Genomic DNA, 57,671 nt, shown 5'->3' on the forward strand with positions numbered 1-57,671 from the left:
GCCCTCCAGCGCCGATGGTACTTGGACCGAAGGGTCCTGGGAGAGTAGGACGCCGCCAAGCAACTGAGAAAGAGCACTACCGTATGATGCGGTGGTGCTCTTTTTGTATGCTCAATAAGTGTGCTATTTAAAATACCTGCAAATCTGCAGGAATTTCCGAGCGTTTTAGCCTCGAAAAGCGAAAAAGATGCAAAAGTGCAGGGATTTTCGGCCATTCCGCCCGAATGGAGCCCCTACAGCGAAAAAAGCCTGCAGATTTGCAGGAATTTCGCTCAGCGGGGGCTATTTCCCCAAAAATTCCTGCACATTTGCAGGAATTTTTCCCTCCGCAAAAGTTTTCTCCTATCTAATGACTAATTATCCTTATAAGCTACAATAGGAGGGGCTGCTGTGAAAAAGCGACAGGGTCAGTGAGGAGAACACCACATTATTTTGCTGCGAGCTACCGTCCCTAGGTTATTAGATGTATAATCATGGAAGAAAGCATGCAAGTATCTGTTTGGCATGGTGAAGAGGTCAATTCCAATGAAAGCGAGAATTTAGATATGAATTTACACATTCGTAAAATGACTGAGAAAGATCCTATCGTTATTTCCAATGCTTTTGAAGAACAAGGTTGGCATAAGTCGGTTGAGTTATATCACAAATATGTTAAAGAGCAGGGTTGCGGTGAAAGAATTTCTTTGGTTGCTGAATTAGAAGGGGAATTTGCTGGGTACGTTAACGTTATTTGGAGTTCGTATTATGACTATTTTAGAGAATGTAATATACCTGAAGTGTGTGATTTTAATGTCTTAAAGAAATACCAACGACGGGGTATAGGATCAAAACTTATGGACAAAGCAGAGGAAATCATTCGTGAGAAATCTCGGGTAGCGGGTATCGGTGTTGGTCTGTTTTCAGATTACGGTAACGCCCAAATACTTTATATAAAGCGCGGATATATTCCGGACGGTAAAGGGATTCACAATGGTGAACGATATGTAAAGCATGGTGATAGCATTATAGTAAATGATGACATCGTTTTATATTTAAAAAAGCAGTTAATGAACTAATTAAACAGAGTATCCGCGCTGTTGCCTTGCTGACTAAATGAAGGAGAAAATTTCAACGGGCTTCCCCGTCTATTAAACACAAGCCTAAGATTAATTTCTCCAGCAACGAGGCAGGTATAGAATCTCAAGCAACCGGAAACAAATCGTCAAGAGGATCATAAATTTAAAATAATCTACTTTATAAGGAGTGTGACCAACAATGCAAGCCGGATTTTGGATAAGGTTGGGGGCAGCGATCCTGGATGCAATCATCGTGGGTATTCCTTTGGCTATTCTTTCCTATATTGTGACCGGAGATTTTGATGATAATATCATAACCAACCTATTGTCCTTCTTATATACATTGCTTTTGCCTGTTGTATGGGGAGGGTATACGATCGGGAAACGGATCTGCGGAATAAAAATCAGAAAGGTGAGCGATCTATCACCCCCGGGGATTGGTACGATGTTATTGCGTAATGTAGTTGCCGGCATAATTTATGCAATAACCTTCGGCATTGCAACCATTGTCAGTGCATTTATGGTTGGGCTCCGCGAAGACAAAAGATCGATTCATGATATTATTGCGGGAACGGAAGTCGTATATGAAGGGTAGTATGAAATTTTATTAGGAGTATGATGCTAGCTTAAAAATGAAAAAGACTCTGGACGCTCGATCGGAGGCGTCTTTTTAATTTGAGAGCACGGAATCCGAGACGGATGGACGCAAACTGAATGATTACTTGGAGTCTGTCATATGGAAAAGCGCATATGCAATACTATTTTTGAATCTTGACGCATACTAACAAATGAAGTAAGATTGCTATAAAAGTAATTATATACCAAATAAATAAATTTTTAACTTATGCTTGCTCGTTGGAAATGGAGGTTTTGCAAGATTGTCTTCGAAGATAAAAATGATAGTCTGCACTCTGCTATGTACGATTCTAATTTCCGGCTGCTCCAAGGAAACTGGATCTTTTACCAAGGACAAAGATGTAACATTGGACGTTGGATATACCAAAGAGGAGCATTTCAAACAAAGGTATTCGGCTTTACTCGAAGACGATTATCCGAACTTCAGGGTTAATGTTGTCTCGACGAAAGAGCTGTTAAATCCCGACACGAACCCTGTACAATGGGTAAAAGAAAATCAGGTGGATCTCATTTATTTGCCTTCGGAACTTATGGATTCATTTGTACAAGAAGGGTTGCTTGCGGATATTGGTCCATTGATTCAAAAGGACGATTTTGACTTGGAAAGATTTGTGCCCAGCGTCATTGAATTAACTAAAACGTATGGCAGCGGAAAGATCTATGGTTTACCGACGAATTTTTATGGCAGCGCCATTGTTTATAATAAGAATTTGTTTGAGAAATATAAAATTCAATATCCCGAGGATCAAATGACATGGGAAAGCATTCTATGGCTATCCAGCAGATTCCCGTCAACCGATTCTAACAATATCAAAGGAATTTCGCTTAAAAATACGAACTTACTGGATTTGATTTTACATATTGGACAAACATCCGGCCTCAAGGCATACGACCGCCAACAACAGCAAGTGTCTTTTAACGGCAAATCATGGATTCCTATTTGGGAAAACGCTATTCAGGCCTATACTAATGGGGCTTTAGATATCAACGCGGATCAAAACTCCTATTTGACTCCTTTTTTGGCGGGAGAGAGAGCGATGGCCGTAGTAAGTTACGATGACTACAAGCGTCTGGAGCAAGAGAAGCTTCCTTTCGATTGGTCAACCGTTACCATGCCTATTGATCCGGCTCAAGCGGATCAGTCCGATTCCTTACGGGTACCCGGATTTTTCGTCATTCTAAATTCCTCGGACGATATGGACGCGGCTTGGGAACTACTTAAATTTTTCTGTTCTGACGATGTCGCCCGTTGGGAATACCGTTCCGATTACGGATTTTCCTCTTTATTGGATCAAGTGGTTTCCAAATTTGAAGATAGAGAAAAAGTGACCCCTTTTTATAAATTGTCACCGAAGCTAGATCACGATCATGATATATTGCCAAACGAGTTATTGACGATCACACAGCAGACTTTAGACCAAATTTTAAATCATACCCTCTCCGTACAAGAAGGATTGGATTCATTACAGACCAAGGCCGACCAAGAATTAAAAAGGATGACACCGATGGATTGATGTAGGTGGAGTCGAATGACTTCTGATTGCATAGATGAAGCTTGCAAGCTAAATACTAGTGTTAGTTTGTAAGGATTTTTTCATCATGTTCGTACCTACATGCTTACTTCCGGAAAAGTCAGAAAAATTAATTTTGGGAGGAGACTGATTTTATGAAGAAAAGGTGGAGTATTGCCGCATTTGCCGTTGTAATGGCTGTAACCGCAGCTATTCCGGTTTTTGCCGCCAAAGATTCGGACGCGACTACCGATGCGTATATCGGTTATTCGCAACAATCGAGCAGTTACGTCAGGGGTAAGGCATATGCATCATCAGCAAATTCAAAGTTCAAAAGCATTAACGTGACCGGAACATTTTATCAGGGTTCCACGAAAAAGGAGTCGGGAAGCTCATCCGCAACGAAAAAGGGATATGAGGCAGCATGGTATACAAAAGACAGCACGTATTCTAGCTCCAATTCCTATTCTTTGAATGCCGCATCGCGAACATATTACACCGATGGAACATCCAGCGATCAATCCTACGCTTCAGCTAGTTGGTAAAATTCGATCTTAAGAAAAGGGGGGGCATTCCCCCTTTTTACAGTGAGGGAAACAGTAGATGTTACGTAAATGGACCATCATTTTTTTATCAATAAGCCTGCTGATGGCGTCCGGATGTTCGATCCGTCCTATGAAGGAGCCTGTTACCATTACGATTAACTTTCCTTCCGAAAAGCTATTCTATCAAATGTATGGGCATGATTTTGAAGACAAATACAGTCATATCAAGATTCAAGTCATCAACGAGGATCTGGGCGACAAGTCGACGGTGCCCTCTGCCGATGTGCTGTTTATGGATCAAGTTACCGTCTACAACCGGCTGGTGGAGGAAGGGAAACTTCTTAATTTGGAACAAAAGCTCAGGGATAAAAAATATCCGATCTCGGAGTTTAGCCCTGTCGTCGTGAATGCATTGCGATCGGAAGCGGACGGTCACTTATACGCCCTAAGTCCATCTTTTATCAGTCATGCTCTCTATTATAATAGGGATCTTTTGAGGCAATACGGGATTCCGCTACCCCAAAACCGAATGACCTGGGAAGAAGTGCTTGCTCTTGCAAAAAGGTTTCCGGAACAAAATGCGGACGGTGAGACCTTGTATGGTTTTAAATCAAATTATTACATAAATATACCGTTCTCGATGATCCTTAGAATCGGTCAGACGGAAGGCCTAAATTTCGTGGATGCTCGAACATTGCAAGTGAATATGGATTCAGCCGCATGGCATAGCATATTTCAGATGGTCGTCGAGGCTTTTCGGGATAAAGCCGTATATGACAAGGATGACGATCCAACGGGGGAAATCGAACCGGCACCTATATTGACCGGCCATGCCGCGATGGAAATTCAGTCTTACACGATAGCCTATAATTTTGAAAATTACGGCCGGTTTATCGGTGCCAAACCTATCCATTGGGACATGGTGACCGTTCCGGTAGGTAGTAGGAGTCGAGGGCAAAGCGACTATTACGAGGTACAGGAGATTTACGGAATTTCCTCTCAAACGCAGCATGAAGAAGAAGCTTGGGAGTTGCTCAATTTCATAACGAACGATACGCAAAAAATGACAAAGAATCAGCAAGATCAACTATCCATGGGTTTGCCCGCAAGAATGGATCTGATTAAAGCTGTGCAGGGCCACGATTTATCTCCCTTGTACGAGCTGGAACCCGTAACGAAAAGTAACAATCCCTATGACTATATCCATCATGAAATCATAAACGCTTTTAAAGAAGTGGGACAAAACGTGATCGAGGGAGCCATAGAGAATAAAATCACGGTAGACGAAGCGATTGAAAGGATTGAAACAGAAGGACAGGCGGCGATTGACGAAATGAAATTAAAGCTGGAGCAAATGCCTGACGAGTAGTGGCGATTGAAGCTAAAGAGCTTCGAGTCAAATGCGAGCACGAAAAAAGCGCCGAAACACGGCGCTTTTTCTTTTGCATCGGGAAGGCGTAAATTTAACACATAATCCGAACCGGACGGCGGCAAATTATTGAGATACTAATGTCTGAACGGAGTGGTTTTCGTATGGGAAAAAGCGCCGGAAATATATTGGCCGTTCTGGTACTCGGTGCTTCGCTGCTGTATTGGTTTCATACCGTTGGTGAACCTTGGCTCCGGCCTTCCCCGCCCGCTTCACAATCCGAATGGGTGCAAGCCTTGAACCAGCATCGCAGTCTTGATGAAAACGGCAAGGGAAAAGTGTTTTTTGGCGCGGCGAAGGGCTGCAATTTGATCATGATTCAATTGGAATCGCTGCAAAACTTTATGCTTTACGCTTCCATTCAAGGGCAGCAGGTCACCCCGGTTTTAAATCGGCTGGCTCGGGAAAGTTTGTATTTCCCGTATATTTTTCAGCAAATCGGACGTGGGAATACGTCGGATGCGGAATTTATAAGCAATACGTCCCTTTACCCGATCGGGGGCAAAGCGATGTCGGAAGCCTTTGGAGACCGGATCATCCCGAGTCTTCCCCGGCTGCTCAAGACTTCGGGATATACGTCCCGGACGTTTCATGTGAATGAAGCGAGCTTTTGGAACCGGGATGAGCTTTATCCGGCATTAGGTTTCGATCAATATTACGACAAGCCCTATTTCCCGGCAACTTCATTTAACCATTTCGGTGCATCGGACGAGGAATTATTCCGGGTAGGTATTCAGAAGATCCGGTCGTTCCGGGAGAGGGGACAAAAGTTTTACACGCAGTTCGTGACGGTATCCAGCCATTCTCCTTTTGTCATTCCCAAAAAAATGAAGCGTATCAAACTGACGAAGGATTTGGACAAGACACGCCTCGGCGACTATATCCATGCCATTCATTACGCCGACTATGCCTTAGGCACTTTTATTGAGCAATTGAAACGGAGCGGGGTTTGGGATGAATCCGTGGTGGTCGTCTACGGCGATCATTTTGGGTTAAACAGACAGCTGCACAAACCGGAAGAGGTCAGCAAAGCCTTGGGGGTCCCCTATCACGAACCGATCAGTCGATTAAACGTTCCTTTGATCATTCATTTGCCCGGTCAGGAGCAAGGCCGGGTGATCGAGCGGACAGGCGGACAAATGGACATTTTGCCGACGTTGGCGAACCTGATGGGAATCGATCTGGTGCAGCGAAAGTTTACGGTGTTCGGGCAGGATTTGCTGAATGTGAAGCATCATCTGGTAGGGGGGCGGTATTATTTGCCGGAGGGCTCTTTTTTCAAAAATGAGGTGTTGTTTATACCGGGAAAAAACGGATTTCGGGACGGGCGGGCGGTGTCGCTGCGAACGTTCCAGGCTATTGAAGACAGGACTTCGCTCAAGGAGGATTACGAATCCGTTTTAAGGCTGCTCAAGCAGTCCGACTCCTTTGTGAAGCAACTGCCGCGGAGAAGCGAAAATATTGCCATACATAGAACGCCTTGAATTTTCGAAAAGTATGGAAAGAAAGCGGCGAAAGGAGGAAGATCATGCAGCGGTTGTTACAGGATGCGCCGACGGTGGAACAACTCCGAAGCAGGATTCTTCGTTATCGGAACCCGGAGGATCTCCGGCCTATCGTTCAAGCTGCGAGACGGGCGCGTGTGGTGCTCTTGGGTGAAGCGTCTCACGGAACCTCGGAATTCTATACGACGCGTGCGGAGTTGACCAAGCGGTTGATTGCCGAATCCGATATCCGGTTTATCGCGGTCGAGGGAGACTGGCCTTCCTGTTTTGAATTGAATAAATACGTAAAGGACCTAGAGGATAATGAAGCCAATTCAGCGAGGGAAGCGATGGAGGCCTTTAACCGGTGGCCGTCCTGGATGTGGGCCAACCGGGAAGTCGAGGAGTTTGCGGAATGGCTCAGAGCTTACAACTTGCAGCGGTCAACGCGGGAGAGGATCGGTTTTTACGGTCTGGACTTATACAGTTTATGGGAATCGATGCAGCAGATCATCGGGTATTTGCAGCGTACGGGTTCGCCGCTTCTGGAGCAGGCCCTTCATGCTTTCGCCTGTTTTGAGCCCTATGGTGAAGACTCTCAGTCTTACGGAATCTCGGCCGGCCTGCTTGGTGAGAGCTGTGAGGAAGAAGTGATTCGCTTGCTGCAGGAGATACGTACTTCGGACAGAGGGTCCGGAGGACACCAAAGCCATCGCGGCGGGGAAGCGGAGCTTAGTGCGGAACTCAATGCCCTGGTTGCTGCGGATGCCGAGCATTATTACAGAACGATGGTCCGAGGCGGGCCGGAGTCCTGGAATGTGCGGGATCGCCATATGGTTCACGCCCTGAAGAAACTTCTGGACTTTCATGGCTCCGATGCGCATGCGGTGATTTGGGAGCACAATACGCACATCGGTGACGCCAGGGCAACCGATATGGCCGAGGACGGCATGGTGAATGTAGGCCAACTCGTTCGGGAGCAGTATTTGAAGCATGATACGTTTAGCGTGGGCTTCGGCACCCACCACGGGGAAGTTCTGGCCGGGTCCGCCTGGGGAGCTCCGGTCGAAGTGATGACGGTTCCTCCCGCAATGAAAGGGAGTTGGGAAGATTTATTGGCGCAGGCCGGGGAAGGAGAAGATCTGCTGCTCCTTTTTACGGAGGAACATTCCCGTGAGGCGATTCCTGAACTCGTGGGACATCGGGCTATTGGGGTGGTGTATGATCCTCGGCATGAACGTGGGAATTATGTGCCTTCCGATATAGCGGCCAGGTACGACGCTTTTATCTATCTCCATGAAACCCATGCTCTCCATCCGCTACCTTTGGAGTCCCTGGTTTAAAAACCGGCGGATTCCCTTTTGCCCTCAAACTCGTACTGGGAGGTGACAAGACCGATGAGCAACAAAATCGAAGCCATTCGGGCGGACCATCAAAATTTCCTCGACAAGACCGAGGATGAAGTAAAGGAAGTTCCGGCGACGACAAATGTCAACGATGCTGTGGAAGCGATCACGGCACATATTAACAAATACGACGTTCCGGAAGAAAAAGAAGACAAATGAATGAAGCAAGAGAGCAAAGGAACCCGCGCGGGTTCCTTTTTTCCGTTATGCACGGCGCTGAACTTGACACCCTATTTTGTATAGAATATTATATTAACATACTTATGGGTATTTTTATAACATGCCGACGAGCAGGAGTGAACGCGAATTGACAGTACGGGATCAGGTTTACAAAGCGGCCGAGGAACTAGTAAGAAGCAAGCCATTCGATCAAATTACTTTTGCCGAAATCGCAAAGCGCGCGGGGGTGCATTGGACGGCGGTGCGCCGGCATTTTGGAGACAAGCAGGGAATGCGGAAATGGCTGATGGAACAACAGATGGAGCGGCAGGGCTCTCTTGCCGATACCCGCACGCGAATACTTGAGGCGGCCGCCAAAGTGTTTGCCGAGCAGGGATATGCCCAGGCCTCGTTGGAGAAAGCCGCGGCGGAAGCGGGTTTGACTAAAGGAGCCGTTTACTGGCATTTTCCGAGCAAGCAGGATTTATTTCTGGCCATTATCGAGCGTAACTTGACCCAGCAACTGCAGCAGTTGCCACTGGATATCGAACAGCTGTTGGGAGCGGAGAATCCCGAATCGGCCCTGACCGCATGGCTCTATGCCCAATTTGCGTGTTTGGAGAACGGCGATGGCGGGTCGATGTTGTTCTTTGAATTTGTAACGTCGAGCCGGGAACCGGAAATTCGTGCGAAGCTTCAGAAGGTATATGGTAAAAGTCTGGAGGCGATCGGGGATTTCCTGGCACAAATGCAGCAGAAAGGCTACATTGCCGAGGGGCTCGACCCGCGAGCGATAGGGATTATGGTTGACGGTCTAATCAAAGGCCTGCTCATCGAATGGCTCATTGATCCGGTACGCTGTGAGTTGAAGCCTTTACTGGAGACGGTAGCCCAAGTATTGTGGCGTGGAATTGCGCCCAGAACCTAAGAAACGACCCGTAATACATAGCTTCTGTATATACGGGTTTAAATTATAACGTCAACATACTTTTTAGTATTTTAATAGATATCTTTGTAGTATGCTATAGAGGGGAGACAATGAGCGTAAACAAAAATATCCGTAGGTTTGAGAAGCAAGCGGTCGTTTATGATAAAAAAAGAGAAAAGCGTGAACTCGGCACCTTGCGAAGGCGGCTTTTGGAGTCCGCAAGCGGAAAGGTGCTGGAACTTGGTATCGGAGCGGGGAGCAATCTTCCTTTTTACCGGAAAGAAATCAGATTAACCGGCGTTGATTTTAGCCCGGCCATGCTGGAGAGAGCTAAGGCGGCGAATGACCGTTTATATGAAATTGAGGCGAATTTTATACAGGGCGATATAGACACGCTGGAGTTGAAAGAGAACTCGTATGATACGATCGTCTCGACCCTTACCCTGTGCGCTTATCGGGATCCGGGCAAGGTATTGCGGCGGATGAGCCGATGGTGCAAACCGGGAGGCCGAATTCTTTTGCTGGAACATGGGTTGAGTTCGAATTCAGTTCTGGCGTTCGGCCAGAAGCTTGTCGATCCCCTGGCTTACCGCTTTGTCGGTTGCCACCATAGCCGGGATATCATGAAGCTGGTTGCGGATTCTCCGCTCCAAGTCCAGCATGCCGAGCATGCGATGGCCGGGATGGTTCATCTCATATGGTGTGAACCGCCCGCATCGGATCAAGGCTGATCATTTGAGAAGCCCCTCCGCCAACTGGTATACTAATAGTACATTCTTACATATCCATATCAAGGAGGTTAGATTAGTCTATGTACCATACAATTCAGGAATTTTTGGACGATTGGCGGCAGGAAGAGGCCCTTACGATTAAAGTGCTCGAACGGTTGACGGACGCTTCCTTAAAGCAAGCGGTGTCGGAACAACAGCCTCGCAGCTTGGGCGATTTGGCTTGGCATCTGCTTGGCGGACTTGGGGGCATCTTGGGAGGTGCGGGGCTTCGGATCGAAGGTCCCGATTTTAAAGCCCCCGCACCGAGCAGTGCGGCGGAAATCCTGGAAGGCTACCGGCAAATGAGCGCCGCGGCTACTAACGCGCTGAAAGCGCAATGGAATGATGCAAAACTGTCGGAAAGTCTGAAGCTGTTCGGGTTTATCGATACAACCTATAGCGGCGTCTTGACCACGGTAGTTCGGCACCAAATCCATCATCGCGGCCAAATGACCATTTTGATGCGTCAAGCCGGCGTCGTGCCACCGGGTGTTTACGGGCCCAATGAGGAAGAAGGGGCTGCCATCCGCGCGGCACAAGGCGGAAAATAGGCGGGCACCGCAAAAAGCGAAGCCTTCTAATCGCAGGGGTTATACCCTTAGGTTAGAAGGCTTTTTGCCGCATTAACAGACGGAGCGCCACTCCTCAAGCAGCCGGGCTTCGTCCAGTTCATAACCGATGACGACCAGATAATGCGGGCCATCGTACGGGGAGGTTTCTTTCCGCATCCGTTTGCCCGCGAACTGAATCAGAGAGGCGTGGGGGGATCCGTCCAGGGAAAGGTAGCCTTTAGCTCGCAACACTCGGCCTTCCCGGTGTTTAAGAAACTTTTCGAGCTTTTTCTCGGAGAAAGAGGCTTGTTCCGGGATCGGGATAAAGATGCTTTGAATGCGGGAATGCGACTTATGCCGATGCCCATGTTCATGTTCATGCCGGTGCGAAGCATGTTCCGGGAACCGACGGGATGTAGGTGCGAGGTTGCCGGTTTGCCGCAAAGGCTGCAACCCATGAAGCAGCAGGTCAAAATCGACTTTGGCGTTGACGGCGGGAAGCCGCGGCGCGAACGGATTATGCTTCTCCACCAGCTTGGTCACCTTGGCCAGATGTGAAGAGTCCACAAGATCCGTCTTATTGATGATTACCGCATCGGCCACATCGATTTGCCGGCGCAGCGTATGAACGAGCTCTTTATCCGTGGAAAATATACTGTTGTAATCCAACGCGTGTTCCGCATCCAGTACGGTAATGATTTTGTCCAATATCACGCTGTCGCGAAGGCTCGGATCGGCCATGGCGTCCACGACTTCCTCCGGATTGGCGACTCCGGTAAGTTCTATGACAAGCAGATCGGGGGCAGGCCTCAGGGCAAGGAGATGTTGGAGTGCCCCGGAAATCTCGCTTTTTTTGCTGCAGCAAATGCAGCCGTCCAACAATTTCTCCAGCGGCAGCCCATCCAGTGCTTGGGTAAGAATCAAGCCGTCCACATCCTGGCGTCCGAGCTCGTTCATCAGAATCGCGGGCTTAAGCCCGCGTTGGCGGATGTCGCTCAGCAATTGCAGCAGAAGGGTCGTTTTTCCGCTGCCCAAAAAACCGCTGATGATAAGAACGGGGGTCTTCATTGATTATCGCTCCTGACTTTTTAGATTTTAAGGGAGGCTGACGTTCAGAAACTCGAAGTTAGGGTATATATATGGATTTTCCGGAGCTTCCATGACTTCGATTTGCTGCACATCGATTTTGATGATGGAGTTCCCGTTATACACGGTATGGCCCAGGGTGCCTTTAACCTTGACCCAGGTATCGTTTTTAAATTCGGCGGCTTTCTCCGATTCCGCAAGCACGCCGTACGGGGAGGCGTCGGCGGTACAGCACTGGACGGCGATCCGTCCGATGACGAACTGGTTGGCGGCCAGGTCCGGCTCCCGATATACAAAGCCGGTGATTTCTATCTCTCTCCCCATAAAAGGGTCGGCAAACGTAATAATCGACGATAGAATTTCCATGTAGATCTCCGGTTTGACTTCGATCGCGGGCAGGACATAAAGCTTTTTCGCCAGTTCGGCCAAATCCCGGTCGAAGTCATTGTCCGCCTGAAACAGCTGGTCCAGGTCAGGCTCTTCGGCCTGGATCAAAGCGCCGGTAACGATCGAATCACCGGGTGTCGTATTTCCTGGGGAAGTTGCCGGGTTTACCTGCCTGAGCGGCACTGTCCCGAGCTGCATCCCTTTTTTATTCGCCAACGAACCGCTTAGCACCGTGTCCGGCAGCGTAAAACCGAGCAGAAGCGGAAGAATGAACAGCGCATAGAGCAAGCCGCTTCCGAATCGACTGGAGGTTTGCGGTACTTCGCAGCAATCGCATTCGGCCATTTGACCTTTATAGGAACGGTAGGCGATAAAGCCTTGAATCACGGCAAGGGCGTACAAGACGAGGGCCGACCCTTTGACGAGCGGCATGATTCTTGTTCCGATATACAGTTGAAGGGCATCCGTTTCCACCAAATAGGCGATATAGCCGGACAGGGCCAGCAAAAGGACGGTTTTGGTTACATTATGGAAAAGCAAACGTTTATTTTTCAAAGTACACCTCCTCCTACCGGAGCAGCAGATGATCCAGACCGACGCTGAAGACCAGCACCAGCACGACGATCAAAGCTCCCAAAGTAATAACAAACCTCGTTTTAAATACAGACAGCAGCATAAGCGTGCTTTTTAAATCCAGCATCGGCCCCAGCACCAGAAACGTAATGAGCGAACCCGCGGAAAATACATTGACGAAGGAGGAAGCGACAAACGCGTCCGAGTTGGAACAAATCGACAACACATAAGCGAAGCCCGCCATCAGAAAGTGGGATGATAACGGCCCTTGGCCGTAGGCCGACAATCGGGCGGTATTCACGAACGTATGAATGAGGGCCGTAATGCATGCGCCAAGCAGCAAATATTTGCTCATCTCGAAAAATTCCTGGCTCATATGGTTGAAAAAGCCGGTAAGTTTGGCCGTTCTCCCGCCGGAATGAGGAGTTCCCTGTCCGCTGTTTTCCTGAGCGTAAAGATGTTCCGCCCGAATCCGCAGAGGCGGATACCGGACGACTCGATAGATGATCAATCCGATGCTGAAGGCGATAATCAAAGCCAGTCCCATGCGGGAAGCCCAAATTTCGGGACGACTCCGGAAAGCGGTGTACGTGGCGAAAAAGACGATCGGGTTTAGGATCGGTCCGCTTAATATAAAGACAGTGGCTATGTACACAGGCATGCCTTTGGCGATGAGACGCCGGATGACGGGAATCATGCCGCATTCGCAGATTGGAAAAAGAATCCCGAATAAACATGCCGCAAGGACGCCCAACACCGGGTTCTTGGGAATCATTCGCGCAATCCTCTGTTCGGAGACGAAAACCTGCAGCAAGGCGGAAAAGACCACCCCCAACAAAATAAACGGCAGCGCCTCAAGAAAAATACTGATGAACATCGTGCGGAAAGTAAGCAGGTCCTCATAGGGTAAAGAGAATGAAAGCATGAAGATATAACTCCTTTTAATAGTACGCTTCAGATAGAGTGAGGAAGATTATGGATTCATTTTAATAGTAATGTTTACAAATAACAACCCTAGTTTTTGCATTCACCGGATTGCAGCGAATAAGATGCTTAGAAAATCAACATGCTATGAGCATCCTACGGAATGAGGGATTTTCATGAATGGGGTAGCGATTTGGAATGAAGTCTGGAAATCGGTGGTCGTGATTCTAGGCGGAATGGTGCTGCTGCGGTTTGCGGGCCGTAAATCCATTTCCCAAATGACAATTCCGACCACAGTCATTATGATTTCCATCGGGACGGTCATCGTTCAGCCGATTGCCGAAAGGAGTGTGTGGCTTGCGCTCTTGGCCGCCACCGTATTCGTCGTGTTGTTGATCCTTTTGGAGGGACTGCAACTGAGATGGAATTTCTTCGAACGGGTCATGCAGAATAAAGCCTATATCGTGATTAAGGATGGAGAAATCCAGCCGCAGGCCTTGAAAAAGATAAGAATGACCGTAGATCAACTTGAAATCAATTTGCGTCAAGCGGGGATTCGGCGGCACAGCGACGTCAAAACAGCGACGATCGAACCGAACGGGCAGCTTGGCTATGAACTTCTTGAGGATGCCGCTCCCGTTACCTTAAAGCAATTGAAAGAGTTGCTGGATCAGTATTTTTCCGGGGCAAACGCGACGGCAGGGTCACAGGGCGGCTCGAATTCCAAAGAAATCTCGGTCTTTGCGGAAATCGAACAAGCCGGCGCGAATACAAAAAATAAAAAGTTGCAATAGCTTTACTGAATGGATCATCCGGAATCATCATGAGGGATGGTCTTTTTTGTATGTCATCCGTTTGCCTGCCGCTCCGTTTCTCGGTCGTAACGAAAAATTTTAGTGGACTAATTGTCAACTTAAGGTTTATTATTTTGGTTGACAATTAACGCAAGCTAACTAAAATATCCACTAGAAGGGGAGAAACGGTTGATGCACCATCGGCGGGATTGGAAGGCGTTTACGGAAAAAGCGCTGAACGGCGGGCTTTTGACGATTGAGGAGGGCCTGAGCGTACTTGCGGCGGCGGATGATCAGATCTTGAGCATCCTGGAGGCGGCCTACCAGGTGAGGAGGCATTATTACGGCAATAAAGTGAAGCTGAATATGATCATCAACGCGAAAAGCGGATTATGTCCCGAGGACTGCGGTTACTGTTCGCAGTCGGTCATTTCAAAAGCTCCCGTTCCCAAATATACGATGCTGGATAAGGAGACCCTCTTGGCCGGGGCCAGGGAAGCGATGGCCAGAAAGGCCGGAACTTACTGCATCGTAGCGGCCGGAAGGGGGCCGACGGAACGGGAGTTGGGACAGGTGATCGAGGCGGTGAAGGAGATTCGCGAAACGATGCCGCTAAAAATCTGCGCCTGCCTGGGGCTCCTTGGTGAGGAGCAGGCCCGAAGGCTAGCGGAGGCGGGGGTTCACCGATATAACCATAATTTGAATACAAGCCGGTCGAACTACGGCTCCATTACGACGACGCATACGTACGAGCAGCGGGTAGAGACGGTTGAGAAGGCCAAGGCACAGGGAATGTCGCCTTGTTCCGGGGTCATCATCGGGATGGGCGAGTCCGATCGGGAAATCGTCGAAATGGCTTACGCGCTGCGCGAGCTTGACGCGGATTCGATCCCGGTCAATTTCCTCAATCCGATTCCCGGAACCCCGCTGGCTCGGGCCGAGCGGACGCCCGCCGCCAAAGCATTAAAGACGCTCGCCTTGTTCCGTTTCGTTTGTCCGTCCAAGGAAATCCGGGTGGCGGGCGGACGCGAGCTGACGCTTCGGACGCTGCAGCCGCTGGCGCTGTATGCGGCAAACTCGATTTTTGTGGGTGACTATTTAACAACCTCCGGGCAAGAGATAACCCTCGATCACCAAATGATCGAAGACCTTGGATTCGAGGTTGAAGAATGCGCGCTATAACCGGAAGGATGGCGTATCTCGCTGATTTGCTATACACTGGGTAATGATGCAGATGATAAAGCGTGGTGACTTCAGTGTTTAAGGTTATGCTAATTGAAGATGATATGACTCTTTTTCAAGAGGTAAAGGACCGTTTGCAGCAATGGTCTTATCAGGTATACGGCGTGGAGGACTTTAGCCGCGTGCTTCAGGAGTTTACGGAGATCCGGCCGGATTTGGTCATCATCGACATTCAATTGCCTAAATTCGACGGGTTCCATTGGTGCCGGATGATTCGCGCCCACTCCAATGTGCCGATCATCTTTCTGTCCTCCCGCGATCACCCGACGGATATGGTCATGTCCATGCAGCTCGGTGCCGATGATTTTATCCAGAAGCCGTTCCATTTTGAAGTGCTGGTCGCCAAAATTCAGGCCACCCTGCGGCGGGTTTATAACTATAATACGGAGCGCGTAGAGTTAAGAACGTGGCGCGGGGCGACCGTGGAATACGTGAAGAATACGGTTGCCGACGAAAAGGGTTCCGTGGAGTTGACGAAGAACGAGATGTTCATTTTAAAAATGCTGATCGAGCGGAAGAATCAAATCGTCAGCCGGGAGGAATTGATCCGCAGTCTTTGGGATAACGAGCATTTTGTCAGCGACAATACCTTAACGGTCAACGTCAACCGCCTGCGGAAGAAGCTGGAGACCCTCGGGCTGGATGCTTACATCGAAACCAAGGTGGGGCAGGGCTACATGGCGACGGAAGAGGCCGGCTCATTATGATCGGTAAATACATACGGGAGCGGCTAAGCTGGATTTTGCTCGTGCTGTTCCTCCAAGGGCTGCTGTTGTTTGTCGCTTATTTGGACAATACGATCCCGTTTCTGCCGATGGTGTATATCGCGTTTTTATCGCTGTTGATATTCACGGGCTTCCTTCTGGTCCGTTATACCAAAGAAACGAAGTTCTATAAGACTCTCGATTCCTGGGAGGATACCTATGATCTTTCCTCCATCGCTCCCCCGGAGAGCCCGTTCGAAACGATCGCGCTGGACCGGCTGACGCTGCAAACCGAGCGGTTCAAAAAGGAATCCTCGCAGCACCTTGTCGAGCTGGAAAGGGAGAAGGACGACCTCCTTTCCTGGATCCACGAAGTGAAAACGCCGCTGACCACCCTGCAGTTGATCATCGACCGGATGGATGACGAAGCGCTCAAATCCCAGCTGATGTACGAGTGGCTGCGCATTCATCTTTTGCTGGATCAGCAGCTCCACCAGAAGCGGATTCCTTTTATGAAAAATGACGTGTATATCGAGCGGACCACCTTGGAAGCCGTCATTCACAAGGAAATCAAAGCGCTCAGATCCTGGTGCCTGCAAAAAGGGATCGGCTTCGATGTGTCCCTCGCGGCGGAGGAAGTGCTGACGGACGAGAAGTGGCTGGGCTTTATCCTCAGGCAGCTTCTGACGAACGCCGTGAAATACAGCAGCGCTTCTTCCGACATCGTGATTGAAAGCGAGGAAGAGGAGGGGCGGGTCCGGCTGCGGATTCGCGATCACGGCCGCGGGATTGATCCGAAGGACATGCCGCGTATTTTTGATAAGGGCTTTACGTCGACGACGATGCACAAGGACACCGCTGCAACCGGTATGGGACTCTATTTGGCGAAAAAGTCCGCGGAAGCGTTGTCCATCCGGATTGAAGTGGAGTCCAGACAGGGAGAGGGAGCCACCTTCTCGCTCGTTTTTCCGAAGAGCAATGAATTCGTAAGTTTGAGTCAGCTGTAGCGAGGCATGTGACAACATTGTCACATGCTTTTCTGCTTTGTTCGTCGAATCGAAGGAAAGAGCCGGGCCTCTCGCTTATGATTAGAGCATGAACTGAAGGAGTGGTGGAAATGGCAATTTTGGAAGCCAGTAAAATTTATAAAAGCTACGGAAATAAATTCAATAAGCAGGAAGTGCTGAAAGGCATCGATTTAAGCGTGGAGAAGGGCGAGTTCGTCAGCATTATGGGCGCCTCGGGATCGGGGAAAACCACCCTGCTGAACGTGTTGTCTTCGATCGACAAGGTCAGCCTCGGCAGCATCAAAATCGAAGGCAAAGAATTCACAGGCCTGAAAGAAAAGGATTTGGCCGAATTCCGAAAACATCATCTGGGTTTTATATTTCAGGAGTACAATCTGCTCGACACGTTGACCGTAAAGGAAAACGTACTCCTTCCATTATCGATCAAACAAGTCTCCCGGAAGGAAGCGGACCATAAATTCCGCGAGGTGGCCACGGAGCTGGGGATTTACGAACTGAAAGACAAGTATCCGAACGAGATCTCCGGCGGTCAAAAACAGCGGACTTCGGCGGCGCGGGCCTTTATTCACGAGCCTAGCATTATTTTCGCGGACGAACCGACGGGAGCACTGGACTCCAAATCAGCCTCCGATCTGCTGAACAAGCTGAGCGAGTTAAACCGCAAGATGGAGGCCACGATCATCATGGTGACCCATGATCCGGTGGCGGCGAGCTATTGCGGCCGGGTTGTTTTTATCAAGGACGGACAAATCTATACGCAGCTCAATAAAGGTGAGGAAACGCGGCAAGCCTTCTTCAACGACATTATGAAGACGCAGGGCGTATTGGGCGGTGTTCAGGGATGAACATCAACTACCTGATTTTTCGCAATTTAAAGAAAAACCTGAAAAACTACTATTTGTACGTATTCGCCTTAATTTTCAGCGTGGCTTTATATTTCGCGTTCGTTACGCTGCAGTATGATCCGGCCATGGAGGAGATTAAAGGCTCCGTTAAAGGCGCGGCCGGACTTGCCGCCGCCTCGGTTCTTCTCGTCGTGATCGTCGCCGTATTCTTGCTCTATGCGAACAATATTTTTATCAAGCGGCGGGGGAAAGAAATCGGCTTGTTCCAGTTGATCGGCTTGACGAAAGGAAAAATATTCCGCATCCTGAGCAGCGAAAATTTGATTCTCTATTTCGGTTCGATGTTGATCGGTATTTTCCTCGGCTTTGCCTCTTCCAGGCTGTTATTGATGATTCTGTTCAAGATCATCGGCGTGGATGCCCAAGCGTCGCTGAATTTTTCGGTACAAGCTTTAGTGCAGACTGTCATTGTCTTCGCGGCGATCTATTTGTTGATTATGCTGATGAATTATTTGTTTATCAGACGGCAGAGCATACTTTCCTTGTTCCGTGTCGTTTCCACGACCGAAAATACGGTCCGCAGAATGACATTATCGCAAGTGATCATCGGTTTTTTGGGAATTTCGCTTATTTTGTTCGGCTATTATGTGTCCACTAAGCTGTTTAGTGGCGCTTATGACCAGATGAACAAGTTATTTATGGCGATGCTTCTGATCCTGGGCTCGGTGATTGTGGGAACTTATCTCTTCTATAAAGGATCGGTAAGCTTTGTTTTCAACCTGATCCGCAAAAGCAAAGGCGGTTATTTGTCGCTCAATGAAGTGCTCTCGCTCTCGTCCATCATGTTCCGGATGAAATCGAACGCTCTGCTGCTCACAATTATCACAACGGTGTCCGCATTGGCCATCGGGTTGTTGTCGCTCAGCTATATCTCCTACTATTCGGCGGAAGAGTCGTCCAGGCAAACGGCGCCGAATCATTTTACGCTGTTGGAGGAAAAGGATATAACGGCGTTTACCGCGGCTCTGCAGAAAGAAGGCATCGATTACACGGTGATTCGCCGGGATGTGATTGTGATGGATGCCGATGTTTCCCGGTTAGTCGGGGTTAGCGTGGCGGAAGGGTCAAACGGGATCATGTCTTTGCCCATCGTCGATGAGAAATCGGTCGCAGGGGCGGAGCTTTTGCCCGGAGAAGCCTTGTTAACCGGCTCCAGCGATGCCATGAAGCAGTTTATGGGAATCCAGTCCACGGGGGATTTGGAGCTGAAGGGACGGACGCAATCGTTTCCTTTGCATGTCAAGGGATTGAATAAAGAATCGGTGGTTTCTTTGTATTTTTCCAAGGGGGTTCCGACGCTCGTCGTGAACCATACGGTGTTCGAGCGGCTGGACAAAGAGAAGGTGCCGGACCTGCAAAGAATGCCCAGCGTATACATGGGAATCGATATCACCGATCAAAGCAGGCTGGAACAGGCGAATGATCTCTACAATGAGTTGAGGGTTGACGAAAAAAATGGCTATATTTCCCGATTGAACAGCATTGCCGATCAAAAAAGCAGCATGGGGCTCATCATGTTTATCGTGGCTTTTCTCGGTCTAACTTTCCTCATTACCTCCGGCTGCATTTTGTATTTCAAGCAAATGGGGGAGGGCGAAGAGGAGAAGCCGAGTTATACGATCTTGCGCAAACTCGGGTTTACGCAAGGCAATCTGCTGCGCGGTATTAAGATCAAGCAGATATTCAGCTTCGGCATTCCGCTCGTGGTTGGGCTATCGCACAGTTATTTTGCCGTCCAATCCGGCTGGTTCTTCTTCGGAACCGAACTATGGACGCCGATGTTCCTGGTCATGCTCCTCTATACATTGCTTTACAGCATCTTCGGCATTTTGTCGGTGCTGTTCTATAAGCGGGTAATTAAGGAGTCGTTGTAAGGAATTGCGTAAAATATGTGACCGCTAAATGGAAAAAGGAGATCTCAAAGCTATGGAAACCATTTTTTCAATCCTGAAATCGATTATTTTGGGGATCGTGGAGGGAGTTACCGAATTCCTGCCGGTCTCTTCCACGGGCCATCTGGTCATCTTTGAAAACTTGCTGGGCTTCAAAGGGACGACCCCGTCTTATGTGGAGATGTATACGTACGTTATTCAACTGGGAGCGATATTGGCGGTCATCGTCCTGTATTGGGGCAAAATCAAGGATACGCTGGTCAATTTCTTCCCGCAGAAGGTCGGTTTTGAAAAGTCGGGATTCCGCTTTTGGCTGATGCTGGCGATCGCCTGTATTCCGGGAGGCGTGTTCGGCGTCCTGCTGAACGACTGGTCGGATGAGCATCTGTTTACGCCATTTATCGTGGCGTTCACACTGTTTTTCGGCGGGCTGTGGATGCTTTACGCGGAGAAAAAATTCCGCAACAACGGGCTGGGCGGCGGAGGCGACGAGTTGAACGTCACGGTCAAACAAGCGCTGATCATCGGCGCTTTCCAATGCCTCGCCATTATTCCGGGCATGTCGCGCTCGGCTTCGACCATCATCGGCGGCTGGGTAGCGGGCTTGACCACGGTGGCGGCGGCGGAGTTTTCGTTCTTCCTGGCGATTCCGGTCATGGTGGGAATGAGTTTCCTGAAAATCATGAAGATCGGTGGATTTTCATCGATGACTTCGACCGAACTGATTTCGCTCGGCGTCGGCTTTGTCGTTTCGTTTCTCGTCGCGCTCGCCGTCATCAGCAAGTTTATTTCGTATCTGCAAAAGAAACCGATGAAGGTATTCGTATACTACCGGATGATTTTTGCGATTATCGTCCTGATCGCCGGGCTGGCCGGCTTGTTCCACTAAACGAATCCGTGAGACTATAACGGAAATTCCACCTTCTTAGACATGTTGTGTCCGGCATATAGCTATGAAAAAGATAATAGCGGGGTGGGAATGGTGAAGGCGGCAACAGCGGATGGGGAGTTTCGCGTTTATGTGATGGAAGCGTCGGCGGTCCGGGATTTTATCCTGATCGAATTCGGTCTAGGCACTTTGTTTTACAAAGCTTGGCTGCTTCTAATGCATAACGCTTTTCTGGCCGGAACAGGGAGTTGGCTGACAACGGAGATGGTGAAAAGGGTATATAAACGGCTGATATAATAAAGAGGAGATTTTGGCCAAAAAATAGGAAGCTTCGACGGCGATGTCGAAGCTTCCTTGTTTTTAGAGAAGAAACAATTAGGACTTTATGCCATTAGCAGGGATAAGCTCCAACGAATAGAATTTCCCCTTTTTATTGATTTTGCCGAGAAGCGTAGGGGCGCCTTTCTTGGTAAACGTATATTCATTGTTCTTAATGGTGACGCTATACCCCTTCAGATTCAAACCAAACAGGCTGGACGCTTTCGTCTTGACCGCCGCGATCGCCTGGTTCTTGGAGAGCTTCGGTTTGGCGAAGGACCGCGCAAAGTCCTTGTCATCGGCCCAATCCTTGCCGAATTCATTGACAACAGCCCAGGTTTTCCCTGTTTTCGCCCCGATCACAACCCGATTCAGGTCATTGTCGTCACGATAAATCCACGTAAACTCTTTTTCCCCTTGTTTATACTTGACCGCGTATTCAAAGGCGATCGTCTTTGTGATCCCCAGGGATTTTAGTGCCCGGTTCGCCTGGTTCGTGAATTTCGAATTAGCGCTGCTGATCGGGGTTGAAATCTTTGCCGTGATTTGGTTGTTACGATCCAGATCGATTTCCAGGCTCTGGTTAGTCCCCCAGATCACCCAATAATTGCGGGGTTCGTTGTCCTGGTATGGGAAGTAAACCCGCCATAACGCCTCGGGCTTGAAGACATTTCCGGTATCGAAAGTTTTCAAAAAAGAGGAGACGCCGGTCTGTAACGCGGGGTCCAGAACTTGCTTCAGCCCCTCCGCTTTGTAGTAAATGGTGGTGGATTCAACCCGTCCTTTTGTCGGGTTATATTGCTGAATAAACTCCGCATCCGATTTACCGGTCAAGGTCCCGTTGATTTGCCACATTGATTCGATGTTCTTATCGACACCCGTGAACTGAATTTGTTGTCCCGGTGCGACTTTGTTTAGAGCACTCGTTAGCCGCAAAGTGACGTCTTGATCCAGCTCAACGGCCGAAATGCTCTGCTGATAATCGGTCCCGGTCGGAGTTTCGGCGGCATATAAGGGGGCGCTAGAGAGCAGAAGAGAGGTAATTGTGGTGGTAAGTGCGATGGTTCTCCATTTTTTTTGCATGTGTAATATCCTCCTGTACTAACAATAAAAATCTCACAAAGCAATAAACGTTCAAACTATGGAAAAAGTTGCATAGACAAAAAGATCCATTATTCATTGGGCTCAACGCCCTAAAAAATATTATTGTTAGGTCTATGGTCCTTGTGTTAATGTGGTAGTATTACCAATTGACTAGCAAGGAGAGGCAGCATGAAGAAATTTAATATGATTCTAAGTATTATAATGGCGATGATGATCTCCTTTCTGGCCGGGGTTTATGCGGCTCCAGCCCTTCAGAAGAACGGGTTCGGGCCGCCGGCCGTGGAGGGAGCAACGGTTAACGCGGCGGATGCCAACGGAAAAGGCGACAAGAACACAGAGGCGAAGCAAACCGGAACAAATGCGGGGGTATCCGATCCGGATTCCGGTTCGACGGAGGGCGATCAAAACCCGACCGACGCCGCGCAAGAGAAAGGCAAATCCGCCACAGTGGTAACCGGGGGAGAGATCGGGGAGCCGATTACGTTCAATTACAGCATCAACAGTGCCGATGGCGTCAAGCTGACGTGGGAAGGGGATAACCTGACGGGGAAAACCATCAATTACTACACCGCCGAAATCAGCACATTCAACCCTGTGGGCGATCCGTCTCACGATCAAATGACGGGTGACAGCACATTTAAGCTGAAATACGTGGGTCCGGTAAAACCCGGCGATAAGATGCTGTTATTCGATCTGTTTACATATCAGGGCGCCTTACATACGATTCGAATCGACAAATTTATTCTGGAATACGATGACGGTACGACGGAAACGATCGACTACGGTTACGAAACCAGCGACAGCAGCGGACTATAAAACGCGAGCCTCATTAAGGATTAAATCCTTAATGAGGCTCGCTTTTTTAGTTATTAACCGGGAGGAGGCCTGCGTCTCTTTTGAAAGAAAAGGGTAAATGTATTACCGAATGGTTCACCGGAAACAGGTGTTCGTGATCCAAGTAAAGGAGGGCGAGTTCGTTGAGCAAAATCATCTTTGTATCCAACCGATTGCCTGTTACCGTAAAAAAACAGGAAACCGGGTTGATTTATAACGAGAGCATCGGGGGTCTGGCCACCGGCTTGAAGAGTTACCATCAGCAAGGAGGCAGCCTTTGGGCAGGCTGGCCGGGGATCGCAAGCGATGCGCTTGTGGAGGAAGATCGGCAGACGATCGGGAAAGAGCTGCGGAAGAAGTACCAGTGTCTACCGGTCTTTTTGTCGGAGCGGGAGATCGATCAGTACTATCACGGCTTTTGTAACGAAACGATTTGGCCTTTATTTCACTATTTCACGGGCCATACGCAGTACAGTCAGGAAACCTGGGAGGCTTATAAACGGGTTAATGAAAAATTTTTTGAAGCTCTTATCCCGGTCATAGGGGACCAAGATACGATTTGGATCCACGATTACCAACTCATGCTGCTGCCTCAAATGATTCGGGAGAAGTATCCGGAAGCCCGGATCGGCTTTTTCCTGCATATTCCGTTCCCGTCTTTTGAAATATTCAGACTCTTGATCTGGCGGGAGGAGATATTGCAGGGTCTGCTGGGCGCGAATCTGATCGGTTTCCACACCTATGACTATGTACGCCATTTTGTCAGCAGTGTGCGGCGGATCTTGGGCATCGAGCATAATCTTTACAAATTAAATTGCGAAACCCATACCGTTCGAGTCGACGCGTTTCCGATGGGGATCGATTATGATTATTTCAATAAGCATCGCACCGAGCAGGTTTCGGCAGAATTGGAGGCGTTCATCGAAAGCACCCAGGAGATCCGAAATATCGTCTCGATCGACCGGCTGGATTACACAAAGGGAATCCCGGATCGTATCCGCGCCTTTAAACGGTTTCTGGAGGATTATCCCGAATATCACGAGCGGGTCCGCTTGAACCTGATCGTGGCTCCTTCGCGGGTTGAAGTGGAAACGTACGACCGCCTTAAACGGGAAATCGAAACGCTGGTCAGCGAAGTGAACGGGCGGTTTGGCACCGTAAATTGGATGCCCGTCTGGTTCTTCTTCCGCACCTTCAGCCAGGAGGATCTGATCGCGTTCTATCGCCACAGCGACGTCTTGCTGGTGACCCCACTGCGGGACGGAATGAACCTGGTCGCCAAGGAGTACATCGCCGCGCGACATGACTTTAAAGGTATGCTCGTCATGAGCGAGACCGCCGGCGCCGCCAGTGAGCTGGGGGAAGCCGTCATCGTGAACGCCAATGACCACGGGGCCATCGCCAGAGGGATCAAGGCCGCCTTGGATATGCCGGAAGCGGAGATCATGGAACGGAACCGGCGGATGCACCACCGCATTTCGCGATACCATGTGCGTTTTTGGGCGGACGAGTTTATCCATGCGCTTAGCAGCGCGGAGCAAGATGCGAAGCCGAGCAAGCCCCTACTCCAACTGACGGGGGATTCTCCCTTGGAAGAAGCTTACCAAAGTGCCGAGCATCGTCTGCTGTTCCTCGACTACGACGGCACGTTAGTCGGCTTTAAAGCGACGCCGGATCAAGCGAAACCGGATGAAGAATTGAAACGCCTGTTGACCGAATTAAGCAAAGATACGGCAAATAAAGTAGTCATCATTACAGGCAGAGACCGGCATATCATAGAAAAGTGGCTCGGGGATCTGAATGTCTATATCATCGCCTCGCACGGCCTGTGGTTCCGGAAGCCGGGTGATTCCTGGGTGAAGACGATCAATGTGGACGATGCGTGGAAAGAACCGATTCGCCACATTCTTGAGATGTATACCGACCGGATGCCGGGATCCTTGATCGAGGAGAAGGATTACTCGCTTGCTTGGCATTATCGGCAGTGCGAACCGGATACGATCGCGCAGAAACGGGACGAACTCCGGGAGGCGCTGATTTCCATTACGCAATCGATGAGCCTCGGTGTTCTTGAAGGGAACAAGGTGCTGGAAGTTAAGGATGCCAGAGTGAACAAAGGACACGGCGTGCATCTTTTGACCCGAAACGACAAGTATGATTTCATTCTCGGCGTGGGGGACGATCATACGGATGAGGATTTGTTTGCGGCCCTGCCCGAGGAGGCTTACTCCATCAAAATCGGATCCGGGAATACGCATGCCGCTTATCGTCTGAAGTCCCCTAAAGAGATGCGCGTATTGCTCCGGAAAATGGTGGAGTACAGTAATTATAGACATTTTGTATAGGAGGAAGAGAGATGAAGATCCGTAAAGCCATTATTCCAGCAGCCGGGATGGGAACGCGATTTTTGCCCGCCACCAAAGCCATGCCCAAAGAAATGCTGCCGATCGTCGATAAGCCGACCATTCAATATATTGTGGAAGAAGCGGTCGCCTCGGGGATTGAGGACATTATCATCGTAACCGGAAAGAGCAAACGGGCGATCGAGGATCATTTCGACAACTCCTTTGAGCTGGAATACAACTTGGCGGAAAAGAAAAAATGGGAGCTGCTGAACCAGGTTCGGCGTTCCTCGGAAATGGCGGATATTCATTATATCCGTCAGGGGGAGCCGCGCGGTTTGGGTCATGCGATCTGGTGCGCCCGCAAATTCGTGGGCAACGAACCGTTCGCCGTGATGCTGGGCGATGATATTGTGGAGTCGGATATACCTTGTCTGAAGCAAATGCTGGACATTTACGAACAATATGAAACTTCGATCGTGGGGGTTCAACCGGTTCCTTGGGAACAGGTTTCCCGGTACGGTCTGGTCGACGGGGAGCAACTCTCCGAACGCGTATTCAAGGCGCGGCGATTCGTGGAAAAGCCTAAACGGGAAGAAGCTCCGTCCAATTTGGCGATTCTGGGACGCTATATCCTGACGCCCGAAATATTTGATATTTTGGGAGAACTCCCCGCGGGAGTTGGCGGCGAAATCCAATTGACCGACGCTTTGGCAAAGCTTGGCGCCGAGCAGGATCTAATCGCCTACCACTTTGACGGCAACCGTCACGATGTGGGTGAAAAATTCGGTTTTATCCAAACCACGATCCACTATGCCCTTAAAAATGAGGAGCTCAGGGAGGATTTGATGAACTATCTGAAAGAGATAGTGAATCCAGTTCCGCAATAAATTTATTTAAAATTTTAGATTCATCTGTCGAATAATTGGGTATAAACCAGAGAGTGAGTCGTTTAAACGAATAAAACATAACCAGGAGAGCTAAGCTCAAATCTCGATTTGGCTTGGCTCATCCCTGTTTATAATTTGAGCTGATAAGCAAAAGGAGAGCGTCTGATGCAGGTTCAAAGGGTCGATCATCATGAGCTGTTCGAACAAATTTATACACAGGCACCCATTGGGATTGCGCTTGCTTCTCCTGAAGGGCAATGGACGAAAGCGAATCCCGCTTTCTGTCAAATGCTTGGGTATACGAGCGAAGAACTTCTGACGAGGACTTATCAGGACATTACCCATCCTGACGATTTGGCGGGCGACTTTGATTATGTTTGCGGATTGCTGGAAGGGAAATCCAAAGGATATCAATATGAAAAGCGTTATGTCCGGAAGGATGGTCAGACTCTCTGGATCTCCTTGCACGTCGCCCTCGTTCGGGATGAACCGACGAACGAACCGCTTTATTTTATTTGCCATGTCGTTAATATTTCCGACCGCAAGGCCATCGAGCAGAAGATGGCTTACAAGGAAGAAATTTTTAATCTGATCTCAACCCACGCCCAAGAGATCATCTACATCGCCTCTACGGATGGCAAGTGCCAATTCTGTTCGCCTTCCGTCCAACAACTGCTCGGAATATCGCCGGATGACGTTTTAGGGAAGACCAATTTCGAATTTTTTCATCCTCAGGATCTGGAACGGATCAAGCATATCAATTTCACGAACGGCAGCCTTCTCCGGCTTAGATTGCGCCACAAAGACGGACATTACCTCTGGATTGAAACGACCTGTAAAATGATTGGCGAGGCCGGACAAAACCAAAAAATTCTGGCGATCGGCCGCGACATTTCGGAACGGAAAAAGCATGAAGAAATCAGCGCGGAGGCCGAACGGATCGCTTCCATCGGCAGTTGGGAATGGGATATCCTCAACGACTACATTTCGTGTTCCGATCAAATTTTCGAAATCTTCGAACTTGAGCGCAGCCGGGGGCCATTGCGATCGGGCGATATTTTCAAATTCATCGACCCGGCCGACGGTAAGCGGCTCAGGGAACATATCGAATGGGCTATAAAAGGGGAACCACTGGATTTCGAATACCGTTATGTAAACGCGGATGGTAACGAGAAACACTTGCATTTACGCGGAATTATGTCGTTTGACGAAGACGACCGGCCCATTCGGATCAACGGGACTTTACAGGACATAACGGAACGGAAGCTGGTTGAATTTAAACTCCAGGAATCCGTTGAACGTTATACATCGCTCAAGAAATACAACCATGATGCGATCATTTCTTTCAATATGAAGGGGAACATCATGAACGCCAACCCCGTCGCGATCGAGATGACCGGATGCCCGGTGTCTGAAATGGCAGGGACCCCGATCGCCCGCTTTATCGGTGAGGATAACTATCGGCATATCGAGCAAGGGCAATATGAACTGGCGGAAAAGGAAATCGATAAAATCCTGCATGTGGGCGGACATGAAACGGAAGTGCTGGCCACGTTGGCCCCGATTATCATCAATAACAAAAATGTCGGCTTCTACCTGATTGCCAAGGATATCACCGAACAGAAAAAGCTTCTCATCGCGAAGGAGACCGCCGAGCGCATGAGTCAGGCCAAAAGTGAATTTTTGGCGATGATGAGCCACGAAATCCGTACGCCTATGAACGGAGTCATCGGTATGACCGACTTGCTTTTGGAGACCGAAGGGCTCAGCGGCGAACAGAAGGAGTATATTGAAATTATCAAGAAGAGCGGAGAATCGCTGCTTGCCATCATTAACGATATCCTCGATTTTTCCAAGATCGAATCCGGGAAGACGGACCTCATTGACGGTCCATTTGATCTGAAGTCCGTGGTGCACGAAACCATCGATATGGTAAAGCCGGGGATTCGCGAAAAAAAGCTGAAAGTCGGCTTAACGCTGGATGACAAAATTCCGACTCCCCTGTTCGGGGATGCTTACCGGTTGAAACAGGTTTTGACGAATGTGATCGGAAACGCCGTAAAGTTCACTTCGGAAGGGCGTATTGACATCGACGTCCGTCTGGAAGAGGTTAAGGAGTTTGACGCCTGCTTCCGATTCAGGGTGAAGGATACGGGAATCGGCATTCCTGTGGAAAAACGGGAACATCTGTTTCAACCATTCTATCAGTTGGATAATTTTATGACCCGGAAACCGCAAGGGACGGGGCTGGGGCTTGCCATCAGCAAAAAATTGGTCCAATTGATGCACGGGGACATCTGGATTGAAGAGAACAAGGAACCGGGAACGACCTTTGTATTTACAGTCTGGCTCAAAACCAAGACTTCCGAGGAAATCAGTATCTATCAACACGAGTATGAGAGGGCGCGAACCGATTCATTACGAATCCTGATCGCTGAGGATAACGAAGTGAATCAATTGGTTCTCCGGAAAATGATCGAGAAAAAAGGCCACCATGTCGACAATGTGGTTAACGGCAAGGACGCGGTGGAGGCCGTAAAGCGCGCCCATTACGATATTGTATTTATGGATGTCCATATGCCTAAGCTCAATGGATTTGAGGCGACAAGGCAGATCAAGGAAACACTGCCGGAGAACGAATGCCCCTTTATCGTGGCTGTCACCGCGAATGCTTTAAGAGGGGATAAAGAGAGATGTCTGGAAGCGGGAATGGATGCGTATGTAAGCAAACCGATCCGAAGTGAATCGGTGCTGCCCCTGATCGAGGATTTCAATAACAGGAAAAAAGCGAGTAGTTGGCGATAAGCGATAAGCGAGAAGTGAAAAGCACATCCGACTCGAAGTTTGAAGCGGATGTGCTTTGTTGTTTTTAGAATTGCTTATAAATCGGAGAATTTGGTGGTTTTTTGAAAAAGACTTGAATCGTAGCAAATTCTTAGTACAATGGTTTTATGATTACTCAAAAATCACTGAATAATGAGCAAAGAGTCAAAATGTTTCAAGCACTAGCTGATGAAACAAGATTAGAAATCATACGAGTTCTATACGCCAACAGGAAGGAGATGAATTGCGGAGAAGTTGGGGACATTTGCAATACTTCCAAGTCGAATACTTCGTATCATTTGCGGACTTTAAGGGAGGCGAAATTGATTAAAGTGCGAAAGGAAGCCCAAACGAAGTATACAAGTATCGACATGGAGACCTTTGACTCTTACTTGCCGGGATTTCTTGATACGTTGTAGAAAAGAAATCCTTTTTTTTCTTCATTAGTTCAAAAGTTTTTTTACAACAAAACTAGGAACGATAGGAGAAGATGAATCACATGATTAAGTTAACAATCTTACTTTTTCTCATCATGTTTGTTATCGGTACGGATACATTTTTGATTTCTCCGCTCATCCCCACTCTTCAGAAATTGTTTGATATCCCGACTGAATATGCCGGTTGGATGGTCGGGGCCTATGCGCTGGGATATGCCATATTCGCTCTGTTAGCCGGACCGCTTTCCGATGGATGGAATCGTAAAAAAGTAATGTTTTTAGGTATGGTTTGTTTCTCGGTGTCAACCATTTTATGTGGCTTTGCGACAGGATTTTGGACGATGTTTTTATTCCGTTTTTTAGCCGGAGTCAGCGCAGCATTCACAGCGCCGCAAGTCTGGGCTTCTATTCCCGCACTGTTCCCTGCGGCAAAGACCGCCAAAGTATCAGGAATCGTAATGGCAGGCCTGGCTGCTTCCCAAGCGTTCGGCATACCGATTGGAGGACTGCTTGCTGTAAACCACTGGTCTTATCCTTTTTTTACAATCGGTGCATGCTCGTTGTTGGTGGCTATTTTTATCCTGTATGCTTTGCCCGAAATGAAACCGAAACAAGACCCAAGAACCAGGCTTCCGATATTTAAAAGATACGTCCCGCTATTGACAAGCCGCATCGCGAGAAGATCTTTTCTGGCTCATTTCTTATTTCAATGTGGATTTTTTGCTGCCTTTTCTTTCATTGGAAGATGGATGACGGACCGCTTTCACCTTTCGGTTGATCAAGTGGGGTACGTCATGTTTTTTCTTGGCCTAGGGAATATAGTGGGAAGCTTTAGCGGTCCATATGTGATCAAAATATTGAATCGTTTCAATACGATGGTTGTGAGCATTCTCGTCTCTATTGCATGTTTTATTGCTTTATCTCACCTTCCATCGGTTGCGTTATTCGAAGGGGTATACTTTTTCATATTCGCAACCATGGGCATCGTATTTCCGCTCATTATGGGAATGCTGAATTCACTAGATCCGACAATTCGTGGCACGATCTCTAGCTTGGCCAACTCGATAATGTACGCCGCGACAGCGCTCGGCTCTTGGTTCGCCGGCTTGGTTTATGCGACATTTAACGGTTTTTCTGCCGTAGGTATATTTGCGGCTATATGCTTTGCCGGTTCCTTGTGCTCATTTATAGCAAGTGGCATTTTGACTAATCACGTTAAAACAAAAAAAGATTATGCATCATAAATGCATAGAAGAAGTTCGAATGATGGATATTCTAAATCTTCCCAAATTCAACATCCTAAGTATTCGTGAGCATGAATATGATTTTCTAATACAAGTGGTGACGAACTCTCCACCTTTAGCTTGCCCCCATTGTGGATGTCAAGCGAACCTCTACAAGCACGGTAACAGGGAACATGTTTGTTTGGACTTACCTATTCACGGTAAGCGTGTAGAACTTCTCGTAAAGCGTCAGAGGTATCGTTGTCGTGTTTGCACTCAAACCTTTTGGGAACGCTTGGACCACACCATTGACGAAAGGCGGAACTGTACAAAACGATTGTTGTCCTACGTGGAGAAGCAGAGCCTTAAACGTACATTCGTCAGTATTGCAGAAGACGTAGGGCTTAACGAAAAGACGATCCGAAACATCTTTCGCGATTACATTAACTACCTCGAGGAAACATTTCGGTTTGTGACACCCAATTGGCTTGGCATAGAGAAAATTCATATTATCAAGCCTCGTTGTGTATTAACCAACATTGAAGGACGAACATTACTGGACATTCTGCCTAATCGCAATAAGGAAACGGTTGTTGAATTTCTCTCAAGCCTTCCGAACAAAGGGCGAATACAGTATTTCACGATGGATATGTGGAAACCGTATAAAGACGCTGTGAAGGCTGTATTTCCAAAAGCTACTATAATCGTCGATAAGTTCCATGTTGTCCGTTTGGCGAACCAAGTGTTAGAGAACATACATAAACAGCTAAGAGAGGATTTATCGGCAACGGAGCGGCGTGGGCTCATGCACGATCGACTTATCCTTCTGAAACGCCATAATGAGCTTACAGAGACGGATAAAATAACACTTGATCTATGGACGAAGAATTACCCCATTCTCGGTATTGCGTATAGCTTGAAGGAATCGTTCTTCGATATTTGGGATGGCGATTCAAGACAAATGGCATTCATTAAATATAACGATTGGAAAGCCAAAATACCGAAGGAACTCCAATCCGCTTTTGTGCCTCTTATAGAAGCCATGATGAATTGGGAGGAGGAGATATTCGCTTACTTCGACCACCGTATTGCTAACGATTATACGGAGTCTCTGAACAGCCTTTTCCGTGTTATTAACCGTTTGGGTAGGGGCTATTCATTCGAGGCTCTGCGAGCCAATATTATCTTTACAGAGGCGCTTGCGGAGGATTGTAAGCCTAAATATCAAAAGCGACCGCTTCGTGGTACTAAGATTTCCACCTTGATTGAGAAGTTGGAGAAGGGTGAATTATAAACCCTTTTCCGCAATAATTACCGAATACCCGAAAGTTTCTAAAGGGAACATCCTGTGCGGTTCCTTAAAATAAACGCCCGCTCATGGCAATCCAGCGGGCGCTATACGAGCTTTACAAAGTCTGTTTATGCGGACTGATCACCGATGCTGCCGGTACAAGTTTGGTTTGCTCCATTGCCGGATCAGCCCCAGTTCCTCCTCATTCAGCTCCGGGATGTCCGCGGCGGCGAGGTTCTGCAGCAACTGCTCGCGGGAGCTCGCCCCCGGAACCGCGGTCGCTACGGCGGGCTGGGAGAGGGTGAAGCGAATCGCCAACTGCGTCAAATTCCGGCCCGGTGTCTCCAGTTGCTTCAGCCGGGAGCGCAGCTCCTGCAGTTCGGACAACTCATAGTCCGGCACGCCCTTGACGGGTTCCCGACCCGCAGCCAAAGCTCCGCTCGCCAGCGGGCCTCTCGCGATCGCGCTGATCCCTTTTTCGCGCAGGAGAGGAAGAACGGTCTCTTCGGCCCTGCGATCGACGATGCTGATCGGGTTCATAACACTGACGATGGAAGAGCGCGATACATATTCCCGAATGACGTTGGGACGAATGGAGGAAATGCCATATTCCCGGATCAGGCCTTCCTGTTTGAGTTGTTCGAACGCTTCGATCGTATCGTCGATCGGGTCGTCGATCGTCCCACCATGCAGCTGATACAAGTCGATATAGTCCGTCCCAAGTCTGCGAAGACTGTCCTTGACCGCGGATAAAATATACGCTTTGGAGGGATCCCAAACCCAGCCTTCCTGTCCGGGAATGCGGCGGTTTCCCGCCTTGGTGGCGAGGATCACCCGATCGCGGCGCCCCCGGATCGCTTTGCCGACCAGTTCTTCGTTCCGGCCGCTGTCATATAAATCGGAGGTGTCAAGCAGGTTGACCCCCCGGTCCAAAGCTTCATGAATCAGCGATACCGCTTTGCCTTCGTCCGTTCCCAAGGACATGCAGCCAAGGCCGATCTCGCTAACGATCAAATCGGAATTCCCCAGTTGATTTTTCTTCATTCTGACCTCTCTCCTTTAGTCCCAGAGTATGAGTTTCTAGGGTCTATCATATCTTTAAGCCGAGAGAGAAGTAAAGGAATTGATGGGCTAGCCACTATACGGATATAGAAGTGTAGGCACTTATTATGTTCAGAAAGGGGAGGTAGTTGGTTGGAAGACGATTTGCTCTATAAAAATGCAATGAAACGGATTATTGAACTTGTAGAGGAGTATTCCAGATTAGTGATGAAGTTGAAGATGAGAACCGCTACGAAAGGGAATAGGTTTTGGATCGATTTAGAGAGTCGGCAAACGGGCTGATAGCGTGTATGAGACCGACCGCCGATCAAATGTCCTTAAAATACGTAGCAAAAGTGTAGTTTATAAGCGTTACACTCTAACTAACCCAACCATGGTATCATAACCTATTCCTCCATAGCCGTTCCTTCGGGAGCGGCAATTTTTATGAGATATAGTCGAGAAATATTCAATATATTTTTTTTCGGATACTCCACTTCTTATGAATGAATAACGGCAGTGTTGATTAAGTCGCTCCATAAGCGGCTTTTTCTTTTCAGTTTGATTAACCGGAGGGGAGTGAGGTGATCACACCTCGACTCGCATCTTGGGTGGTTATTGCATAAAATAGGCAATAAACCCAAAAGAGGAGTGTATCGGGGATGTATTACTACCAATATTACCCTGACAGAGTTTGTGTGATGTACTACCCTTATTATCATTATCCTGTTAATACAGGTTATTTTTATTATCCTGTAAATTTAACCGCTGATTGTGATTGTGAAGGTGTGCCCACTGAAGAAGGGGACGTTAATGATTTGTATAATAAGTGGAGAGAATGTGAAGCTAATCCTAAACCTGGGCAAATTTGCATTCAATTGTGCTACGATCCTCAAGTGGAAGCGGGTCCAACTAGCTGTTGTTGGGAATTGTATTGTTCTTATAGACGGGCGAGGGAGGCATGGTACAAAAATTGGATTCAAGGAACTATATCAACCCCTTAATAACCTGATGTTGTTTGAATGGCTCCTGGCGAGCGCCTCATCGAAGAGGAGCGTAAGCACCCGTATAGGGTGCTTTTTCTCTTGTGCATATGGCTAAACAGGAGGTGTTTCGCACACCTTTTCGGATACAAGCTGAAGTATATAAAAGGGCAGAAGGGGCAGCGTTAATACACAGCCCTTTTTTTGTTTGCACCGCATATAAAAAACTATTCAACTCAAAAGGGACCAACCGCGATCTCCTAGCCCCCATTTATGGTGATAATTATCGCTCTACAAAAGGACATATATTAAGAGTGATAGGTAACTATCCTAACACTACTACAGACGAAGGCATAAGATAAGGATATTCAGGAGGATGGGATAGAAAATTACCGTCTTGGGAAGGGAGTTTGGTAAAATACATGGTCAAGAATAATCTTCAAAAACGAGCGAGGATAACCCAATCATACACTTTAGTTACAATTCCTGTTCCTTCAGCTCCAGCAGGCGTTACATTGCCCAGTACAATGAGGTTTGGAATTGACAACAGATTTTCAACTGCTCAAAGATATAGAATTCAAATAATGATTTCGGGAGTTCTTGCTTTTTGGAATACGCACTATACTCAGAGATCATCGGGTGCAAGATCGAGTTTTCAAATCTGTGCAAACAAATATGCTAGATTCAATCTTAGTCCTGTTTGGTTTACTGGGAGAATAGCAAATGGGGCAGGAGCAGCGAATGTGATGATGGGTGGGTTAACCCAACAAATAGTAGCCAACGGATTTAACCGAGCTCCAAGAGCTCTTATAAGGTATCAGGTGCCGAGTTCGACAATACCAAATTTCACTGTAAAAGCCGTTAATGGTACTAGACCAGACACCGTCTCTTTGAGTGTTACAATTAATCCAAGAGTATTAAATCGAACAGATCTTCCCAATCAGACTCTTTTTGGATCTTTATTTCATGCATGGCTTCACCGACAAGGTTACAGGCATCCAACCGGAGTCTATACTTCCTACATGGCAGGCGAAGCAGCTATGTGCGTAATGAGGAATAATGCTAATAAGAGTCCAAATGTGCCAGACAGCATTTATACAACTTTTTTAGACTAATGAAAAACGAATTGATTCTGCAGTCCGAGCGGGCGAGGAAAACCGCAACGGAATGATGAAGATAAGGGAAAACGTGGTCATCCTTTGACCATGTTATAATCTAAAATTAAGTTGGCTCAGGAAAATTTTCCTGAGCCTAATTGTGTATTGAAAAAGAAGCGTGTAACGTTACAAACGAAACAGGCTTAAACTCTTGTAAAATAAAGCCTTTCATTTCAAGAAGCAAAGAACGCCTTTATTGTTGCTCAGGACTCAAGCGCATCGGAAAACCTTTATGACATGTTCCGGCTTTATTATGACTACATTCCCGAGCAAATTAAACCAATGCGCAAGCGGAATAACAGCCGACGTCTCACGTTTGAAAATCCAGCCTTGAAGGACAGTGAGCGCAAAAAGAGCCCGCCCTTAAATCAAAGATCACGGTTCAATCGGCAGAAAATAAAGTATTGGCTCGTTCTGAGACCATTCATTATCTACACGCCTCAGAATTGGCATTCTGGCCGGAGAATCGCAAGAAAAAGCACCTGGGATCCTTGTTTGCTGCTCTTTCTAAAGAAGCCGGTACGGTCGGTATTATTGGATCCACGGCAAACGGGTCTAGTTGATGCTCTAATTGAAGGCTCCGTGAAGGAGTAGGGAAAATCAATGATGCTAACTTAATCGGAGAAATGAAGACGTTTGTTCGTAACAGGGCAGGCAAGCCGCAAGCAATGGGCAAGGGAACGGTCGGCGGAGTATACGCGGCTGGGTCAGGTATTTCTATGAAGCGGACATGAAACGAATTCTGCAAAGCTGGAACGAGTGGCTAAGAAGACGCCTTCGCATGTACATCTGGAAGCAGTGGAAGAAACCGTGGACAAAGGTACAAAACCTACGGAAGCTGGGGATACCGGAGTGGCAGGCCTACCAATAGCAACCGAGAGGTTGCGCTGAACCTACAGTAGTCAGCAGTAAGTACGAGACGCCGGAAAGCGGAAGGGCGTAAGCCGAAAGGAGAGAGGAAACCGATTCGTTCGAGTGAAGAGCAAAGACAGTCAAAAATCCCGGAAGGGAGCTGCCAGCAAAGAGAAATGGTGAAGCCGTCAGGGTATGCTGAAGCACCGAGCTATCCACCGGCACATATCGCCCTTCCTCTCGCGAAGCAAAGAACGACTTGCTAGAGCGAATGTTCGAAGGAGAGAACCTCAGGCTCGCCTATAACCGAGTGGTGCAAAGCGGAGGGATCCTGGATCCCGGCACGTTTCTCCTTGTAGTTATCGCATGAAAATCCGAATAGGGGGAAGGCTAACAAGGCGAATTAACATAAGGAGGTTGCTGATCATGCCGTATAATCCGACGACCGACGAAACCGACGGAGACCCCAACACAATTTACGAGGACACAAGCCCGCATACGAAAACCGGGTTTATGCCCGAGCAGGATGACATCACGACCTACCCTTCCGATCAAGTCAGGGACAGGAACGACAAGTCTGCGGGTAAGAATAACCGCTCTTAATCCGACCGCTCCAACTTTGAAGTCCATAACGGCAGGCCGCCCCACCAGGGACGGCCAAATTTGCATTTTACTGGATGTAATCTAGTTTTATTCGGATAATATAACATATTATGTATGTAAAATTCGATCAGAAAACGATTTCCCTCTTGAAAATGTTTTCAATATTGAGAATAATGGAGAGAGGTTATAGATAAAAAAAGGGCTGGTCCCGGGGAAATACATAGGGATAGGTAGTCCGAAAACAGAGCAGATAACTAGATGTGGAGGGAATAAGTTGAACACAGAGAAACTGGGCATTACATTAAAGGGCTTTGCGGAATTCAGCAGGAAGGTAGCCGCGGACGGCGCGGTGCTTTTGAAAAATGACGATCAAGTTCTTCCGGTTCAAAAGGGCGAAAGCGTTTCGATTTTTGGGAGAATTCAAGTGAATTACTATCGCAGCGGTACGGGATCGGGCGGCAGTGTGAATGTGCCTTACACGACCAATCTATTGGACGGCCTGCGCGGCAAGAAGGACATTTCCGTCAATGAGGAGCTGGCCGCGGTCTATGAGAAATGGATTGAAGAAAACCCGTTCGATAACGGCGGCGGGGGTTGGGCGGCGGAACCTTGGTTTCAGAAGGAAATGCCTTTGACCGACGAACTCGTTGCCGGAGCCAGACGGAAATCGGACAAGGCCATTATTGTCATCGGACGGACCGCCGGGGAGGATCAGGATAACGCCAACGAACCGGGAAGCTATCAATTGACGGCGCAGGAAAAAGAAATGCTGAAGGCGGTTACCGCTCATTTTGAGAAGACTGTCGTAGTATTGAACGTATCGAATATCATCGACATGAGCTGGCTTGACGACTCGGACTATGTCAACCCGATTTCTTCCGTCATTTACGCTTGGCATGGCGGGATGGAAGGGGGCAACGCAATTGCGGACGTGCTTGTGGGCGAGGTGACCCCCAGCGGGAAGCTGACCGATACGATCGCCTATTCCATCGACGATTACCCGTCCACCCGCAATTACGGCAATGAATTTAAAAATCTGTACGAAGAGGACATTTACGTAGGTTACCGGTATTTTGAAACCTTCTGCCCGGACCGCGTTCAGTTTGAGTTCGGCTATGGTTTGTCGTACACGGAATTTCAAATCGAACCGGAAGCGGCGAAGCGGGTTGAGCGGGAAGGCGAGACCTTCCTTGAAATCGGGGTAACGGTAAAAAATACAGGAACGGTTTATGCGGGGAAAGAGGTCGTCCAAGTTTATGCGGAGGCCCCGCAGGGCAAGCTTGGCAAGCCGGCTCGCGTGCTGGTCGCGTTCGGGAAAACCAAACTGCTGCAGCCGGGTGAATCGCAGCGGCTGACCCTCGGTTTTCCGGTCAGCACCATGGCTTCTTATGATGACGGCGGTGTGACAGGACATCCTTCCGCGTATGTCCTTGAGGAAGGAACTTATGTCATCTATACCGGAAACAGCGTCAAGAAGCTGTCCCCTGTTTCTGTGGACGGTCAGCAGGGTTACACGCTAGACCGGCTTCAAGTCGTGGAGCAGTTGGAAGAAGCTCTGGCCCCTACCGAGAGCTACCGGCGCATGAAGCCGGGTGTCAGAAAGGCGGACGGTTCTTACGAACTCGTTTATGAAGAGGTGCCGAAACGAAAAATTTCTTTGGCGGACCGCATTCAAAACAACCTGCCCAAAACGCTTGAGCAAACCGGGAACCGCGGTTACAAATTAAGGGATGTGTATGACGGTAAGGTCAGCATGGAAGCGTTTATCGCCCAGCTCTCGGATCATGATTTGGCCACGATTGTAAGAGGCGAGGGGATGAGCAGCCCGCTGGTGACCCCGGGCACCGCTTCCGCCTTCGGCGGCGTAAGCGACGCTTTGTTTAACTACGGCATTCCGGTAGGTTGTACGGCCGATGGCCCGTCCGGCATCCGGATGGACAGCGGTTTGAAAGCCACCCAGGTCTCGATTGGAACTTTGCTGGCCGCGACGTGGGACGTGGACCTGGTGGAAGAGCTGTATGTTATGGAAGGCCAGGAACTGGTCAGCAACGACATTGATACGCTGCTCGGGCCGGGGCTGAATATCCGGCGCAGTCCGCTGAACGGGCGGAATTTCGAGTATTTCTCCGAGGACCCGCTGGTCACCGGGCTGTTTGCCACCGCCTGCACGCGGGGGATCAAGAAGGGCGGCTCGAACGCTACGCTGAAGCATTTTGCCTGCAACAACCAGGAGAAGCACCGCAGCAAAGTGGATGCGGTCGTGTCCGAACGGGCGCTTCGCGAGATCTACCTGAAAGGTTTTGAAATCGCGGTAAAACAGGGCGGCGCCAACTCCGTCATGACCGCTTACAACCCGGTCAACGGGCATTGGTCGGCGTCGAACTACGATTTGAACACCACCATTTTGCGTAAGGAATGGGGCTTCAAAGGCATCGTGATGACGGATTGGTGGGCCATAATGAATGACACGGTAAACGGCGGACCGGCCGATCGGAAGTACACTAACTGGATGGTTCGGGCACAAAACGATCTGTATATGGTGGTCAGCAATTATGGCGCCGAAATCAACGCTTGGGACGACAATACGATCGAATCCTTGGAGAACGGAACGCTTACCCGGGGGGAACTGCAGCGCTGTGCCATCAATATTTGCGAGTTCCTGATGCAGGCGCCGGTCTTCTTCCGGAAGCAAGAGATCGTGGAAACCGTCCATGCCTTCAAAGCCAATCCATCGCTTACCGGCGAAGGGGCACAATCGTTGGCTCAAAATACGCAGGTCAAGCCCGCGGCGGCCGGTTCGACAGTATTCCGGGCGGAGCAAACCGGCGAATACCGGATTATCGTGAACGTGATGTCGCCGGAATCCAATTTGGCACAGAGCGCCTGCAATGTCCTGCTGAACGGCGAGCTGATGACGACCGTACAAACGAACGGGACGGAAGGGAACTGGGTGAGACAGAAACTGGTGAAAGTCCAGTTGGAAGCCGGAGTTTACGAGATGACTCTCGAGTTCATCAAACCCGGCATTCAAATCGATTGGATAGAATTTAAGCCGGTACAGGTGTAATATTGATTGATCGGGTAAGGAGAACCGTCGTCGCCGTGAACACGCGGCGGGTTCTCCTTTTTTTGGTTCAGACCAAGTTCGCAAAAAATATCAAAACGTACATATCGGTTTCAATTAAATTAATTGCTGTGCCCTGGAGGAGAAAAGCGTGAATGTTGGTCGGAACAGGGCAGTACAAGCATTAAAGTCATATTGCCGTACTTAGAAAGGAGATTTCATGAGGATTTTTTTGGCGGATGACCACCCGCTTTTTCGCAGCGGGGTTCGGAATTTAATTCATAGCACCGGACAGCTTGAGGGGGTCGGCGAGGCGTCGAATGGGGAGGAGGCGGTTCATCTCGCTCTGGAGGAAGCCGCCTCGTATCTCTAAAATCACCAGAAATGCCTGCAGATTTGCAACTTTTTTTGAATTCCCTCGAGAATCGGCCTAAATACCTGCAGATTTGCATCTTTTTCGAGTGGAAGAGTTGGAAGTGCGCTAGGCCCTCTTGGTAGCGGTCCCTGACTGTCTATTAAGTTAGAAAATACCACAGTTTTTTATAATCTTGTCTGTGTCAAGCAACGAGGCTTCCGCTATGCCAACCTGATTTAGCCGCATAAAGGACTGGACCGCACGATAACCTACCGCATATCCGGCGAACGGCGATAAGCCTACCGGCGCGTATCCTTGTTCTTTGGCCAGACGGTCACCGAACATATAGCTGCTTACCTCGGCAAACCCCTTTATATCCAGGGCCCCTTTCACCACTTCAATCGAATATGCCAAGTCTTCTTCATCAAAAGAAGTCACCCAGGGCCCTAAGTGGTCCGCTCCATACAATTCTTTGGCGAAAGATTCGGCCAGCCCCTCAATAATTAAATAATCGCCCACCGTGACATTTCCGTGATCCCAGTCAAAATAGGAGAACCGAAGATTATGATGAAACTCGTGGGCGATGACCGCCGGCAACCTCGGGATATTGTACTCATTCGGATAGACGGCTATATGAATGAACCCCGGTATTCCGCCAAAGCCGCAGTAGCCTTTTTGCAACTCAAGTGTTAAGGGATCGGCAATATACAGCCCGAATTTTAAATCGTCGGCACTAATCTTCAGATCGTGCTGGCGAATAAATGCTCCGCAATCATTTAAAGCACGAGCCGCCGTTTGCAGCGCCTGTATCTCCTTCAATGTCCGCAAGGCGGCAACTCCGGTTTCGGTTTCATTTACATCAAGGTAACCGAGCATACGGGAGGCCATCATCACATCGTAACCCTGCGGCTGCTTGGCCAGCAAAGGAATGTTTATCGCACTCCACATCCGCTCGAAAGGCTTCATCATGGTATAGCGAAAGTAGTCTTCCCGTTCTCCCTGCAAGGAGAACAGCATTTCATATTGTTCAATCGTGTTCTCTATGATGATATTCATTGGATATCGCCCACCTTACCAATCGTCTTCTGTCAGACTCACTATAAAGCATGACGCAGCGGCAAGGTCAAATCTCAATTTCTTGATTTTGATTACAGAATTTCAAATTCAAATATTTAAAAATTGCAGAATACGCCTGATGCTCCATCACCATCGGCTATATGCGCGTTAGTCGGAATTCGGCGCCCCGCAATTTCAGCCACCCGCAGCAATAGCGGCCTTTTGGGCTGTTATTTCGGTTCATTCACCCATTCAGGGATAATAGCGGTCAAAAGGCCTTATTTCCTGTCGTGTGGCACTAGCGTTGCATTAGCCCGAAGGATCTAATGGCTGTAATCGCCTCTCTTTGAAGCCGGGCGGGTGGATAAGTGCCATTTGCGGCCTTATTTTGTCGAATTCGTCCCTTCGGTGAGAAATAGCGGTCTTTTGGGGCCTTATTTTAAGGAAAAGCGGGCTATAACCTGATTTTTGAACCCGCATCCGTGAAATAAGGCCCTTTTTGGCCGCTATTATTCCCGAAAATGCAAATCGGGCCAAAATAACGGCCCAAAAGGCCGTTATTCGATGGGAGGCAAGAGAAGCAGCGGGTACCAGCCCCCGTTTCCCACGCTGCCGCTAAAATCGGCGAATAAGTCTAATATAGGCTGGCAAGGTTAGCACCCATGTTAGTAGGGTCTCCCGAGGAAAGATAAGGTGTTCGGCTTGGAACGGCAGGAATCTGAATTCGTGTTTGTGGGTTCGCTAATTTTGTTCTGTACCCAACATTGCCGGGTAGAGGTATGTCCTCAAGCAGGCCAAAGTCCTCATACCCTTGCTTGAGATAGAAGTCCGGTGCCTGGAAATCGGGCGTATCCAGATGGATCAGTTTAGCGCCGGAATTTATGAAACTATGCAAATCTCCTTTGGTTTTGATGTGGGGTCTGCAGCATCCATAGGCAGATCCCGATCCGTAAAAAGAATGTCGACCTCTTCAAGCCGCCCGATTCGAAAGGGGAAATTCACGTTCATTTTCGAATGATCCGCCAGCATGACCACGTTTCGCGCTCTGGCGATCATTTTCTGCTTGATCAGCGCATCCTCCAAATGGACCCCGGTAATTTCTCCTTCATCGATCCCGCACGCCCCGGTAAAAAACCAATCCGCCCGATATTGTTCCAAGGCGTCAAGCGCAGCCGATCCGTATACATACTGATCCCGCGAATGGAGTCGTCCCCCCAGAAGGATCAGTTCCACCTTCGGTGAATGGCTGAAGGCTTGAGCGATATGGAGGGAATGGGTCACGATCGTCAAGACCCGGTCAACGATAAATTCGGCCATACAAGCTACCGAAGTGGACGAATCCATGAACAGCAGATCCCCGTCTTTCGGCAGAGAGGAGGCCGCTTTCGCCAATTTCCGTTTAAGGTCTCCGCTTTCTTCCTTCCGCTGCGCATAAGTTTGAATCGTGGAAGAGACGGCGCCCCCTCGGGTTCTGGTGATCCGGCCTTGCTGCTCCAGCTTGACCAGATCACGTCTTGCCGTGTCCCTCGATACTTGAAACGTGTCGCAGATATTTTGCACGGTCACTAATGCCATCGTTTTGGTCATGTCTTCAATGAGGGACAATCGGGTTTCCTGGTCCATCGGTATCGCTCCTTGTTAGGCCTCTAATTTAAAGGTCAGCTTGTAATTTCGACCCGATTGTTCTCGGGATCCAGCACGACGCTTTCATAGCACCCGTCCCCGGTCCACCGGGGCTCGCCGATCACGGCGTATCCGTCATTTTTCAAACGCGCGGTCAATGCGTCAACCTGCTCCACGCCGCCGACCGAGACGGCCATATGGATAAAGCCCAGAGCCTGAAAATCCACGGTGTTCTGATGCGGATCCTTCACGTCGGGTCTTTGCATCAATTCCAAACGGCAGCCGTCGTCGTAAGAAATAAAGTAGGACGAAAAGGAGGTACGGGGATTCACGTATTTCTCGTTGGCACGTCCGTTGAAATAGGTAAGGTAAAAGTCCTTCATTTTCTCCAAGTCCTCGCACCAAATGGCGATATGATCTATTCTCATTCAGTTTCACTCCTCACATAATATAAGTTATATCACTTAATATATAAGCAAAATAGCTTATTTGCAAGTGGGAGGGAGGAGGTAAGGATAAAACAGCCCCAGCCCCCCATGACGAGGCCATACCTATCTTACTTCCGCTTAGCAAGGAACAAAACGAAACCATTTCAGGTCAAACTGACTTCTCGGCAAAAAATAAAGGTAAGCACTTGCGAGCCTTGGATACGCTACAGCGCGAGTTGGGCGACTGATGGACGACCCGGACCTGGATTCCGTTAGGACCTTTTTGAATATAGGGGGTGATGTCCAGTTCAAACGTGGAGTAGCCGTATTTCCATACGCCGGCAAGTTGACAGTTGACATACAGCGAGAGCGAGGAATCCATATAGACCCCTTCAAATCGCAGGGCACGAAGAGCTTGCTGGGGTATTGAGAGACAATGGAGGGTATGGCTAGATTCTTGATGTGAATGAAATGGGGCGCGGGCTGCGAAGGGAACCCTTTGCGGCCCGCGTCTTGTCGCGTTTCCGCGAGGTCGTTTCCATAGGTTGGGAATTTTGATATACTGGGTGTGATCTGCAACTAAAATGAAGCAGGTGAAACTATGAAATCGGTTACAGTCTATGACATCGCGAAAGAAGCCAATGTCTCCGTCGCAACCGTTTCCCGGGTGCTGAATAACACCGCGCCCGTCAAAAAGGAGACCCGGGAGCGCGTCAAGGAATTGATCGACAAATATCAGTTTCAGCCCAACGCACTCGCCAGAAGTCTGATCAAAAAAGAAACGGGCATGATCGGCATTATTCTGCCGGACATTACGAATCCTTTTTTCCCGGAGGTGTTGTCGGGGTTCGACCAGGAAGCGAGGAAAAAAGGATATACGTACTTCCTCTGCGACACGGTGTCGGCCAACGCGGACGATGCCGAGCAGTATGTCAGGGAGTCGCAGTACCTAAACGTGCTGGCGGAGAAGCAAGTGGACGGCATCGTTATGCTGGGGGGCCGAATTGATCTGGCCAAGCCGGGCAAAGAACTGGTCGAAGAAGTGGTCGATGTGGGGAAGAGGCTCCCTGTTCTGCTGATCAACGGCCGAATCCCCGGGGCGGGCCTTCCCGCCGTCGCAAGCGATGAGCGGTTTGGTGCCGAGCTGGCGACCACGCATCTGATTGAGCTCGGCCACCGCAAAATCGCCCTTGTCGGCGGATATCGGCACATGAGCAACACGGTGCAGCGCACGGCGGGGTTTACCAAAACGATGGAGCGGTACGGGCTGGAGGTTCGAAAGGAGTGGCTGCTCCACGACGGATTTTCGGTAGACAGCGGAACCGCATTTATGGACCGGCTGCTCCGGCTTCCGGATCGCCCGACCGCCGTGTTTTGCTTGAACGATTTGGTGGCGATCGGAGTCCTTAAAGCCGCCGTCAAAGCCGGTTTGAAGGTGCCGCAGGACATGTCGATTATCGGATACGACGACATCCCGTTTGCGTCGTACAGTATCCCGGAATTAACGACCGTATCGCTGCGGGCTCATGATCTTGGACGCACGGCGGCGGAAATTCTGCATAAGATGATTACCAAAAGCAAGGTGCCCAAAACCACCCTGATCAAGCCCGAACTGGTCATCCGGGAATCTACGGGCGCCCCCGCGCCACATTGAACTTTCGGACGGGGGCGTTTACGAACAAATTCCAGGATTGACAACCGTGATGGGCTAAGCTAAAATATCGATGAAAACCCTTACATTTATCTACTAATCATACTCCTCTTCGCACCAATTCGTACGTCATCCTTTTTATTCTTCATTCAAGAATTCCAAGTATTTTCTTCCAAATCAGGTTTGTCGTCCAGTTTGCGAGGGTATCCCTGACTTCTCCGAGGTATGAAACCCATTTCATTAAGTTTTACCGACCTTCTTAGGTTTCATTTTTATCATTTTCGAATAGCCGCATGCTGCTTACTGTCATGATTAACAGTCCATTATTTATGAATACGCCAATATGAAACGGGTTTCATGAAATGGGTTTCATATAGAGTTACGCAGTCTGTTCATTTCCGCTTTGTGAGGAGTGATGTTGATTGAGTTCTCATGTTCATGCAGAGTCGGTTGTTCGCCTAACCCCTGAATCCGTCGATATCGACGGCGAAAGCGTCATTTTATTATGTGCTTCGCTCTTCTATTTTCGGATTCCGCGGGAATTGTGGAAGGAACGAATGCTGCAGCTCAAGGCGATGGGGTATAACTGCATCGACGTTTATTTTCCCTGGAATTATCATGAACCCCGGGAAGGAGAATGGGACTTTACCGGGATACGCGACGCGGAGGCGTTTTTGCGTATCGCCGCAGAATGCGGACTATGGGTCGTTGCGAGACCCGGTCCCTATATTTGTTCCGAATGGGACGGAGGGGCTCTGCCGGCCTACCTGCTGGCGAAGGAACCGGAGATAAAGCTGAGGGAGTACGATCCCGGCTTTTTGGAGCAGGTTGCCAAATGGTACGGCGTCATCTTGCCGATCCTTCGCCGCCATCAGGCGGGGGAAGGCGGAAGCGTCATCTTGGTTCAACTCGATAACGAACTTGATTTCTACGGATGCGGCGACCCCGAAGCCTACATGTCGGCGCTCCGCGATATGGCCGTGGCTCATGGCATCAAAGTTCCGCTGATCGCCTGCGCCGGACAGGGGGGGATTGTCCAGGCCACGGGGCTGGCGCAGGGAGTGATCCCGACCTGCAATTTCTATCCCGATGATCGCGATCCCGAGTTTGAGGCCAAGGTGCTGCATTACCGCGCGGCACTTTCCGACCTCGGGCTCCCGTTAATGGTGACGGAGACGAACCGGAACCATTATCTGCTCCGCAGGCTGTTGTCGGCCGGGGCGAAACTGCTGGGTCCGTACCTGCAAGTATCGGGCACGAACTTCGGGTTTACGAACGCCACCAATAACTGGGGCAGACCGCTCGCCTTCCTGGCTTCGGATTATGATTTCGGGGGGATGATTTCTCCCGAAGGGCATATCCGGAGAGAAGGCTACGAAGGCAGACTGCTTGCCAGATTGCTTCAGTCTTATGGTCCAGCTCTGGCGGCAGCGGCGGTAGGTCCGCATCGGCTCTGGAGCGGAGAGGGGGATATGAGGGAAGTCTTCGGTCCGTTCGGGCTTCGGTTAAAAGGAGGCGGCAGTCTGCTTTTCTTGTCCAATGGAGCGGAGGAAGCCAGATCTTTCGCACTGCGGGCCCAAGACGGGCGAAGCATTCCGACCGCGGGAACGTTGACCCTCACCTCGCGCGGGTCCTTAATCTTGCCTGTCGATGTCCCCCTTTCGCTTTGGGGCGTTGACGGCAAAGTGATTTACGCAACGGCCGAGCTTTATTGGGCGAAACCGCAGGACGGGGGGACGGTTTTGGCCTTCCATCAGGCGGCGGATGGCGGGGAGATTGCGCTGGATCTTTGCGACGTCGTAGAGTTTGAAGCAAACGCGGCGGCGGTGATCCTTGAGAACGACAGATTCATGATCCAAAGAACCGGCGCCGAAACGGCCTGTATTCGCTTCCGCTTGAAGGGAGGGCGGCAGCTTACGGTCGTCATCAGCGACCGTTTGAAAGCGCTTTATGCCGAAAGTGTCTCGCTAAACGGGGAATTGACCGTTACTGAACCGGATTTCCGTGAAGAACGGCTTCATGACAAAGGTGCGGGCGTGAGCTGGAAAAGATCTTTGGCAAAACAAGGTGAGCCGGCCGTTCAAGCTCAAGCTGTTGGCGAAACGCACGACAGCAGGCTTGAACCATTGGAACGACTCGGCGTCTATCGCGGTTTTGCCTGGTATGAAGCCAAAGCCGCCATCCCGGAAGGGAAAGAAGCGGCGGGCGTGCTTGTAAGCAAAGCCGGGGATGTTTTGTCGCTTTACGCCTCGGGCCGGTATGCCGGAACTTTCACACCCGGCGGAGGGACCGTCTATGCCCCCCTGGAGAATGCGAGAGCGGAACCGGATCGAGGCGGGCTCCCGATCCGCGTCAGGGTGGAAATTTGGGGGCACTCCAATTTCGACGATATCCGCCTCCCGGGGCTCCGGCTCCATTCGAAGAAGGGCCTGGAAAGTATCATCGCCGTCACGGGAATCCGCGACATCACCTCAAATTGGCGAATGTCTCCGGCAGCCGAGCATTCCGCTGGTGATGCGGCGGCCTTCCAGGCGGAGGAAGCTTGGCACCCGGTAGTCGGGTTCGGAGGCTGGTTGTCCGATGATCCGTATCCGGATGAAATTTACAGCAAAACTTTAACTACCTCGGCGGATGTCAACCGCTGGACTCTGCACTTTCAAAACTTGCGGGGGAAGGCCAGGCTGTTTGTGAACGGCATCGACGCCGGTTTGATCCATCCCTGCGATCCCTTCGTCGACGTTACCCCTCATGTGGTCCCCGGCGAAACGGTGCATCTGACCGTCCGTCTGCAACGCATGATGGGCCAATCCGCGGGACGGGTCATCTTGTATGAGGGAGTCTCCGCGGCCGATTACGTGATAAGAGCGGGGGAGGAACCGGAACTTCTCGCCAGCGCCGGGACGGAAGCCGCACAAGATTTGCAGGAGCCGATCCAACTGCCTATCGCCATGGATCCCGGCGCCGTGGGCTGGCTGCATGGCGTTGTAGGGAACTCCGCCGCCGGTAAAGGCTGGAGGGTGCATGTGGCCGGCACGGGGCTTAAGCTCACCGTGTTCTTGAACGAGACGATCGTCGGCCGCCTTTGGCTGCCGGGGGGCGCCGGCCGCCCGGTGATGACCGGGGGTAGCTCGGATTCGTTCTACCTCCCGGGGCCATGGCTTGATCGGAAGGAAGCGCGGCTTCTGATCTACCTGGAGGCGGTTGATCCGCAGGCATCCGGAAGACTGGAGGCGCTGGATTTTATACCCGTATAAGGAGGTTCGCTATGGAGACTGCTGCACAAGCCCGGAGCCGCAAACGTCAGCACTTGCATTCCGGCAGCCGGAGGAGACGGTTCTGGAACAACAAAACGCTCCTGCTGATGTGTCTGCCCGCGATTCTGTTCTTTATCGTATTCGCTTATTTGCCGATGCCCGGCCTGTATTTGGCTTTCATTAAGTACAACTACACGGACGGCATATTCAAGAGCCCGTTCGTCGGTTTCGATAATTTCAAGTTCCTGGTCATGACCGGCGATTTGTGGAGACTCACATTAAATACCGTCCTTTACAACCTGGCCTTCATTCTGCTCGGCAATGTGCTGCAAATCGTCGTCGCCGTCTTTTTAAATGAAATTCGTCTGAAGTGGTTCAAAAAGGTATCGCAAACGCTCATGTTTCTGCCTCACTTCATCTCGGCCGTTCTGATCGGGCTGATCGCTTACAATGTGCTGAGCTATGACTACGGATTGCTGAACTCGATTCTGACTTCGCTCGGGATGGAGCCCGTCAAAACCTACTCCAACGCCGGCATCTGGCCTTTCATTATTATCCTGACCTATTTGTGGCAGTCGACGGGGTACGGTTCCATCGTTTATTTCGCCGCGATTATGGGATTGGACAACGAGATTATCGAAGCTTCGGAGATCGATGGGGCCAACGCCTTTCAACGAATCCGCTACATCGTGCTTCCCTGGCTTAAACCGACGTTTATCATCCTGCTCCTGTTCTCTTTGGGCGGGATTCTCAGAGGCAACTTCGGGCTCTTTTTCAATCTGGTCGGAGCCAATAACACCGCGCTTTACGCGACGACGGACATCATAGAAACCTATGTGTTCCGCGCGCTGATGACCAACTTCAACTTCTCGATCGGCAGTGCGGTCAGTTTGTACCAGTCGGTCTTCGGATTTGCCGTAGTCCTTACGGCCAACTGGCTGGTCAAGAAATTTTCGCCCGACAATTCTCTCTTCTAGGAGGCGTTACGCATGGATGACCTCATCGAAACCCGAAGCGTCCGAACGGATTTCAGCGGAATCCTCGTGAAAATCGTCGGCTACGTATTTATCGGATTGTTTTCTCTGTGCTGTCTACTGCCATTCCTGCTCGTGCTGGGCACCTCGTTTACTTCCGAGGATGCGATCAAACGGTTCGGGTTTAATTTTTGGCCTCGGGAATTCAGCGCGTTTTCGTACAAAATCGTCTTCGAGAACCCGGATCTGATCATCGGCTCCTATCTGGTGACGATGGGTATTACGGTGGTCGGCACCGCCGTGGGACTGTTCCTCGTTGCCATGACCGGTTACGCGCTGCAGCGGCCGGATTTCGAGTACCGGAATAAAATTTCATTTTTTATCTATTTTACGACGTTGTTCACGGGGGGCCTTGTTCCGTTCTACCTGCTGGTCACGCAATACCTGCATCTGAAGGACAACTACCTGGCGGTTTTGCTTCCCGGCCTGATCAGCCCGTTTCTGATTATTATGATGAAAAGCTTCGTCCGCTCCATCCCGCACGCGATCACCGAATCCGCCAAAATCGACGGCGCCGGCGATTTCACGATTTTCATCAAGCTTATTCTGCCGATGACGACGCCGGCGCTGGCGACCATCGGTTTGTTCATCGCGCTGGGGTACTGGAACGAATGGTACAACTCGATGCTGTTTCTGTCGCCGGATATGAAATACCGGCCGCTGCAGTTGTTTCTCTATAACGTGATCACCAGCGCGGACTTTGTCCGGAACTCGGCGGCGGCCTCCAATGTGGAGCTGCGCGATGTGCCGCTGGAGTCTATGAAGATGGCGACCGCCATCGTTGCCACGGGCCCTGTCATTTTGTTCTACCCGTTCGTGCAGCGTTATTTTATAAAAGGAATTACGGTTGGGGCGGTAAAAGGCTGAATTTCATTACGAAGGAAAAGGGGAGGTCATGATCGATGAAGACGAAATGGGGAAAAGCTTCGATTGTGTTGCTGGTATCCGTCATGGTGTTTATTCTCTCCGCATGCGGCGGAAGCAACGAGGGCAAGGAGACGGGGAAATCCACCCCGGGAACGGCGCCCGGTTCCGGTCCGGACACCTCGAAGTTCGTCAAGATCAGCTATTTGGTGCTCGGCGATAAGCCGAAGAACGGACAGTTCGAAAAGGTGCTGGCGGAAGTCAACAAGTTCATGAAGGAAAAAATCAATGCCGAGCTCGAATGGAAGTGGATCGAATGGGCGGATTGGCAGACCAAATATAATCTGGCGCTGGCCTCCGGCGAGCCCATCGATCTGATTACGATCGGAACCGACTGGCTGGACACTTGGGGAAATGCGCAGCGCGGCGCTTTTATGAACCTCGATGAACTACTGCCCAAGTACGCGCCGGAAACGTGGAAGTCCATCCCCGAGGAAGACTGGAAGGAGAGCCGATACAACGGCAAAATCGTGCTGATCCCGGAAAACGACTACACGCAATGGGTAAACCACGGCTTCTTTTACCGCGGCGACTGGGCGAAGGAGGCCGGCCTAACGGAGCCGATCAAGGATTGGGAAGGCATCGAAACTTATCTGCAATATATCAAAGATCATAAACCCGGTGTGATCCCGTGGGATGCGGCTTCGGGGACGCAGACCTGGGGCGGATTTATCCAGTCGTATACCGATCAGTTGGAGCTGCCGATTTCAACCGGATTCCTGCCCGTCTTTACGGCAAAGTCCTATGATGAGAAATTTACGGTCACGAGTCCCGTGTTTGAGGACGTTTTTGTGAAATATGCAACGATGATGAAGAAATGGGCGGATCAAGGCTTTTGGCGCGAAGATGCGCTGAACAACAAAAACAACAACCGCGATGCCCTGAAGGCGGGCTTGTCCGGTTTGGACCAGCATCATACCCAAACGTTCTCGGGCCTGCGCGTGGAAATGGATAAATTACAACCGGGATCCGAGCTGCAGATGTTTCCGTTCTCCCGCACCCGCGGTACGAATTTGATGGAGCTGTCGATTACCCATGGCGGCACATCCGTCGGGGCCCATAGCAAAAACCCGGAGCGCGCCCTTATGGCTTACGATTTGATCCGCAATAACGAGGAGATCTACCATCTGATCAATTACGGGATCGAAGGGGTGCAGTACGAGGTGAAGGACGGCAAGCGCGTTCAGCCGGAAGGCTTCAAGGATGCCGAGCACGGGTACTATTCGGACTTCTGGGGTGGGCGTGTCGACAAATTTGAAATTCCGAGCGCGAACTCTTGGGATCAGATCGAAGAGACGCTGTATGCCGAATACGACAAAATTAAGAAGCCGTATGTGTACGGGCAATTCGTCTTTGACAAGACGCCGGTAGAAGCCGAGTTGACGGCGATCTCGCAGGTGACGGGCGAGCTGGGGCCGGCGATTGTCCTCGGCAAGGCGGGGGATCCGGCCCAGGCGGTGGAAGAATTCCGCGACAAGCTCAAACAGGCGGGCTACGATAAAGTGCTGGCGGAATTGCAAAAACAGCTCGACGCCTATAAAACCCAGCTGGGCGAATGAAAAGCGAATAAACCGACCATTACCGCTATCCCGGATTTACGGGATAGCGTTTTTGTTGCGGCTTTAGCCAGTTGAGTGCGTGAAACGTGCGAAACAAAAAACCACCCGCTATGCGGGTGGAAGGATTGAGGGTTTGACCACTAAGACCATTCCGATAAACTTGAGATGTTTAGGCTCAAGGAAAGGAATGGTCTTCCATGGCAACCAAGAGCTATAGCCTAGCTCACACAAAGTGGATGTGCAAATACCACATTGTATTCACCCCGAAGTATAGACGGAAAGAGATTATAATCAAGTGAGAAAAGATCTGATTGAAATCTTCAAACGCTTATGTAAGTACAAAGGTGTAGAGATCATAGAAGGTCATATGATGCCGGATCATGTACACATGTTGGTAGCGATCCCACCGAAGATTGCAGTCTCATCATTCATGGGATATCTAAAAGGAAAAAGTTCGCTAATGATCTTTGAGAAGCATGCCCAGCTCAAATATAAATACGGAAATCGAAAATTCTGGGCAGAAGGATATTATGTGAGTACGGTGGGTTTAAATGAAGCAACGGTAAGAAAGTACATTCGAGAACAAGAAGCACATGACCAAGCGGTAGAAAAGCTGAGTGTAAAAGAGTACGAAGATCCGTTCAGCAGCAACAGGAGCAAGAAGAAATAAACCAGTTTAACTGGTAAGTGAAAGTGACAAAAACACTGAGCCTGAACGGATTTGGGGTCAGGCTAGCGTCTTTAGGCGCAGTTTGGCAACAGGGGGTTATACCCCAAGAGCAAACCACCCGTTGGACGGGTGGATATGATTTAGTGATATGTCACATCCAAAGAGGCGCCTAGTGTGCTTCCAGGCTTCGAACTCCAAAAAGATGCAAATCTGCAGGTATTTCTGGCCGGTCCCCGCGGGAATTCTAAAAAAGATGCAAATCTGCAGGAATTTCCAGCGATTTTAGAGAAACGAGCCGGTTTCGTCGGAAATTCCTGCACATTTGCAGGTATTTAGAAATTTTGAGTCCAAACAGGAAAAAAGCATGCAGATATGCAGCAATTTTATGTCATCAAGGTTGTGTGAAGGGGTGCTAGTAATAATCGCGCCCCTTCAGAGGGAGGCAAAAGCGGTAACGGCATAGTAGCTTGAACGTAGTGAAAGCAAGCGCCTTTAGACGCGAGACACGGGTAGTTTTGATTTAAATTTTTCATTTTGTGAATCCCGCTACAAAATGAAGACGAATTTTCTTTTACCATTAGATTTGTGAATAAGCCAAGAAAGGGGAGACGATGAGGAAGCCAGGAAAGCTCGCGGTTTAGGAAAAAAACTGGCCAAGTGTTACTAGGCAGCATGCATCTAAGGGAGGTAAACATGAGGAAAGCGGCAAAACTTGCGGTATGCATCATCTTAACGGGAACCATCCTGGCACAAATGGTACATCCGGTTCATGCCCAGCTCGACGGGATCAAGGATCCTCCGGTCATGAATCGTTTATAAACAACCCTGAGGTTCCGCTCTTGCTACCGCCGATATCGGAAGGAAGCATATAAAGAAATATGCAGTTCACAAACCTCGCATGGGGCCCAGCCGGCCATGGCATTCTCGCTCCGCAACGATGGGTAGACGGGAAGTCTGGCGGGTAAACCATTAAAACCCCGGGCTAAAGCAACACATGCCGAAACGGCCGTAATGGTACTTCGCTTGTTGGAATACTCCGGTTTCATCGAGGTACCAAAACAACAGAAATAACACGCAAGCAGCCTCGGGTGCATTCGCACTCGGGGCTGTTTATTAAATTTTGGTGTGACAACACCTACTTTTTATACCGCGAATCGTTTGCACTTGGGAAAAAAGCCATTATGATGAAATATATAGCCCCTCAAAAATTTGTGGAGGATCATAAAGAAGAATTCGGACAAGTTCATAGAATTGAATGGAGTAAAAGGAGCCGTGGACGATGTATGGATCTGTATCAAAGAAAACGCTGGAACGAAAATCACAAACAATTAACGGGGATTCTGACAAAGGCTGCGGAGCATGAGAAGGCTGTCGAACTTTTTTAAATCAGCATGCCATGCTTCATTCCTCCAACATATCCCAGTCTGAATCTGAAACTCTAGAAGATGTCCTCCTGCAAAATTTGCCGTAAGCACAGTTCCGACGCTACCCCGCGGTTACCCCGGATACCCGTTTGGGGGAAAAAGACCTGGGCAGGCCTTGTGCTAATGCCGGCCACCCGGCACAATTTTGTCCATCTGAACAAGGCGATACGGATCAAGCGAAGGAAAAGTCAGTCAATCACGCCTTGACGTTGAGGCGTTTTAGATACTGGAATCAGAAAGGTTGAAGAGAGTGCCAACTTATAAGGGCTTTTACGCAAAATATACGGACAGATATGTAACGGTTTACCAAGCGTTTAATCATCTCATTGCGGACGAAATCATGGATAAAAAAACATTCGGTCCTTCTTTTAAGTTGGATAGAATGACATGGATCAAGCCATCATTTTTATGGATGATGCATAGATCCGGCTGGGGAAGCAAAAACGACCAAGAAAGAATATTGTCCATCGACCTTTCCAGAGAAGGATTTGATTATATTTTATCCAAGGCGGTATTAACCAAATATAAACCTAAGATTCATGGATCGTCCGCCGAATGGAAAGCCATGTTGAGTGAGTCTGATGTGGTATGCCAATGGGATCCCGATCGAGATATTTACGGAAACAAACTGGATCGAAGAGCAATTCAACTCGGATTAAGAGGAGAAGCGGTGCAGAAATATGTAAACGATTGGATACATACGATTAATGACATTACAGATATGGTTCACGATTGCAAACGACAAATTAGCCACGGTTCATTTAATAGTGATTTATTACCTGTGGAGAGGGAATACCATACAAACTGACAAGCTGCAATGGAAATGAAAGTTGATGAGCCCCGTCATCCAACGATAAAAAGAGCACCGCCGATGAAGAAGGAAACGTCCGGCCGTGCTCTTTTTCTATTCCCTTGTTTACATTCTCAAAGCGGCGGAAGCCATTTGGATGTCGTTGGCGAGCAGGTGCTCCAGGTTGTAGGAAGGATAGTAGCCGTTCGAGTACATGAAGTTAAACACTTTGGCATGAAGGGCTACGCCGGTATTCAGATGCCTCAGAAAGGTCTCGCGCAAGCTGGGGGTTGCCGTTTCCGTAATGGCGATCGCGTAGGTACGCACGGCCGTCTTGAAGAACCCGAGCAGGTTGGCCGCTTCAAAGGCCGTAGGATCCGGGAAGTGGCTGCGGTGCGCGGTTGGAGCCATAGGGTAAAACTTCAGCAGGTCCTTCAGATTTTGCTCCAGGACGCAGATTGTCTCTTCGTAAAGACAACGGAGGGTAGGATCTTGTATGGTCGGACATAGCTTTTTGAAGAGAACCAGATGCGACGATTGAAAGGCTACCAGTTCATGCAATTCCATCGTTTCATGCCAGGCCAAATGTTTGTGGGGCATGGGGTTTACGTTCACAATGTCACACTCCAAGTTTTTAGTTTGGAATATTCTATGCATTCGCCCAGAATTGGTGCGTGTATTAAATTTAAGTAACATATAAAATATTATGTAAACCAAAATAATCCGGTTATCCAAAATGACTTGGATTTGTCCGCTTTTCACTTTATCAGCAAACCTGATAGTTCCTATAAGATCATTCGAATTGACCATTCTTTCAACCTGTGATAATTTCAAGATAGTATAATTCTGATCATATTAGTAGGAATTGAATTTACGGAAGTTTTTGTGAGGTGGATCTATTGGAACTGCAGGTGACAAACAGCCCTTTTAATCAAGAGCAGGCGGAATTATTGAATCGATTGCTTCCTACGCTGAGCGAGCTTCAGCGGTTATGGCTTAGCGGATATCTTACGGCATTGCACGGCGGTGCCGCGACCGTCCCAGTCGGAACAGGGATACAACAAGCGGGAGGAGCGGCGGTGTCGGCTCAACCCGTTCCCGTCAAGGCGATCACCAAGGAGGTCACGGTCCTGTTTGGCTCCCAAACCGGAAACAGCAACGGACTGGCCAAAAAGCTGGCTAAACTGCTGCAAGAGCGCGGATTTTCGGTGCAGCTGACATCGATGGGCGATTTCAAACCGAATACGTTAAAAAAGATCGAAAATCTGTTCATCGTCGTGAGCACGCATGGAGATGGGGAGCCGCCGGACAGCGCCATCCCGTTTTATGAGTTTCTGCACAGCAAGAGAGCGCCGCAACTGGAAGGGACCCGCTACTCAGTGCTGGCTTTGGGCGATACGTCTTACGAATTCTTCTGCCAGACCGGCAAAGACTTTGATAAGCGGTTGGCCGAATTGGGCGCCAAGGCGATCGTGCCGCGCGTCGACTGCGATGTCGATTTCGAAGAACCGGCCTCGGCTTGGATGAGCCAGGTCGTTACCGCGTTGACCGACTCGGCCGCACAAGAAGTAGGGCCTCCGCAAACGGGTGCGGCCATCGGCTCCGCTCCTTCGCTCGCGGTCAGCGATGCCGAACCGGCGTATTCGCGCAGCCGTCCTTTCCAAGCCGAGGTGCTGGAAAACCTGAACCTGAACGGCCGCGGTTCCGAGCGGGAGACCCGCCACTTGGAAATTTCGCTGGAAGGTTCGAATCTCCGTTACGAACCCGGTGACAGCCTGGGCGTATATCCGCAAAACCATCCCCAGCTCGTGGATGAGCTGATCGAAGCGGCCGGCTGGAAGGCGGACGAAATCGTAACGCTTGGCAAAACGGGGGAGACCGCGCCGCTTCGCGAAGCGCTGCTGCGCCAATACGAAATCACGGTGTTAACGAAGCCGCTGGTCACGCAAATTGCCGAATTGAGCGGGAACACCGGATTGAAGGAACTGATTGAACCGGAACAAGCCGAGAAATTGAAGGCTTATCTTCAAGATAGAGATTTGCTGGATTTGATCCGGGATTTCGGCTTGAAGGGGATCTCCGCGGCCGAGCTCACCGGACTGCTGCGGAAAATTCCCCCGCGGCTGTACTCCATCGCGAGCAGCCAGAAAGCCGTGCCGGATGAAGTGCATATCACGGTCCGGGCGGTGCGCTATGAGGCGAACGGCCGCAACCGTTACGGAGTTTGCTCGGTTCAACTGGCGGAGCGTCTTGCGCCGGGCGATTCACTCCCCGTGTTCATTCAGCACAACCCGAATTTCAAGCTGCCGGAGAATCCGGAGACGCCGATTATCATGATCGGGCCGGGAACCGGGGTCGCTCCCTTCCGCGCCTTCCTGAGCGAACGCGAGGAGACGGGAGCTACCGGTAAAACCTGGCTGTTCTACGGCGATCAACGTTTCTCCACGGATTTTCTGTACCAGGTGGAATGGCAGCGCTGGTTGAAGGAGGGCGTTCTGACCCGGATGGATGTCGCTTTTTCCCGCGATAGCGAGCAAAAGGTGTATGTTCAGCACCGGATGCTCGAGAAGAGCCGGGAGCTGTATGCATGGCTTCAAGACGGCGCCGCGGTTTACATTTGCGGTGACGAGAAGAAGATGGCCCACGACGTGCATGCCGCACTGACGGCTATTTTGGAACGCGAGGGCGGATTGAGTCCTGAAGAGGCTTCGGAGTATCTGACCCGCATGCAGCAGCAAAAACGTTACCAGCGGGATGTTTATTAAGAAGCAAGTTCCCTAAGGACCCGCGAGAGGAGAGACTTGGAGCATGTCAGAAAATAATTTGATGTCGCCAAACAGTGCCCCGCACAGCGACGTGGAAGATATTAAAATCCGCAGCAACTACCTGAGGGGGAAATTGGCGGAAGTCCTGGAAGACCGCATTACGGCTTCGATTCCCGAAGACGAAAACCGCTTGATGAAATTTCACGGAAGCTATATGCAGGATGACCGGGACTTGCGGAATGAACGGAAAAAGCAGAAACTGGAGCCGGCTTATCAGT

51 protein-coding genes and 2 pseudogenes (1 of these 53 running past the window's edge) are annotated in these 57,671 nt (G+C 49.6%); 43 read left to right on the plus strand and 10 right to left on the minus strand.

Annotated features, from left to right (window positions below; genetic code table 11):
• Positions 1–473: 473 nt before the first annotated feature.
• From FRY98_RS25210 to FRY98_RS25255, 11 genes are all read left to right on the plus strand, one after another.
• Positions 474–1,055 carry a GNAT family N-acetyltransferase gene (locus FRY98_RS25210; protein WP_249043534.1) on the plus strand — a complete coding sequence of 194 codons (582 nt, stop codon included), beginning with the start codon at positions 474–476 and terminating at the stop codon, positions 1,053–1,055.
• A 199-nt stretch (positions 1,056–1,254) separates the two neighbouring features.
• Positions 1,255–1,650: an RDD family protein gene (locus FRY98_RS25215; RefSeq protein ID WP_148457421.1), complete on the plus strand. Its 396-nt coding sequence runs from the start codon at positions 1,255–1,257 to the stop codon at positions 1,648–1,650.
• 283 nt (positions 1,651–1,933) lie between these two features.
• Entirely contained in the window at positions 1,934–3,205 is a 1,272-nt protein-coding gene (locus tag FRY98_RS25220) for an ABC transporter substrate-binding protein (RefSeq protein ID WP_148457423.1), read from the plus strand.
• A 152-nt stretch (positions 3,206–3,357) separates the two neighbouring features.
• A complete protein-coding gene (locus FRY98_RS25225) occupies positions 3,358–3,747 on the plus strand; it encodes a hypothetical protein (RefSeq protein ID WP_148457425.1) in 390 nt (129 codons plus the stop codon).
• 187 nt (positions 3,748–3,934) lie between these two features.
• Positions 3,935–5,116, plus strand: coding sequence for an ABC transporter substrate-binding protein (locus tag FRY98_RS25230; RefSeq protein WP_276508733.1), 1,182 nt, complete (start codon positions 3,935–3,937; stop codon positions 5,114–5,116).
• A 164-nt stretch (positions 5,117–5,280) separates the two neighbouring features.
• Positions 5,281–6,660, plus strand: a complete 1,380-nt coding sequence (locus FRY98_RS25235; RefSeq protein WP_170287186.1) for an LTA synthase family protein — start codon at positions 5,281–5,283, stop codon at positions 6,658–6,660.
• 44 nt (positions 6,661–6,704) lie between these two features.
• Positions 6,705–8,003: an erythromycin esterase family protein gene (locus FRY98_RS25240; RefSeq protein WP_148457431.1), complete on the plus strand. Its 1,299-nt coding sequence runs from the start codon at positions 6,705–6,707 to the stop codon at positions 8,001–8,003.
• A 54-nt stretch (positions 8,004–8,057) separates the two neighbouring features.
• A complete protein-coding gene (locus FRY98_RS28610; RefSeq protein ID WP_170287187.1) occupies positions 8,058–8,225 on the plus strand; it encodes a hypothetical protein in 168 nt (55 codons plus the stop codon).
• 148 nt (positions 8,226–8,373) lie between these two features.
• Complete coding sequence (locus FRY98_RS25245; protein ID WP_148457433.1) at positions 8,374–9,153, plus strand: TetR/AcrR family transcriptional regulator; 780 nt, start codon at positions 8,374–8,376, stop codon at positions 9,151–9,153.
• Between the two features lie 110 nt (positions 9,154–9,263).
• Positions 9,264–9,884: a class I SAM-dependent methyltransferase gene (locus FRY98_RS25250; protein WP_148457435.1), complete on the plus strand. Its 621-nt coding sequence runs from the start codon at positions 9,264–9,266 to the stop codon at positions 9,882–9,884.
• Between the two features lie 80 nt (positions 9,885–9,964).
• Positions 9,965–10,474: a DinB family protein gene (locus FRY98_RS25255; protein ID WP_148457438.1), complete on the plus strand. Its 510-nt coding sequence runs from the start codon at positions 9,965–9,967 to the stop codon at positions 10,472–10,474.
• A 72-nt stretch (positions 10,475–10,546) separates the two neighbouring features.
• On the opposite strand, the gene FRY98_RS25260 is transcribed toward FRY98_RS25255, so the two are convergent.
• Genes FRY98_RS25260 through FRY98_RS25270 form a run of 3 tightly spaced genes read right to left on the minus strand, consistent with a single transcriptional unit; the run spans position 10,547 to position 13,445 of the window.
• Positions 10,547–11,542, minus strand: coding sequence for a CobW family GTP-binding protein (locus FRY98_RS25260; RefSeq protein WP_148457440.1), 996 nt, complete (start codon positions 11,540–11,542; stop codon positions 10,547–10,549).
• Positions 11,543–11,569: 27 nt separating this feature from the next.
• Positions 11,570–12,502 carry a TIGR03943 family putative permease subunit gene (locus tag FRY98_RS25265; RefSeq protein ID WP_148457442.1) on the minus strand — a complete coding sequence of 311 codons (933 nt, stop codon included), beginning with the start codon at positions 12,500–12,502 and terminating at the stop codon, positions 11,570–11,572.
• Positions 12,503–12,515: 13 nt separating this feature from the next.
• Positions 12,516–13,445: a permease gene (locus FRY98_RS25270; RefSeq protein WP_148457444.1), complete on the minus strand. Its 930-nt coding sequence runs from the start codon at positions 13,443–13,445 to the stop codon at positions 12,516–12,518.
• Positions 13,446–13,620: 175 nt separating this feature from the next.
• Between FRY98_RS25270 and FRY98_RS25275 the strand changes: the two genes are divergently transcribed.
• The 8 genes from FRY98_RS25275 (at position 13,621) to FRY98_RS25310 (ending at position 21,195) form a co-directional block, all read left to right on the plus strand.
• A complete protein-coding gene (locus tag FRY98_RS25275; protein WP_148457446.1) occupies positions 13,621–14,238 on the plus strand; it encodes a DUF421 domain-containing protein in 618 nt (205 codons plus the stop codon).
• A gap of 192 nt (positions 14,239–14,430) precedes the next feature.
• Complete coding sequence (bioB, locus tag FRY98_RS25280) at positions 14,431–15,420, plus strand: biotin synthase BioB (RefSeq protein WP_148457448.1); 990 nt, start codon at positions 14,431–14,433, stop codon at positions 15,418–15,420.
• 74 nt (positions 15,421–15,494) lie between these two features.
• Positions 15,495–16,187: a response regulator transcription factor gene (locus FRY98_RS25285; RefSeq protein ID WP_148457450.1), complete on the plus strand. Its 693-nt coding sequence runs from the start codon at positions 15,495–15,497 to the stop codon at positions 16,185–16,187.
• Positions 16,184–17,191 (plus strand): sensor histidine kinase, encoded by a 1,008-nt coding sequence (locus FRY98_RS25290; RefSeq protein WP_148457452.1) that lies wholly within the window; start codon positions 16,184–16,186, stop codon positions 17,189–17,191. The genes FRY98_RS25285 and FRY98_RS25290 overlap by 4 nt, the downstream gene beginning before the upstream one ends.
• 110 nt (positions 17,192–17,301) lie before the next feature.
• Positions 17,302–18,057 carry an ABC transporter ATP-binding protein gene (locus FRY98_RS25295; protein ID WP_148457454.1) on the plus strand — a complete coding sequence of 252 codons (756 nt, stop codon included), beginning with the start codon at positions 17,302–17,304 and terminating at the stop codon, positions 18,055–18,057.
• Entirely contained in the window at positions 18,054–19,991 is a 1,938-nt protein-coding gene (locus FRY98_RS25300) for an ABC transporter permease (protein WP_148457456.1), read from the plus strand. Before FRY98_RS25295 ends, FRY98_RS25300 begins: the two co-directional genes overlap by 4 nt.
• A gap of 52 nt (positions 19,992–20,043) precedes the next feature.
• Entirely contained in the window at positions 20,044–20,898 is an 855-nt protein-coding gene (locus FRY98_RS25305) for an undecaprenyl-diphosphate phosphatase (RefSeq protein WP_148457458.1), read from the plus strand.
• Positions 20,899–20,988: 90 nt separating this feature from the next.
• Positions 20,989–21,195, plus strand: coding sequence for a hypothetical protein (locus FRY98_RS25310; RefSeq protein WP_211373367.1), 207 nt, complete (start codon positions 20,989–20,991; stop codon positions 21,193–21,195).
• Positions 21,196–21,273: 78 nt separating this feature from the next.
• Here the strand turns inward: FRY98_RS25310 and FRY98_RS25315 are convergent, their stop codons facing one another.
• Complete coding sequence (locus FRY98_RS25315) at positions 21,274–22,299, minus strand: hypothetical protein (protein WP_148457461.1); 1,026 nt, start codon at positions 22,297–22,299, stop codon at positions 21,274–21,276.
• Between the two features lie 189 nt (positions 22,300–22,488).
• Here FRY98_RS25315 and FRY98_RS25320 point away from each other — a divergent pair, with 189 nt between their 5' ends.
• From FRY98_RS25320 to FRY98_RS25350, 7 genes are all read left to right on the plus strand, one after another.
• A complete protein-coding gene (locus FRY98_RS25320; protein ID WP_148457463.1) occupies positions 22,489–23,136 on the plus strand; it encodes a hypothetical protein in 648 nt (215 codons plus the stop codon).
• A gap of 161 nt (positions 23,137–23,297) precedes the next feature.
• On the plus strand, positions 23,298–25,499 hold the full coding sequence (locus FRY98_RS25325; protein WP_148457465.1) for a bifunctional alpha,alpha-trehalose-phosphate synthase (UDP-forming)/trehalose-phosphatase: 2,202 nt from the start codon (positions 23,298–23,300) through the stop codon (positions 25,497–25,499).
• Between the two features lie 11 nt (positions 25,500–25,510).
• Positions 25,511–26,386 carry a UTP--glucose-1-phosphate uridylyltransferase GalU gene (galU, locus tag FRY98_RS25330; RefSeq protein ID WP_148457467.1) on the plus strand — a complete coding sequence of 292 codons (876 nt, stop codon included), beginning with the start codon at positions 25,511–25,513 and terminating at the stop codon, positions 26,384–26,386.
• Positions 26,387–26,551: 165 nt separating this feature from the next.
• Positions 26,552–29,191, plus strand: a complete 2,640-nt coding sequence (locus FRY98_RS25335) for a PAS domain S-box protein (protein ID WP_148457469.1) — start codon at positions 26,552–26,554, stop codon at positions 29,189–29,191.
• Between the two features lie 188 nt (positions 29,192–29,379).
• Complete coding sequence (locus FRY98_RS25340) at positions 29,380–29,628, plus strand: ArsR/SmtB family transcription factor (protein WP_420819713.1); 249 nt, start codon at positions 29,380–29,382, stop codon at positions 29,626–29,628.
• A gap of 80 nt (positions 29,629–29,708) precedes the next feature.
• Positions 29,709–30,890, plus strand: a complete 1,182-nt coding sequence (locus FRY98_RS25345) for an MFS transporter (RefSeq protein WP_148457473.1) — start codon at positions 29,709–29,711, stop codon at positions 30,888–30,890.
• 22 nt (positions 30,891–30,912) lie between these two features.
• On the plus strand, positions 30,913–32,163 hold the full coding sequence (locus FRY98_RS25350) for an ISL3 family transposase (protein ID WP_148457963.1): 1,251 nt from the start codon (positions 30,913–30,915) through the stop codon (positions 32,161–32,163).
• A gap of 138 nt (positions 32,164–32,301) precedes the next feature.
• Here the strand turns inward: FRY98_RS25350 and FRY98_RS25355 are convergent, their stop codons facing one another.
• On the minus strand, positions 32,302–33,204 hold the full coding sequence (locus tag FRY98_RS25355) for an aldo/keto reductase (RefSeq protein WP_148457475.1): 903 nt from the start codon (positions 33,202–33,204) through the stop codon (positions 32,302–32,304).
• A 659-nt stretch (positions 33,205–33,863) separates the two neighbouring features.
• On the opposite strand from FRY98_RS25355, the gene FRY98_RS25360 reads away from it, so the two are divergent.
• The 6 genes from FRY98_RS25360 (at position 33,864) to FRY98_RS25380 (ending at position 40,233) form a co-directional block, all read left to right on the plus strand.
• Entirely contained in the window at positions 33,864–34,205 is a 342-nt protein-coding gene (locus tag FRY98_RS25360) for a hypothetical protein (protein WP_148457477.1), read from the plus strand.
• A gap of 401 nt (positions 34,206–34,606) precedes the next feature.
• Entirely contained in the window at positions 34,607–35,299 is a 693-nt protein-coding gene (locus FRY98_RS25365) for a hypothetical protein (protein WP_225040869.1), read from the plus strand.
• Between the two features lie 736 nt (positions 35,300–36,035).
• Positions 36,036–36,212: a group II intron maturase-specific domain-containing protein gene (locus FRY98_RS25370; RefSeq protein ID WP_225040870.1), complete on the plus strand. Its 177-nt coding sequence runs from the start codon at positions 36,036–36,038 to the stop codon at positions 36,210–36,212.
• Positions 36,213–36,619: 407 nt separating this feature from the next.
• A complete protein-coding gene (locus tag FRY98_RS28615) occupies positions 36,620–36,796 on the plus strand; it encodes a hypothetical protein (protein ID WP_170287188.1) in 177 nt (58 codons plus the stop codon).
• Between the two features lie 274 nt (positions 36,797–37,070).
• Positions 37,071–39,863, plus strand: coding sequence for a glycoside hydrolase family 3 C-terminal domain-containing protein (locus FRY98_RS25375; protein ID WP_148457481.1), 2,793 nt, complete (start codon positions 37,071–37,073; stop codon positions 39,861–39,863).
• 217 nt (positions 39,864–40,080) lie between these two features.
• Positions 40,081–40,233 carry a response regulator gene (locus FRY98_RS25380; RefSeq protein ID WP_148457483.1) on the plus strand — a complete coding sequence of 51 codons (153 nt, stop codon included), beginning with the start codon at positions 40,081–40,083 and terminating at the stop codon, positions 40,231–40,233.
• 147 nt (positions 40,234–40,380) lie between these two features.
• Here FRY98_RS25380 and FRY98_RS25385 read toward each other — a convergent pair whose 3' ends face one another.
• The 4 genes and pseudogenes from FRY98_RS25385 to FRY98_RS29560 form a co-directional block, all read right to left on the minus strand.
• Positions 40,381–41,271, minus strand: a complete 891-nt coding sequence (locus tag FRY98_RS25385; protein WP_148457485.1) for a DUF2268 domain-containing putative Zn-dependent protease — start codon at positions 41,269–41,271, stop codon at positions 40,381–40,383.
• Between the two features lie 879 nt (positions 41,272–42,150).
• Positions 42,151–42,894: a DeoR/GlpR family DNA-binding transcription regulator gene (locus FRY98_RS25395; protein ID WP_148457487.1), complete on the minus strand. Its 744-nt coding sequence runs from the start codon at positions 42,892–42,894 to the stop codon at positions 42,151–42,153.
• A 35-nt stretch (positions 42,895–42,929) separates the two neighbouring features.
• Positions 42,930–43,322 carry a VOC family protein gene (locus tag FRY98_RS25400; RefSeq protein WP_148457489.1) on the minus strand — a complete coding sequence of 131 codons (393 nt, stop codon included), beginning with the start codon at positions 43,320–43,322 and terminating at the stop codon, positions 42,930–42,932.
• A gap of 229 nt (positions 43,323–43,551) precedes the next feature.
• Positions 43,552–43,743, minus strand: a pseudogene (locus FRY98_RS29560) (sugar-binding domain-containing protein); the annotation flags it as partial.
• A 180-nt stretch (positions 43,744–43,923) separates the two neighbouring features.
• Between FRY98_RS29560 and FRY98_RS25410 the strand changes: the two are divergent.
• The 9 genes and pseudogenes from FRY98_RS25410 (at position 43,924) to FRY98_RS25445 (ending at position 54,646) form a co-directional block, all read left to right on the plus strand.
• A complete protein-coding gene (locus FRY98_RS25410) occupies positions 43,924–44,976 on the plus strand; it encodes a LacI family DNA-binding transcriptional regulator (RefSeq protein ID WP_148457494.1) in 1,053 nt (350 codons plus the stop codon).
• A 419-nt stretch (positions 44,977–45,395) separates the two neighbouring features.
• A complete protein-coding gene (locus tag FRY98_RS25415; protein WP_148457496.1) occupies positions 45,396–48,227 on the plus strand; it encodes a beta-galactosidase in 2,832 nt (943 codons plus the stop codon).
• Positions 48,228–48,334: 107 nt separating this feature from the next.
• A complete protein-coding gene (locus FRY98_RS25420) occupies positions 48,335–49,204 on the plus strand; it encodes an ABC transporter permease (RefSeq protein ID WP_148457965.1) in 870 nt (289 codons plus the stop codon).
• A 12-nt stretch (positions 49,205–49,216) separates the two neighbouring features.
• Positions 49,217–50,128, plus strand: coding sequence for a carbohydrate ABC transporter permease (locus FRY98_RS25425; protein ID WP_148457498.1), 912 nt, complete (start codon positions 49,217–49,219; stop codon positions 50,126–50,128).
• 35 nt (positions 50,129–50,163) lie between these two features.
• Positions 50,164–51,744, plus strand: a complete 1,581-nt coding sequence (locus tag FRY98_RS25430) for an extracellular solute-binding protein (protein WP_148457501.1) — start codon at positions 50,164–50,166, stop codon at positions 51,742–51,744.
• Between the two features lie 197 nt (positions 51,745–51,941).
• Positions 51,942–52,414 (plus strand): annotated as a pseudogene (gene tnpA / locus FRY98_RS25435) (IS200/IS605 family transposase).
• Between the two features lie 693 nt (positions 52,415–53,107).
• Entirely contained in the window at positions 53,108–53,233 is a 126-nt protein-coding gene (locus tag FRY98_RS29245; protein WP_263639254.1) for a hypothetical protein, read from the plus strand.
• 362 nt (positions 53,234–53,595) lie between these two features.
• Positions 53,596–53,799, plus strand: a complete 204-nt coding sequence (locus FRY98_RS29125; RefSeq protein WP_225040227.1) for a hypothetical protein — start codon at positions 53,596–53,598, stop codon at positions 53,797–53,799.
• Positions 53,800–54,088: 289 nt separating this feature from the next.
• Positions 54,089–54,646: a DUF4291 domain-containing protein gene (locus FRY98_RS25445; protein ID WP_225040228.1), complete on the plus strand. Its 558-nt coding sequence runs from the start codon at positions 54,089–54,091 to the stop codon at positions 54,644–54,646.
• 108 nt (positions 54,647–54,754) lie between these two features.
• Here FRY98_RS25445 and FRY98_RS25450 read toward each other — a convergent pair whose 3' ends face one another.
• Positions 54,755–55,228, minus strand: coding sequence for a spore coat protein (locus tag FRY98_RS25450; RefSeq protein ID WP_148457966.1), 474 nt, complete (start codon positions 55,226–55,228; stop codon positions 54,755–54,757).
• 299 nt (positions 55,229–55,527) lie between these two features.
• Here FRY98_RS25450 and FRY98_RS25455 point away from each other — a divergent pair, with 299 nt between their 5' ends.
• Both FRY98_RS25455 and cysI read left to right on the plus strand, forming a co-directional pair.
• Positions 55,528–57,393, plus strand: a complete 1,866-nt coding sequence (locus tag FRY98_RS25455; protein WP_148457967.1) for an assimilatory sulfite reductase (NADPH) flavoprotein subunit — start codon at positions 55,528–55,530, stop codon at positions 57,391–57,393.
• A gap of 43 nt (positions 57,394–57,436) precedes the next feature.
• Positions 57,437–57,671, plus strand: the beginning of a protein-coding gene (gene cysI / locus FRY98_RS25460) for an assimilatory sulfite reductase (NADPH) hemoprotein subunit (RefSeq protein WP_148457505.1). 1,487 nt of this gene lie beyond the right edge of the window; the window shows 235 of its 1,722 coding nt (coding positions 1–235); the start codon lies at positions 57,437–57,439; its stop codon lies beyond the right edge, outside the window.

Origin of the sequence: Paenibacillus faecis, from assembly GCF_008084145.1 — a bacterium.
GTDB lineage: Bacteria > Bacillota > Bacilli > Paenibacillales > Paenibacillaceae > Fontibacillus > Fontibacillus faecis.

What these genes read in the sequence shown, in the direction of transcription:
- FRY98_RS28610 (WP_170287187.1), top strand. Translation starts at nt 8,058, where the DNA reads ATGAGCAACAAAATCGAAGCCATTCGGGCGGACCATCAAAATTTCCTC.
- FRY98_RS25320 (WP_148457463.1), top strand. Translation starts at nt 22,489, where the DNA reads ATGAAGAAATTTAATATGATTCTAAGTATTATAATGGCGATGATGATC.
- FRY98_RS25315 (WP_148457461.1), bottom strand. Translation starts at nt 22,299, where the DNA reads ATGCAAAAAAAATGGAGAACCATCGCACTTACCACCACAATTACCTCT.
- FRY98_RS25270 (WP_148457444.1), bottom strand. Translation starts at nt 13,445, where the DNA reads ATGCTTTCATTCTCTTTACCCTATGAGGACCTGCTTACTTTCCGCACG.
- FRY98_RS25420 (WP_148457965.1), top strand. Translation starts at nt 48,335, where the DNA reads ATGTGTCTGCCCGCGATTCTGTTCTTTATCGTATTCGCTTATTTGCCG.
- FRY98_RS25275 (WP_148457446.1), top strand. Translation starts at nt 13,621, where the DNA reads ATGAATGGGGTAGCGATTTGGAATGAAGTCTGGAAATCGGTGGTCGTG.
- FRY98_RS25340 (WP_420819713.1), top strand. Translation starts at nt 29,380, where the DNA reads ATGTTTCAAGCACTAGCTGATGAAACAAGATTAGAAATCATACGAGTT.
- FRY98_RS25210 (WP_249043534.1), top strand. Translation starts at nt 474, where the DNA reads ATGGAAGAAAGCATGCAAGTATCTGTTTGGCATGGTGAAGAGGTCAAT.
- FRY98_RS25290 (WP_148457452.1), top strand. Translation starts at nt 16,184, where the DNA reads ATGATCGGTAAATACATACGGGAGCGGCTAAGCTGGATTTTGCTCGTG.
- FRY98_RS25400 (WP_148457489.1), bottom strand. Translation starts at nt 43,322, where the DNA reads ATGAGAATAGATCATATCGCCATTTGGTGCGAGGACTTGGAGAAAATG.
- FRY98_RS25225 (WP_148457425.1), top strand. Translation starts at nt 3,358, where the DNA reads ATGAAGAAAAGGTGGAGTATTGCCGCATTTGCCGTTGTAATGGCTGTA.
- FRY98_RS25380 (WP_148457483.1), top strand. Translation starts at nt 40,081, where the DNA reads ATGAGGATTTTTTTGGCGGATGACCACCCGCTTTTTCGCAGCGGGGTT.
- FRY98_RS25240 (WP_148457431.1), top strand. Translation starts at nt 6,705, where the DNA reads ATGCAGCGGTTGTTACAGGATGCGCCGACGGTGGAACAACTCCGAAGC.
- FRY98_RS25450 (WP_148457966.1), bottom strand. Translation starts at nt 55,228, where the DNA reads ATGCCCCACAAACATTTGGCCTGGCATGAAACGATGGAATTGCATGAA.
- FRY98_RS28615 (WP_170287188.1), top strand. Translation starts at nt 36,620, where the DNA reads ATGCCGTATAATCCGACGACCGACGAAACCGACGGAGACCCCAACACA.
- FRY98_RS25260 (WP_148457440.1), bottom strand. Translation starts at nt 11,542, where the DNA reads ATGAAGACCCCCGTTCTTATCATCAGCGGTTTTTTGGGCAGCGGAAAA.
- FRY98_RS25430 (WP_148457501.1), top strand. Translation starts at nt 50,164, where the DNA reads ATGAAGACGAAATGGGGAAAAGCTTCGATTGTGTTGCTGGTATCCGTC.
- FRY98_RS25255 (WP_148457438.1), top strand. Translation starts at nt 9,965, where the DNA reads ATGTACCATACAATTCAGGAATTTTTGGACGATTGGCGGCAGGAAGAG.
- FRY98_RS25395 (WP_148457487.1), bottom strand. Translation starts at nt 42,894, where the DNA reads ATGGACCAGGAAACCCGATTGTCCCTCATTGAAGACATGACCAAAACG.
- FRY98_RS25305 (WP_148457458.1), top strand. Translation starts at nt 20,044, where the DNA reads ATGGAAACCATTTTTTCAATCCTGAAATCGATTATTTTGGGGATCGTG.
- FRY98_RS25310 (WP_211373367.1), top strand. Translation starts at nt 20,989, where the DNA reads ATGGTGAAGGCGGCAACAGCGGATGGGGAGTTTCGCGTTTATGTGATG.
- galU (WP_148457467.1), top strand. Translation starts at nt 25,511, where the DNA reads ATGAAGATCCGTAAAGCCATTATTCCAGCAGCCGGGATGGGAACGCGA.
- FRY98_RS25355 (WP_148457475.1), bottom strand. Translation starts at nt 33,204, where the DNA reads ATGAAGAAAAATCAACTGGGGAATTCCGATTTGATCGTTAGCGAGATC.
- FRY98_RS25410 (WP_148457494.1), top strand. Translation starts at nt 43,924, where the DNA reads ATGAAATCGGTTACAGTCTATGACATCGCGAAAGAAGCCAATGTCTCC.
- FRY98_RS29245 (WP_263639254.1), top strand. Translation starts at nt 53,108, where the DNA reads ATGAGGAAAGCGGCAAAACTTGCGGTATGCATCATCTTAACGGGAACC.
- FRY98_RS25360 (WP_148457477.1), top strand. Translation starts at nt 33,864, where the DNA reads ATGTATTACTACCAATATTACCCTGACAGAGTTTGTGTGATGTACTAC.
- FRY98_RS25425 (WP_148457498.1), top strand. Translation starts at nt 49,217, where the DNA reads ATGGATGACCTCATCGAAACCCGAAGCGTCCGAACGGATTTCAGCGGA.
- FRY98_RS25365 (WP_225040869.1), top strand. Translation starts at nt 34,607, where the DNA reads ATGGTCAAGAATAATCTTCAAAAACGAGCGAGGATAACCCAATCATAC.
- FRY98_RS25350 (WP_148457963.1), top strand. Translation starts at nt 30,913, where the DNA reads ATGGATATTCTAAATCTTCCCAAATTCAACATCCTAAGTATTCGTGAG.
- FRY98_RS25295 (WP_148457454.1), top strand. Translation starts at nt 17,302, where the DNA reads ATGGCAATTTTGGAAGCCAGTAAAATTTATAAAAGCTACGGAAATAAA.
- FRY98_RS25300 (WP_148457456.1), top strand. Translation starts at nt 18,054, where the DNA reads ATGAACATCAACTACCTGATTTTTCGCAATTTAAAGAAAAACCTGAAA.
- FRY98_RS25235 (WP_170287186.1), top strand. Translation starts at nt 5,281, where the DNA reads ATGGGAAAAAGCGCCGGAAATATATTGGCCGTTCTGGTACTCGGTGCT.
- FRY98_RS25335 (WP_148457469.1), top strand. Translation starts at nt 26,552, where the DNA reads ATGCAGGTTCAAAGGGTCGATCATCATGAGCTGTTCGAACAAATTTAT.
- FRY98_RS25230 (WP_276508733.1), top strand. Translation starts at nt 3,935, where the DNA reads ATGTATGGGCATGATTTTGAAGACAAATACAGTCATATCAAGATTCAA.
- FRY98_RS29125 (WP_225040227.1), top strand. Translation starts at nt 53,596, where the DNA reads ATGATGAAATATATAGCCCCTCAAAAATTTGTGGAGGATCATAAAGAA.
- FRY98_RS25345 (WP_148457473.1), top strand. Translation starts at nt 29,709, where the DNA reads ATGATTAAGTTAACAATCTTACTTTTTCTCATCATGTTTGTTATCGGT.
- FRY98_RS25250 (WP_148457435.1), top strand. Translation starts at nt 9,264, where the DNA reads ATGAGCGTAAACAAAAATATCCGTAGGTTTGAGAAGCAAGCGGTCGTT.
- bioB (WP_148457448.1), top strand. Translation starts at nt 14,431, where the DNA reads ATGCACCATCGGCGGGATTGGAAGGCGTTTACGGAAAAAGCGCTGAAC.
- FRY98_RS25385 (WP_148457485.1), bottom strand. Translation starts at nt 41,271, where the DNA reads ATGAATATCATCATAGAGAACACGATTGAACAATATGAAATGCTGTTC.
- FRY98_RS25215 (WP_148457421.1), top strand. Translation starts at nt 1,255, where the DNA reads ATGCAAGCCGGATTTTGGATAAGGTTGGGGGCAGCGATCCTGGATGCA.